At 67.6% G+C, this 53,556-nt stretch carries 49 protein-coding genes and 3 pseudogenes; 35 read left to right on the top strand and 17 right to left on the bottom strand.

Features of this window, described 5'->3' with window-relative positions; all coding sequences use genetic code 11:
- Window positions 1-119 precede the first annotated feature (119 nt).
- Window positions 120-527: pseudogene (locus AAFN46_RS19675) on the top strand (integrase core domain-containing protein); the annotation flags it as partial.
- Window positions 523-759 (top strand): annotated as a pseudogene (locus AAFN46_RS19670) (IS4 family transposase); the annotation flags it as partial. The pseudogenes AAFN46_RS19675 and AAFN46_RS19670, both read left to right, overlap by 5 nt.
- 50 nt (window positions 760-809) lie before the next feature.
- Here the strand turns inward: AAFN46_RS19670 and AAFN46_RS19665 are convergent.
- Entirely contained in the window at window positions 810-1,628 is an 819-nt protein-coding gene (locus AAFN46_RS19665; RefSeq protein ID WP_347810391.1) for a pyruvate, water dikinase regulatory protein, read from the bottom strand.
- 153 nt (window positions 1,629-1,781) lie between these two features.
- Here AAFN46_RS19665 and ppsA point away from each other — a divergent pair, with 153 nt between their 5' ends.
- The 10 genes from ppsA (at window position 1,782) to galU (ending at window position 11,497) form a co-directional block, all read left to right on the top strand.
- The gene (gene ppsA / locus AAFN46_RS19660) at window positions 1,782-4,154 is read left to right on the top strand and encodes a phosphoenolpyruvate synthase (protein WP_347810390.1); all 2,373 of its coding nucleotides are present in this window, start codon (window positions 1,782-1,784) and stop codon (window positions 4,152-4,154) included.
- 103 nt (window positions 4,155-4,257) lie between these two features.
- Window positions 4,258-5,226 (top strand): alpha/beta fold hydrolase, encoded by a 969-nt coding sequence (locus tag AAFN46_RS19655; RefSeq protein WP_347810389.1) that lies wholly within the window; start codon window positions 4,258-4,260, stop codon window positions 5,224-5,226.
- A 64-nt stretch (window positions 5,227-5,290) separates the two neighbouring features.
- Window positions 5,291-5,590, top strand: a complete 300-nt coding sequence (locus AAFN46_RS19650) for a Rieske (2Fe-2S) protein (protein WP_347810388.1) — start codon at window positions 5,291-5,293, stop codon at window positions 5,588-5,590.
- Between the two features lie 24 nt (window positions 5,591-5,614).
- Entirely contained in the window at window positions 5,615-6,103 is a 489-nt protein-coding gene (rraA, locus tag AAFN46_RS19645; protein ID WP_347810387.1) for a ribonuclease E activity regulator RraA, read from the top strand.
- A gap of 110 nt (window positions 6,104-6,213) precedes the next feature.
- On the top strand, window positions 6,214-6,450 hold the full coding sequence (locus AAFN46_RS19640; protein WP_347810386.1) for a CrfX protein: 237 nt from the start codon (window positions 6,214-6,216) through the stop codon (window positions 6,448-6,450).
- Between the two features lie 2 nt (window positions 6,451-6,452).
- Window positions 6,453-7,277, top strand: a complete 825-nt coding sequence (locus AAFN46_RS19635; RefSeq protein WP_347810385.1) for a mechanosensitive ion channel domain-containing protein — start codon at window positions 6,453-6,455, stop codon at window positions 7,275-7,277.
- An 85-nt stretch (window positions 7,278-7,362) separates the two neighbouring features.
- The gene (gene sigX, locus AAFN46_RS19630; protein WP_347810384.1) at window positions 7,363-7,953 is read left to right on the top strand and encodes an RNA polymerase sigma factor SigX; all 591 of its coding nucleotides are present in this window, start codon (window positions 7,363-7,365) and stop codon (window positions 7,951-7,953) included.
- A gap of 116 nt (window positions 7,954-8,069) precedes the next feature.
- Window positions 8,070-9,059, top strand: a complete 990-nt coding sequence (locus AAFN46_RS19625) for an OmpA family protein (RefSeq protein ID WP_347810383.1) — start codon at window positions 8,070-8,072, stop codon at window positions 9,057-9,059.
- Between the two features lie 132 nt (window positions 9,060-9,191).
- Entirely contained in the window at window positions 9,192-10,553 is a 1,362-nt protein-coding gene (locus AAFN46_RS19620) for a UDP-glucose/GDP-mannose dehydrogenase family protein (protein WP_347810382.1), read from the top strand.
- 104 nt (window positions 10,554-10,657) lie between these two features.
- On the top strand, window positions 10,658-11,497 hold the full coding sequence (galU, locus tag AAFN46_RS19615) for a UTP--glucose-1-phosphate uridylyltransferase GalU (protein ID WP_347810381.1): 840 nt from the start codon (window positions 10,658-10,660) through the stop codon (window positions 11,495-11,497).
- A 46-nt stretch (window positions 11,498-11,543) separates the two neighbouring features.
- On the opposite strand, the gene AAFN46_RS19610 is transcribed toward galU, so the two are convergent.
- Window positions 11,544-11,966 carry a VOC family protein gene (locus AAFN46_RS19610; protein WP_347810380.1) on the bottom strand — a complete coding sequence of 141 codons (423 nt, stop codon included), beginning with the start codon at window positions 11,964-11,966 and terminating at the stop codon, window positions 11,544-11,546.
- An 80-nt stretch (window positions 11,967-12,046) separates the two neighbouring features.
- Here AAFN46_RS19610 and gorA point away from each other — a divergent pair, with 80 nt between their 5' ends.
- The 4 genes from gorA (at window position 12,047) to AAFN46_RS19590 (ending at window position 15,446) form a co-directional block, all read left to right on the top strand.
- The gene (gene gorA / locus AAFN46_RS19605; protein ID WP_347810379.1) at window positions 12,047-13,405 is read left to right on the top strand and encodes a glutathione-disulfide reductase; all 1,359 of its coding nucleotides are present in this window, start codon (window positions 12,047-12,049) and stop codon (window positions 13,403-13,405) included.
- Between the two features lie 59 nt (window positions 13,406-13,464).
- A complete protein-coding gene (locus tag AAFN46_RS19600) occupies window positions 13,465-14,088 on the top strand; it encodes a trimeric intracellular cation channel family protein (protein WP_347810378.1) in 624 nt (207 codons plus the stop codon).
- A gap of 64 nt (window positions 14,089-14,152) precedes the next feature.
- A complete protein-coding gene (locus tag AAFN46_RS19595; protein WP_347810392.1) occupies window positions 14,153-14,806 on the top strand; it encodes a paraquat-inducible protein A in 654 nt (217 codons plus the stop codon).
- Window positions 14,793-15,446, top strand: a complete 654-nt coding sequence (locus AAFN46_RS19590) for a paraquat-inducible protein A (protein ID WP_347810377.1) — start codon at window positions 14,793-14,795, stop codon at window positions 15,444-15,446. Before AAFN46_RS19595 ends, AAFN46_RS19590 begins: the two co-directional genes overlap by 14 nt.
- Before the next feature lie 107 nt (window positions 15,447-15,553).
- Here AAFN46_RS19590 and AAFN46_RS19585 read toward each other — a convergent pair whose 3' ends face one another.
- Both AAFN46_RS19585 and acnA read right to left on the bottom strand, forming a co-directional pair.
- Complete coding sequence (locus AAFN46_RS19585; protein ID WP_347810376.1) at window positions 15,554-17,137, bottom strand: PAS domain-containing methyl-accepting chemotaxis protein; 1,584 nt, start codon at window positions 17,135-17,137, stop codon at window positions 15,554-15,556.
- A 146-nt stretch (window positions 17,138-17,283) separates the two neighbouring features.
- The gene (acnA, locus tag AAFN46_RS19580; protein WP_347810375.1) at window positions 17,284-19,953 is read right to left on the bottom strand and encodes an aconitate hydratase AcnA; all 2,670 of its coding nucleotides are present in this window, start codon (window positions 19,951-19,953) and stop codon (window positions 17,284-17,286) included.
- Between the two features lie 115 nt (window positions 19,954-20,068).
- Between acnA and rlmM the strand changes: the two genes are divergently transcribed.
- Entirely contained in the window at window positions 20,069-21,118 is a 1,050-nt protein-coding gene (rlmM, locus tag AAFN46_RS19575) for a 23S rRNA (cytidine(2498)-2'-O)-methyltransferase RlmM (protein ID WP_347810374.1), read from the top strand.
- Window positions 21,119-21,183: 65 nt separating this feature from the next.
- Here the strand turns inward: rlmM and AAFN46_RS19570 are convergent, their stop codons facing one another.
- Window positions 21,184-21,345 carry a hypothetical protein gene (locus AAFN46_RS19570; RefSeq protein ID WP_347810373.1) on the bottom strand — a complete coding sequence of 54 codons (162 nt, stop codon included), beginning with the start codon at window positions 21,343-21,345 and terminating at the stop codon, window positions 21,184-21,186.
- Between the two features lie 70 nt (window positions 21,346-21,415).
- Between AAFN46_RS19570 and tusA the strand changes: the two genes are divergently transcribed.
- On the top strand, window positions 21,416-21,655 hold the full coding sequence (gene tusA, locus AAFN46_RS19565; RefSeq protein ID WP_347810372.1) for a sulfurtransferase TusA: 240 nt from the start codon (window positions 21,416-21,418) through the stop codon (window positions 21,653-21,655).
- A complete protein-coding gene (locus tag AAFN46_RS19560) occupies window positions 21,655-22,107 on the top strand; it encodes a gamma-glutamylcyclotransferase family protein (RefSeq protein ID WP_347810371.1) in 453 nt (150 codons plus the stop codon). The genes tusA and AAFN46_RS19560 overlap by 1 nt, the downstream gene beginning before the upstream one ends.
- Before the next feature lie 56 nt (window positions 22,108-22,163).
- Here the strand turns inward: AAFN46_RS19560 and AAFN46_RS19555 are convergent, their stop codons facing one another.
- Window positions 22,164-23,531, bottom strand: coding sequence for an MATE family efflux transporter (locus AAFN46_RS19555; protein WP_347810370.1), 1,368 nt, complete (start codon window positions 23,529-23,531; stop codon window positions 22,164-22,166).
- Window positions 23,532-23,639: 108 nt separating this feature from the next.
- Between AAFN46_RS19555 and pdxB the strand changes: the two genes are divergently transcribed.
- Entirely contained in the window at window positions 23,640-24,770 is a 1,131-nt protein-coding gene (pdxB, locus tag AAFN46_RS19550; RefSeq protein ID WP_347810369.1) for a 4-phosphoerythronate dehydrogenase PdxB, read from the top strand.
- A gap of 34 nt (window positions 24,771-24,804) precedes the next feature.
- On the opposite strand, the gene AAFN46_RS19545 is transcribed toward pdxB, so the two are convergent.
- A complete protein-coding gene (locus AAFN46_RS19545) occupies window positions 24,805-24,981 on the bottom strand; it encodes a PA1571 family protein (RefSeq protein ID WP_347810368.1) in 177 nt (58 codons plus the stop codon).
- Between the two features lie 114 nt (window positions 24,982-25,095).
- Here AAFN46_RS19545 and AAFN46_RS19540 point away from each other — a divergent pair, with 114 nt between their 5' ends.
- Genes AAFN46_RS19540 through AAFN46_RS19515 form a run of 6 tightly spaced genes read left to right on the top strand, consistent with a single transcriptional unit; the run spans window position 25,096 to window position 30,559 of the window.
- A complete protein-coding gene (locus AAFN46_RS19540) occupies window positions 25,096-26,208 on the top strand; it encodes an ATP-NAD kinase family protein (protein ID WP_347810367.1) in 1,113 nt (370 codons plus the stop codon).
- Between the two features lie 15 nt (window positions 26,209-26,223).
- Window positions 26,224-26,622: a GFA family protein gene (locus tag AAFN46_RS19535; RefSeq protein WP_347810366.1), complete on the top strand. Its 399-nt coding sequence runs from the start codon at window positions 26,224-26,226 to the stop codon at window positions 26,620-26,622.
- Between the two features lie 3 nt (window positions 26,623-26,625).
- A complete protein-coding gene (locus tag AAFN46_RS19530; RefSeq protein ID WP_347810365.1) occupies window positions 26,626-27,195 on the top strand; it encodes a DUF1287 domain-containing protein in 570 nt (189 codons plus the stop codon).
- Between the two features lie 32 nt (window positions 27,196-27,227).
- On the top strand, window positions 27,228-27,668 hold the full coding sequence (locus AAFN46_RS19525) for a thiol-disulfide oxidoreductase DCC family protein (protein WP_347810364.1): 441 nt from the start codon (window positions 27,228-27,230) through the stop codon (window positions 27,666-27,668).
- On the top strand, window positions 27,665-29,443 hold the full coding sequence (locus AAFN46_RS19520) for an ABC transporter transmembrane domain-containing protein (RefSeq protein ID WP_347810363.1): 1,779 nt from the start codon (window positions 27,665-27,667) through the stop codon (window positions 29,441-29,443). Before AAFN46_RS19525 ends, AAFN46_RS19520 begins: the two co-directional genes overlap by 4 nt.
- A 9-nt stretch (window positions 29,444-29,452) precedes the next feature.
- The gene (locus tag AAFN46_RS19515; protein WP_347810362.1) at window positions 29,453-30,559 is read left to right on the top strand and encodes a saccharopine dehydrogenase NADP-binding domain-containing protein; all 1,107 of its coding nucleotides are present in this window, start codon (window positions 29,453-29,455) and stop codon (window positions 30,557-30,559) included.
- Here the strand turns inward: AAFN46_RS19515 and rhtA are convergent, their stop codons facing one another.
- The 3 genes from rhtA to AAFN46_RS19500 form a co-directional block, all read right to left on the bottom strand.
- Entirely contained in the window at window positions 30,560-31,417 is an 858-nt protein-coding gene (gene rhtA / locus AAFN46_RS19510) for a threonine/homoserine exporter RhtA (protein WP_347810361.1), read from the bottom strand.
- Window positions 31,418-31,487: 70 nt separating this feature from the next.
- On the bottom strand, window positions 31,488-31,769 hold the full coding sequence (locus AAFN46_RS19505) for a pyrimidine/purine nucleoside phosphorylase (protein ID WP_347810360.1): 282 nt from the start codon (window positions 31,767-31,769) through the stop codon (window positions 31,488-31,490).
- Between the two features lie 67 nt (window positions 31,770-31,836).
- Entirely contained in the window at window positions 31,837-32,379 is a 543-nt protein-coding gene (locus tag AAFN46_RS19500; RefSeq protein WP_347810359.1) for an exonuclease domain-containing protein, read from the bottom strand.
- 109 nt (window positions 32,380-32,488) lie between these two features.
- On the opposite strand from AAFN46_RS19500, the gene AAFN46_RS19495 reads away from it, so the two are divergent.
- The 3 genes from AAFN46_RS19495 to AAFN46_RS19485 all read left to right on the top strand — a co-directional run bounded on the left by AAFN46_RS19495 (window position 32,489) and on the right by AAFN46_RS19485 (window position 34,322).
- Window positions 32,489-33,361 (top strand): NAD(P)-dependent oxidoreductase, encoded by an 873-nt coding sequence (locus AAFN46_RS19495; protein ID WP_347810358.1) that lies wholly within the window; start codon window positions 32,489-32,491, stop codon window positions 33,359-33,361.
- Window positions 33,362-33,432: 71 nt separating this feature from the next.
- Window positions 33,433-33,684, top strand: coding sequence for a YkgJ family cysteine cluster protein (locus AAFN46_RS19490; protein ID WP_347810357.1), 252 nt, complete (start codon window positions 33,433-33,435; stop codon window positions 33,682-33,684).
- Window positions 33,685-33,719: 35 nt separating this feature from the next.
- On the top strand, window positions 33,720-34,322 hold the full coding sequence (locus AAFN46_RS19485) for an START domain-containing protein (RefSeq protein WP_347810356.1): 603 nt from the start codon (window positions 33,720-33,722) through the stop codon (window positions 34,320-34,322).
- A gap of 809 nt (window positions 34,323-35,131) precedes the next feature.
- Here the strand turns inward: AAFN46_RS19485 and cobA are convergent.
- The 5 genes and pseudogenes from cobA to AAFN46_RS19460 all read right to left on the bottom strand — a co-directional run bounded on the left by cobA (window position 35,132) and on the right by AAFN46_RS19460 (window position 43,277).
- The gene (cobA, locus tag AAFN46_RS19480) at window positions 35,132-35,869 is read right to left on the bottom strand and encodes a uroporphyrinogen-III C-methyltransferase (protein ID WP_347810355.1); all 738 of its coding nucleotides are present in this window, start codon (window positions 35,867-35,869) and stop codon (window positions 35,132-35,134) included.
- Window positions 35,870-35,943: 74 nt separating this feature from the next.
- A complete protein-coding gene (locus AAFN46_RS19475) occupies window positions 35,944-38,670 on the bottom strand; it encodes a molybdopterin-dependent oxidoreductase (RefSeq protein ID WP_347810354.1) in 2,727 nt (908 codons plus the stop codon).
- 37 nt (window positions 38,671-38,707) lie between these two features.
- A pseudogene (locus tag AAFN46_RS19470) lies at window positions 38,708-39,916 on the bottom strand (FAD-dependent oxidoreductase); the annotation flags it as partial.
- A gap of 280 nt (window positions 39,917-40,196) precedes the next feature.
- Complete coding sequence (locus tag AAFN46_RS19465; RefSeq protein ID WP_347810353.1) at window positions 40,197-41,861, bottom strand: bifunctional protein-serine/threonine kinase/phosphatase; 1,665 nt, start codon at window positions 41,859-41,861, stop codon at window positions 40,197-40,199.
- Window positions 41,862-42,065: 204 nt separating this feature from the next.
- The gene (locus tag AAFN46_RS19460) at window positions 42,066-43,277 is read right to left on the bottom strand and encodes a nitrate/nitrite transporter (protein WP_347810352.1); all 1,212 of its coding nucleotides are present in this window, start codon (window positions 43,275-43,277) and stop codon (window positions 42,066-42,068) included.
- A gap of 514 nt (window positions 43,278-43,791) precedes the next feature.
- Here AAFN46_RS19460 and pyrF point away from each other — a divergent pair.
- The 3 genes from pyrF (at window position 43,792) to AAFN46_RS19445 (ending at window position 46,427) form a co-directional block, all read left to right on the top strand.
- The gene (gene pyrF / locus AAFN46_RS19455) at window positions 43,792-44,487 is read left to right on the top strand and encodes an orotidine-5'-phosphate decarboxylase (RefSeq protein ID WP_347810351.1); all 696 of its coding nucleotides are present in this window, start codon (window positions 43,792-43,794) and stop codon (window positions 44,485-44,487) included.
- A gap of 148 nt (window positions 44,488-44,635) precedes the next feature.
- Window positions 44,636-45,397: an SDR family oxidoreductase gene (locus AAFN46_RS19450; RefSeq protein WP_347810350.1), complete on the top strand. Its 762-nt coding sequence runs from the start codon at window positions 44,636-44,638 to the stop codon at window positions 45,395-45,397.
- A 133-nt stretch (window positions 45,398-45,530) separates the two neighbouring features.
- Window positions 45,531-46,427, top strand: a complete 897-nt coding sequence (locus AAFN46_RS19445) for a bile acid:sodium symporter family protein (RefSeq protein ID WP_347810349.1) — start codon at window positions 45,531-45,533, stop codon at window positions 46,425-46,427.
- 400 nt (window positions 46,428-46,827) lie between these two features.
- Here the strand turns inward: AAFN46_RS19445 and AAFN46_RS19440 are convergent, their stop codons facing one another.
- Together AAFN46_RS19440 and AAFN46_RS19435 are read right to left on the bottom strand one after the other, a co-directional pair.
- On the bottom strand, window positions 46,828-47,325 hold the full coding sequence (locus tag AAFN46_RS19440; RefSeq protein ID WP_347810348.1) for a DUF934 domain-containing protein: 498 nt from the start codon (window positions 47,323-47,325) through the stop codon (window positions 46,828-46,830).
- Window positions 47,309-48,967 (bottom strand): nitrite/sulfite reductase, encoded by a 1,659-nt coding sequence (locus AAFN46_RS19435; RefSeq protein WP_347810347.1) that lies wholly within the window; start codon window positions 48,965-48,967, stop codon window positions 47,309-47,311. Before AAFN46_RS19435 ends, AAFN46_RS19440 begins: the two co-directional genes overlap by 17 nt.
- A gap of 517 nt (window positions 48,968-49,484) precedes the next feature.
- On the opposite strand from AAFN46_RS19435, the gene AAFN46_RS19430 reads away from it, so the two are divergent.
- The 3 genes from AAFN46_RS19430 (at window position 49,485) to AAFN46_RS19420 (ending at window position 53,399) form a co-directional block, all read left to right on the top strand.
- The gene (locus tag AAFN46_RS19430) at window positions 49,485-50,471 is read left to right on the top strand and encodes an ABC transporter substrate-binding protein (RefSeq protein WP_347810346.1); all 987 of its coding nucleotides are present in this window, start codon (window positions 49,485-49,487) and stop codon (window positions 50,469-50,471) included.
- 303 nt (window positions 50,472-50,774) lie between these two features.
- Window positions 50,775-52,265: a sodium/proline symporter PutP gene (putP, locus tag AAFN46_RS19425; RefSeq protein ID WP_347810345.1), complete on the top strand. Its 1,491-nt coding sequence runs from the start codon at window positions 50,775-50,777 to the stop codon at window positions 52,263-52,265.
- 201 nt (window positions 52,266-52,466) lie between these two features.
- On the top strand, window positions 52,467-53,399 hold the full coding sequence (locus tag AAFN46_RS19420; RefSeq protein WP_347810344.1) for a class I SAM-dependent methyltransferase: 933 nt from the start codon (window positions 52,467-52,469) through the stop codon (window positions 53,397-53,399).
- Window positions 53,400-53,556: the final 157 nt, after the last annotated feature.

Raw genomic sequence — 53,556 nt, 5'->3', positions numbered from 1 at the left:
CGGCGGCCAGAAACACCGAAATGAGCGAGCCATCTGGTCGATTTTGACCCACTGGCCGCTTTCAAAATTGGCGAAGGCCGAAGTCAGCCAGAAAAACCGCTCTACTTCAGACCTTCCTTAGCAGTTTGCATCCCGATGAGCGTGGCCGCAGCGCTTGCCGGGCTTTAGTTCAGGCGCTGCGTTACTACCGCAGCCTGGGCATTCACTTCACCCGCATCATGACTGACAACGGCAGTTGCTATGGTTCACGCAAGTTCCGCCGTCTTGTCAGACGATTGGGGCTGCGCCACCTGCGCACCAAACCCTATACGCCACGCACGAACGGCAAGGCCGAACGCTTCATCCAGACCAGCCTGCGCGAATGGGTCTATGCCCGCAGCTACGACAGCTCCGAGCAACGCGCAGCCCATCTGCTGCCATGGCTGCACCATTACAACTGACACCGCCCACATGCCAGTCTCGGCTACAACCCACCCATCAGCCGCGCGCCACTTCCACTGAACAACGTACTGGGTTTACATATTTAGTCGTTCTCCATCTGATATACGCTTCAAGCCTGTGCCCCAATATATCGCCGTGCAATTGATCGTGATGGCTGCGGTCAACCCGACTTCTGCAACTGGGCACTGATTGTCGGAGTTGAGGGCGGAAATCAGTGGGTTGTTTCTGGATTGCCGTCCAAGGCCAGCAAGGCCAAGGACGGTGAAGGTTTCAAAGACCCGCTACCCAATAGATCGGAAGGCTGCACCACTTAAGTGAACAGCATTACCGCAATGCGCGGGCCTCTGCGAGCTTGCCGGTGCCGGCGCTTACTTGAGGCGGCGCTCGACGCCTTTTTCCACCAGGATCTTGGCCGAGATCTCCTCCACCGAGAAATGCGTGGAGTTGATGAAGGGGATGTTCTCGCGGCGGAACAGGTTCTCCACCTCGCGCACCTCGAACTCGCACTGGGCGTAGCTGGCGTAGCGGCTGTTGGGCTTGCGCTCGTGGCGGATGGCGGTGAGCCGGTCGGGGTCGATGGTCAGGCCGAACAGCTTGTGCTTGTAGGGCCTGAGTGCCGCCGGCAGCTGCAGGCGCTCCATGTCTTCCTCGGTCAACGGGTAGTTGGCGGCACGGATGCCGAACTGCATGGCCATGTACAGGCAGGTGGGCGTCTTGCCGCAGCGCGACACGCCGATCAGGATCAGGTCGGCCTTGTCGTAGTAGTGAGTGCGGGCGCCGTCGTCGTTGTCCAGGGCGAAGTTGACCGCCTCGATGCGCTCCATGTAGTTGCTGTTGCTGGCGATGGAGTGCGACTTGCCGACGGAGTAGGAGGAGTGCTCGCTCAGCTCGGCTTCCAGCGGGGCGAGGAAGGTGGAGAAGATGTCGATCATGAAGCCGTTGGAGTGGGCCAGGACGTCGCGGATATCCTGGTTGACCACGGTATCGAAGATGATCGGCCGGGCGCCGTCCTTCTCTGCGGCCAGGTTGATTTGCTGTACCATGGCCCGCGCCTTGTCGACGCTGTCGATATAGGGGCGGGTGAGTTTGGTGAAGCTGATGGCCTCGAATTGTGCCAGCAGGCTCTGCCCCAGGGTTTCCGCGGTGATGCCAGTGCCGTCGGAAATGAAGAATGCGGTTCGTTTCATTGATGCCGAGGCCTTAAGTCGGGAACGATTCTTGGCTATCATAGGCGCCCTTTGTCGGGCCGGTGCCGGTCGGCATTGTGACTTATTTTCTTGAGGCAAAGCCAGGCTGCGGCGTGCCGCGGCGGCTCTGCCACGTACTGTGGAGAGTTCACCTTGGTAGAGTACGTCGTTTCCCTCGATAAGCTCGGCGTCCACGATGTGGAGCGTGTAGGGGGCAAGAATGCATCCCTGGGCGAGATGATCAGCAACCTGGCCGGCGCCGGCGTCTCGGTGCCCGGCGGTTTCGCCACTACCGCCCAGGCCTACCGTGACTTCCTCGAACAGAGCGGCCTGAACGACCGTATCCACGCCGCCCTCGATGCCCTCGACGTCGACGACGTCAACGCCCTGGCCAAGACCGGCGCGCAGATCCGCCAGTGGGTGATGGACGCCGAGTTCCCGGCCCAGCTGGACGCCGACATCCGCAAGGCCTTCGCCGCGATGAGCGCGGGCAACGACAACATGGCCGTGGCCGTGCGCTCCTCCGCCACCGCCGAGGACCTGCCGGACGCCTCCTTCGCCGGCCAGCAGGAGACCTTCCTCAATATTCGTGGCGTGGACAACGTGATCCGCGCCGCCAAGGAGGTGTTCGCCTCCCTGTTCAACGACCGCGCCATCGCCTACCGCGTGCACCAGGGCTTCGACCACAAACTGGTCGCCCTGTCCGCCGGCGTGCAGCGCATGGTGCGTTCGGAAACCGGCACCGCCGGGGTGATGTTCACCCTCGACACCGAGTCGGGCTTTCGCGACGTGGTCTTCATCACCGGCGCCTACGGCCTCGGCGAGACCGTGGTGCAGGGTGCGGTGAACCCCGACGAGTTCTACGTGCACAAGCAGACCCTGCAGGCCGGCCGCCCGGCCATCCTGCGCCGCAACCTGGGCAGCAAGGCGATCAAGATGGTCTATGGCGACGAGGCCAAGGCCGGTCGCTCGGTCAAGACCGTCGAAGTCGACCGCGCCGAACGCGCGCGCTTCTGCATCAGCGACGCCGAGGTCAGCGAGCTGGCCAAGCAGGCGCTGATCATCGAGCAGCACTACGGCCGGCCGATGGACATCGAGTGGGCCAAGGATGGCGACGACGGCAAGCTGTACATCGTCCAGGCCCGTCCGGAGACCGTGAAGAGCCGCGCCAGCGCCACCGTGATGGAGCGCTACCTGCTGAAAGAGAAGGGCACCGTGCTGGTCGAGGGCCGCGCCATCGGCCAGCGCATCGGCGCAGGCCGGGTGCGGGTGATCCACGACGTGTCCGAGATGGACAAGGTGCAGCCGGGCGACGTGCTGGTCTCCGACATGACCGACCCGGACTGGGAGCCGGTGATGAAGCGCGCCAGCGCCATCGTCACCAATCGCGGCGGGCGCACCTGCCACGCGGCGATCATCGCCCGCGAGCTGGGCATTCCGGCGGTGGTCGGCTGCGGCAACGCCACTTCGGTGCTCAAGGACGGCCAGGGCGTCACCGTGTCCTGCGCCGAGGGCGACACCGGCTTCATCTTCGAGGGCGAGCTGGGCTTCGACATCCGTAAGAACTCGGTCGACGCCATGCCCGAGCTGCCGTTCAAGATCATGATGAACGTCGGCAACCCGGACCGCGCCTTCGACTTCGCCCAACTGCCCAACGAGGGCGTGGGCCTGGCCCGTCTGGAATTCATCATCAACCGCATGATCGGCGTGCACCCCAAGGCGCTGCTCAACTTCGCCAGCCTGCCGGCTGAGATCAAGGACAGCGTCGAGAAGCGCATCGCCGGTTACGACGATCCGGTCGGCTTCTACGTCGAGAAGCTGGTCGAGGGCATCAGCACCCTGGCCGCGGCCTTCTGGCCGAAGAAGGTCATCGTGCGCCTGTCGGACTTCAAGTCCAACGAATACGCCAACCTGATCGGCGGCAAGCTCTACGAGCCTGAGGAAGAGAACCCGATGCTCGGCTTCCGTGGCGCCTCGCGCTACATCAGCGAGAGCTTCCGCGACTGCTTCGAGCTGGAGTGCCGCGCGCTGAAGAAGGTGCGCGGCGAGATGGGCCTGACCAACGTCGAGATCATGGTGCCCTTCGTGCGTACCCTCGGCGAGGCCGCCCAGGTGGTCGAGCTGCTCGCCAGCAACGGCCTGGCCCGCGGCCAGAACGGCCTGAAGGTCATCATGATGTGCGAGCTGCCGTCCAACGCGCTGCTGGCCGAGGAGTTCCTCGAACACTTCGACGGCTTCTCCATCGGCTCCAACGACCTGACCCAGCTGACCCTGGGCCTGGACCGCGACTCCGGCATCGTCGCCCACCTGTTCGACGAGCGTAACCCGGCGGTGAAGAAGCTGCTGGCCAACGCCATCGCCGCCTGCCGCAACGCCGGCAAGTACATCGGCATCTGCGGCCAGGGCCCCTCGGACCACCCGGACCTGGCCAAGTGGCTGATGGAGCAGGGCATCGAGAGCGTGTCGCTGAACCCGGATTCGGTGCTGGATACCTGGTTCTTCCTGGCCGAGGGCCAGCAGGGCTGATCCGCTCCCTACCGGCGAAGGGCGGGAGCGATCCCGCCCTTTTTTGTGCCTCGTCATCCCTGGCCGGCGCCGAGCCCGGCAACATTCTTGTGCAAGAAGCAGCATGCAGAGCAGTAGTGAATTGTTTCCCGTCGCCCTGGTCAGTGCCGAGTTGCGCGGCGACCTGAGCGAGGACGTGTACCGCCTCAAGCCCGGCAACAGCCCGGACTCCTCCGTCGAGCTGGCCGTCACCCGCCTGGGTCTGGCCGGCCAGGCCCACGGCGGCGTGCCGGTGATCCTGCTACACGGCAGCTTCTCCAACCGGCGCTTCTGGTACTCGCCACGCGGCATCGGCCTCGGCCCCTTCCTCGCGCGCGCCGGCTTCGACGTGTGGATCGCCGAGATGCGCGGCCACGGCCTGTCGCCGCGCAACCGGGCGTACAAGCGCAACAGGGTGGCGGACTACGCCCGCTACGACCTGCCGGCCATCGCCGCCTTCGTTCGCGAGCAGAGCGGCCAGGCGCCGCACTGGATAGGCCACTCGCTGGGCGGTACCACCCTGGTCGCCGCCCTCGGCGGCGCCTACCTGGATGGCGAGCACGCCGCCTCGGCGGCCATCTTCGGCACCCAGATCAGTCGCATCTACTGGCCGCTCAAGGTGCCGCCGGTGGAGTGGGGCAGCCGCCTGTTGCTCAAGGGCTTCCAGCATATTTCCGGCAGCCGTTTCAAGCGCGGCCCGGAGGACGAGCCGATCGGCCTGGCCCTGGAAAGCCTGCGCTGGCATGGCCTGTTCGGTCGTTTCGGCGACCGCGAGCGCGACTGGTGGGCCGGCCTGGCCGATGTCCGAGTGCCGTTGCTGGCGGTCAGTGCCGCCGGCGACATGCAGGACCCGGCTTGGGCCTGTCGCAAGCTCTATGAGCAGTTCATCGGCGCGCCGCGCCAGTTCCTGCTGCTGGGCAAGGAGGGCGGCTATTCCAGCGATTTCGGCCATGTCGAGATGCTGGTCAGCAAGGAGGCGCAGGCCGAAGTCTGGCCGCTGGTCGAGCACTGGCTGCGCGAGCTGAGTCTACCTGCGGAAAAGCTGCAGGATTGAGCTTACATGGGCGTCGACATGCGGCTAAGATGCGGCGAAATTCGCCTGCCCGGTCTTGCCAGCCATGTTTGTCGCACTGGAGCGCCTGATCAACCTGCAGGACGGCTATCGTCGAACCTTCAAGGTCGCCGGGCATGATCTGCTGTTGCTGGTGGTCGAAGAGCAGCCCGTGCTGCTGGAGAACCGCTGCCCGCATCGCGGCGCGCCGTTGCACGACGCCACGCTGAGCGGCCAGACGCTGCGCTGCGCGCGCCACGGCATCGAGTTCGACCTGCGCAGCGGACGGCCGCTGAACGGCCAGTGCGCGTCGTTGAGCCTGCTGCGGCTGGCCTATGATGGCGACCGCATCGGCATCGATATCTGAGTTTCCACTGTCAAGGAGAGTCCCATGCAATACGTCACCCCCGATCTGTGCGACGCCTACCCGGAGCTGGTGCAGGTGGTCGAGCCGATGTTCGCCAACTTCGGCGGCCGCGACTCCTTCGGCGGCGAGATCGTCACCGTCAAGTGCCACGAGGACAACTCGCTGGTCAAGGCCCAGGCCGACCAGCCCGGCCAGGGCAAGGTGCTGGTGGTCGACGGCGGCGGCTCCATGCGCCGCGCACTGCTAGGCGACATGATCGCCGAGAAGGCGGCCAAGAACGGCTGGGAAGGCATGGTGATCTACGGCTGCGTGCGCGACGTCGACGTGCTGGCGCAGACCGAGCTGGGCGTGCAGGCCCTGGGCAGCCACCCGATGAAGACCGACAAGCGCAATATCGGCGACCTCAACGTGGCAGTGACCTTCGGTGGGGTGACTTTCAAGCCCGGCCACTTCGTGTATGCCGACAACAACGGCATCATCGTCTCGCCCGAACCGCTGAAGATGCCGGAATAAGGTTCGGCCCGGCCCGCCGCGGCGGGCCGGAATCGCCGCGAGGGCGGCGGGCGCGATGTGACTCGGCTCTAGCTCGGCACGTCTAGGCAACAAATCCGTGCGAGGTAGGCATGTACGATCCATTCGAAGAGTCCCTGCGCGACCTGCTCAAGTCATCGTCGAGCGAGCACGACGACGATGCCGCGCTCGGTCGCGTGCTCAAGACCGCCAACCGCCAGGTCGGCGCCGGCGATCTGTTCTGCCTGCTCGGCCGCAGCCTCGAAGCCGTCATGATCGCGCTCAACAATGGCTCGGCGCACCTGGCTCCCGTTTCCCGTCGCACCCGCTGCGCAGACAAGGCTGACTGAATATGGAATTCGATCCCTGGACTCAAAGTCTCGTTAACGCCATGAGCTCGGTGTGGGGGCCCATCGCCGGCTTCATTCCGCGCTTCTTCGGCGCGTTGGTGGTGGTGCTGCTCGGTTTCGTGGTGGCCAAGCTGCTCGATACCCTGCTGTCCAAGCTGCTGGCCAAGGTCGGCCTGGACCGTCTGATGGCCGGTACCGGGCTGAACAAGATGCTGTCGCGCGTCGGCATCCAGGTGCCCGTATCGATCCTGATCGGCAAGATCGTCTATTGGTTCGTCCTGCTGATCTTCCTGGTCTCGGCCGCCGAGTCGCTGGGCCTGGATCGCGTCTCGGCGACCCTCGACGTGCTGGCCCTGTACCTGCCCAAGGTGCTCGGCGCGGCCGTGGTGATGCTGGCCGGCGTGCTCCTGGCGCAGCTGGTCAGCGGCATCGTGCGTGGCGCCGCCGATGGCGTGGGCCTGGACTATTCCGCCGGGCTCGGGCGCATCGCCCAGGGCCTGGTGATCATCATCAGCATCTCGGTGGCGATCGGCCAGTTGGAGGTCAAGACCGACCTGCTCAACAACGTCATCGCCATCGTGCTGATCTCCGTCGGCCTGGCCATGGCGTTGGCCCTCGGCCTGGGCAGCCGGGAAATCGCCGGGCAGATCCTCGCCGGCATCTATGTGCGCGAGCTCTACGAAGTCGGGCAACAAGTGAAGGTCGGCGAGGTCGAAGGGCAGATCGAAGAGATTGGCACCGTGAAGACCGTGCTCCTGACCGAGGACGGCGAGCTGGTGTCGGTGGCCAACCGCACCCTGCTCGAACAGCGCGTCAGCAGTCGCTGAGTCGCCAATCCCTGCTAATGTATGCGGCCAGCGCGCCCGCGGTGCGGGCCTGCGCTGTCATCTGACCTGACCGGCACGAGTCGTTTTGAACAAGGCCCAAGCGCTTCCCACGCGGTACGACCCACGCGAGCTCTCGGACGAGGAGCTGGTGCAGCGTGCGCATGTCGAGTTGTTCCACGTCACCCGGGCATACGAGGAACTGATGCGGCGTTACCAACGCACACTGTTCAATGTATGCGCGCGTTACCTGGGTAATGAGCGCGATGCCGACGATGTTTGTCAGGAAGTCATGCTGAAAGTGCTGTATGGCCTGAAGAACTTCGAAGGCAAGTCCAAGTTCAAGACTTGGCTATACAGCATCACTTATAACGAGTGCATTACTCAGTATCGTAAAGAGCGGCGCAAGCGCCGTCTGATGGACGCCCTGAGTCTCGACCCGCTGGAGGAGGCCTCCGACGAGAAGGCGCCCAAGCTGGAGGAGAAGGGCGGACTGGACCGCTGGCTGGTGCATGTCAATCCGATCGACCGGGAGATCCTGGTGCTGCGCTTCGTCGCCGAACTGGAGTTCCAGGAAATCGCCGACATCATGCATATGGGCCTGAGTGCCACCAAGATGCGCTATAAGCGCGCCCTCGATCGCCTTCGCGAAAAGTTCGCCGACACCGCGGAAACTTAATTAAATCGAAACAATCCTATGCTCGCGCCTGGGTATTTTTGTTACAATGCCCGGCTAGCTGTTACCTGCCGTCTGCAGGGCGGCTATTTAATCGTCATATTGATGGGGATTTACGGATGAAATTGAAAAACACCTTGGGCCTGGTCATAGGTTCGCTGGTAGCGGCTACTTCCCTGAACGTGCTGGCCCAGGGCCAAGGCGCTGTCGAAATGGACGCCTTCGGCAAGCGTTACTTCACCGACAGCTCGCGTGACCTCGAGAACGGCAACCTCTACGGCGCCTCCGTCGGCTACTACCTGACCGACGACGTGGCCCTGGCGCTGTCCTACGGCGAATACCACGACATGAACTCCGAAGACAGCTTCGGCGCCGACGGCCACAAGGACATCAAGGGCAACCTCGCCGCCCTGGATGCCATCTACCACTTCGGCACCCCGGGTGTCGGCCTGCGTCCGTTCGTGTCGGCCGGCTTCGCCCACCAGAACATCAGCAACATCCCGGCCCGTACCGGCCGCGATCACAGCACCTTCGCCAACCTGGGCACCGGCCTGAAGTACTACTTCACCGAGAACTTCTTCGCCAAGGCCAGCCTGGATGCCGCCTACAACATCGACGCCAACGAGACCGAGTGGCTGGCCGGCGTTGGCCTGGGCATGAACTTCGGCGGCGCCTCCAAGCCGGCCCCGGCTCCGACCCCGGCGGCCGAGCCCGCCCCGGTCGTCGAGGAAGTTCCGCCGACTCCGGAGCCGGCCGAGACCGTGCGTGTGGAGCTGGACGTGAAGTTCGACTTCGACAAGTCCAAGGTCAAGGAAGAGAGCTACGGCGACATCAAGAGCCTGGCCGATTTCATGAACCAGTATCCGCAGACCTCCACCACCGTCGAAGGCCACACCGACTCCGTCGGCACCGACGCCTACAACCAGAAGCTGTCCGAGCGCCGCGCCAATGCCGTGCGCGACGTGCTGGTCAACCAGTACGGTGTGGGCGCCGAGCGCGTCGGTTCGGTCGGCTATGGCGAGTCCCGTCCGGTCGCCGACAACGCCACCGAAGCCGGCCGCGCCGTGAACCGTCGCGTGGAAGCCGAAGTGGAAGCCCAGGTCAAGTAACAGGCCTAGGTTTACCGAGAAGCCCGGCCAGCAGGCCGGGCTTTTTCTTGCCCGTCATTTAACCGTCACCGAATCGTTATCATCCCGCCACGCCGGCGCGTTGCAATCGTGCCGAACTAGGGAGGGCGAACGATGCGGCTGTGCGTAATCGGTGCGGGCTATGTGGGATTGGTGACGGCGTGCTGTTTCGCCGAAATGGGCAATCGGGTGGTTTGCGTCGAGCGGGATCCCTTTCGCCTGGCGCGCCTGCGGCGCGGCGAGGTGCCGATCTACGAGCCCGGCCTGCAGCCCATGCTGCGCGAGCACCTGGCCAGCGGTCAGCTGAGTTTCACCGACGAGCTGGCCGAGGGTGTCGAGCGGGTCGAGATCGTCTTCATCGCCGTCGGCACGCCGACCGCAGAGGATGGCTCGGCGGACCTCAGTCACGTCCTGGCGGTCGCCGAGCAACTGGGCCGTACCCTGACCCGGCCCTGCCTGGTGGTGGACAAGTCCACCGTGCCGGTGGGCACCGCCGAGCGCGTGGCCTGGTCGATCCGCGAGCGCCTGGCCGCGCGCGGCCTGGGCTTCGCCGTACGGGTGGCGAGCAACCCGGAGTTTCTCAAGGAAGGCAGCGCGGTCGAGGACTTCATGCGCCCGGACCGGGTGGTGCTGGGCTGCGACGATGACGAGAGCGCCGAACAGCTGCGCCGCCTCTATGCGCCTTTCCTGCGCAACCATGACCGCGTGCTGCAGATGGGCGTGCGCGCCGCCGAGTTCACCAAGTACGCGGCCAATGCCTTTCTCGCCACCAAGATTTCCTTCATGAACGAGATGGCCGGGCTGTGCGCCAGGCTGGGCGTTGACATCGAGGACGTGCGCCGCGGCATCGGCAGCGACCGGCGCATCGGTACCCACTTCATCTACGCCGGCTGCGGCTATGGCGGCTCCTGCTTTCCCAAGGACGTGCGCGCGCTGATTCGCAGCGCCGAGTTGGAGGGCTTCGAGCCGGCCATCCTGCGCGCGGTGGAGGCGCGCAACGCGCTGCAGAAGACCCTGCTGATCCAGGCGCTGCGCGAGCACTTCAACGGCCTGCTGCGCGGCCGCGTGGTGGCGCTCTGGGGCCTGGCCTTCAAACCCGGCACCGACGATCTGCGTGAGGCGCCGAGCCTGGTGCTGCTCGATGCCCTGCTGGCCGCCGGTGCCCGCGTGCAGGCCTGCGACCCCGTGGCCTGTGCCGGCGTGGCCACGCGCTACGCCGAGGCCGTGGCGAGCGGCCAGCTGCGCCTGGGCGAGTCGCCCTACGCGGCGGTGGAGGGCGCCGATGCACTGGTGCTGGTCACCGAGTGGAAACAGTTCCGTCAGCCGGACTTCGCCCGGATTCGCGGGCTGATGCGCATGCCGGTGCTGTTCGACGGGCGCAACATCTACGACTCGGCGGAGATCGCCGAACTGGGCTTTCTCTACCGCGGCATCGGCCGGCCGCAGGCGGGGCGGAGCAAGGCCGAGGTGGCCTGATCCGCGGCCGGGCGGGGCGAATCACCTCGCGTTCGCCGCAGATAGTTTCGCGACAGCCTGTTAGACTGCCCGCCGTCCGATTCACCGCAGTCCAGAGGATGCTCATGATCAAGAAATGTCTGTTCCCGGCGGCCGGCTACGGCACCCGCTTCCTGCCCGCGACCAAGGCCATGCCCAAGGAGATGCTGCCGGTGGTCAACAAGCCGCTGATCCAGTACGGCGTCGAGGAGGCCCTGGAGGCCGGCCTGACCGAGATCGCCATGGTCACCGGTCGCGGCAAGCGCGCCCTGGAAGACCATTTCGACATCAGCTACGAGCTGGAGCACCAGATCCTGGGCACCGACAAGGAGAAGTACCTGGCCTGCATCCGCCGCCTGATCGACCAGTGCACCTTCTCCTACACCCGCCAGGTCGAGATGAAGGGCCTGGGCCATGCCATCCTCAGCGGGCGCCCGCTGATCGGCGACGAGCCCTTCGCCGTGGTGCTGGCCGACGACCTGTGTTTCAACCTCGAAGGCGACGGCGTGCTGCAGCAGATGGTCAAGCTGTACAACCAGTTCCGCTGCTCCATCGTCGCCATCCAGGAAGTGCCGCCGGAGGAGACTTACAAGTACGGCGTGATCTCCGGCGAGATGATCCGCGACGACATCTTCCGGGTGAATGCCATGGTCGAGAAGCCCAAGCCCGAAGACGCCCCGTCCAACCTGGCGATCATCGGCCGCTACATCCTCACCCCCGACATTTTCGAGCTGATCGAGCAGACCGAGCCGGGCAAGGGTGGCGAGATCCAGATCACCGATGCGCTGATGAAGCAGGCCCAGGACGGCTGCGTGATCGCCTACAAGTTCAAGGGCAAGCGCTTCGACTGCGGTGGCGCCGAGGGCTACATCGACGCGACCAACTTCTGCTACGAGAACCTGTACAAGACCGGCAAGGCCTACTGACGGGCCCGGCGTTCGAACGAGGCCACCTGCGGGTGGCCTCGTCGTTCTAGGGAATGGCCATGGCTTCCGAGCCCGGCCCCAGCGGTTGGCCGTAACTGAACTCGACATAGTTACCAGCCGGGTCGCGCAGGCCGCAGTAGTAGCCGACCGGGTAGGGCTCGTCGCGCGGCGGCCAGATCAGGCAACCGCCCTCGGCGGCGCGCGCGGCGATGGCGTCGACCGCCTCGCGGCTGTCCAGGGCGAAGCCGAAATGACTGTAGTCGTCGGCTGCCAGGGCGCGGTCGTTGCCGCCGGGCATGATGACGAAGATGAACTGATGCTCCTTGCCCGGTTCGGCCATCCACACGATGCGCGAGCCCTTGCCGGCGCGCTGGTGGATCACGCGCATGGCGCAGTACTCCTGGTAGAAGGCGATGCAGGCATCCAGATCGGGCACGTGCAGGGCGACATGGGTGAGGGTGGGGCGCATGGGGGTTCCTCCGCTATCGCTTTCAGCATACACGCAGGCCATCTCCGCTATCCTAGGGCGCTGGCAAGGAGAACTACAGCATGCCTTATGACTTCGACCTGTTCGTGATCGGCGCCGGCTCCGGCGGCGTGCGCGCCGCCCGTTTCGCCGCCGGCTTCGGCGCCCGCGTGGCGGTGGCCGAGAGCCGCTACCTGGGCGGCACCTGCGTCAACGTCGGCTGCGTGCCGAAGAAGCTGCTGGTCTACGGCGCCCACTTCGCCGATGACTTCGAGCAGGCCGCAGGCTTCGGCTGGAACCCGGGCGAGCCAGCCTTCGACTGGCCGACCCTGATCGCCAACAAGAACCGCGAGATCCAGCGCCTCAACGGCATCTATCGCAACCTGCTGGTGAACAGCGGGGTGACGCTGCTGGAAGGCCATGCGCGCATCCTCGGTCCGCAGCGGGTCGAGGTGAATGGCCGGCAGTACAGCGCCGAGCGCATCCTCATCGCCACCGGCGGCTGGCCGCACATTCCTGACATCCCCGGCAAGGAGCTGGCCATCGGCTCCAACGAGGCCTTCTTCCTGCCGCAGCTGCCCAGGCGCGTGCTGGTGGTCGGCGGCGGCTATATCGCCGTCGAGTTCGCCTCGATCTTCCACGGCCTCGGCGCACAGACCTCGCTGCTCTATCGCCGCGAGCTGTTCCTGCGCGGCTTCGACGGTGCGGTGCGCCGGCACCTCAAGGAAGAACTGGAGAAGAAGGGCCTCGACCTGCAGTTCAACAGCGACATCGAGCGCATCGAACGCCAGGCCGACGGCAGCCTGCTGGCGACCCTGTGCGACGGCCGCCGCCTGGAAACCGACTGCGTGTTCTACGCCACCGGCCGGCGCCCCATGCTGGACGACCTCGGCCTGGAGAACACCGGCGTCGAGCTGGACGACAGCGGTTTTATCCGGGTCGACGAGCAGTATCAGACCGCCGAGCCCTCGATCCTCGCCCTCGGCGACGTGATCGGCCGCGTGCAGCTGACTCCGGTGGCCCTGGCCGAGGGCATGGCCGTGGCGCGCCGCCTGTATCGCCCCGAGGAATACCGCCCGGTGGACTATCGCAATATTCCCACCGCCGTGTTCAGCCTGCCCAATATCGCCACAGTCGGCCTCACCGAGGAGCAGGCGCGGGCCGAGGGGTATGAGGTCAGGGTCTTCGAGAGCCGCTTCAGGGCGATGAAGCTGACCCTCACCGACTGCCAGGAGCGCACGCTGATGAAGCTGGTGGTCGATGCTGCAACCGACCGGGTGCTGGGCTGCCACATGGTCGGCCCCGAGGCCGGCGAAATCGTCCAGGGCCTGGCTGTGGCGATCAAGGCGGGCGCCACCAAGCGGGTGTTCGACGAGACCCTGGGCATCCATCCGACGGCGGCCGAGGAGTTCGTCACCCTGCGCACGCCGCTGGGCGCCTGATGCCGGCGTGGCGGGCCTGAGGTAAACTCCGCGACCCGCCACATGCCACGACTTTCCCCATGCAGCAGCTGTTCTACTTCTCCGATCTGTTCGGCGTCGCCGTCTTCGCCATCACCGGCGCCCTGATGGCCGGGCGCAAGTCCATGGACCTGTTCGGCGTGCTGGTCATCGCCATCATCACCGCCCTCGGCGGCGGCACCCTGCGCGACCTGATCCTCGACAACCATCCGGTCAGCTGGATCCGCAACGACACCTATATCCTGGTCGCCTCGCTGGCCGCCGTAGGCACCGTGCTCTGGGTTCGTCTGACCCAGCCGATCCACGAGCGCGGCCTGCTCATCGCCGACGCCTTCGGCCTGGCCGTGTTCACCGTGATCGGCACCGAAGTGGCGCTGCAGCACAACGTGCCCTACAGCACCGCGATAATCATGGGCGTGATGACCGGCGTGGCCGGCGGGGTGATGCGCGACGTGATCTGCAACGAGATTCCGCTGATCTTCCAGAAGGAGATCTACGCCACCGCCTGCATCCTCGGCTCGCTGGTGTTCATCGGCCTGCGCGAGCTGGACACCCCGCACTGGCTGGATACCGGCATCGCCATGCTGGCCGTGCTGTTGACCCGCCTTGCGGCCATTCACTGGCGTCTGTCGCTGCCGCGCTTTCACCTGCTGGATCGCGACTGAGCAAAACTGCCGGCTTTCGCCCAGAATAGGCGCCAGCGTTGTGGAGGACCGAGCCGTGGAACCCATGCTGGACGAGCGCGGCGGACTGCCGCCCCTGGATCAGTTGATCGCCTGTCACGAGTGCGATCTGCTGATGCACCATCCGCACCTGCACGAGGAGCAGAAGGCCTGCTGCCCGCGCTGTGGCTACGAGCTGGTGGTGCGCCGCGCGCACATGCAGCGCCGGGCCATGGCCCTGGTGCTTACCGCGCTGATCCTCTTCGTGCCGGCCAACTTCCTGCCCATCCTCAGCCTCAACCTGCTCGGGCAGAACGGCGTGGACACCGTGTGGAGCGCGGTGGCGGGGCTCTACCATTCGAACATGCAGGGCGTCGCCGTGGTGGTGTTCCTCTGCAGCATGCTGATCCCGCTGCTCAAGCTGCTGTGCCAGCTGTTCGTTCTGCTCAGTCTGCCCAGGCCGGCCTGGCGTCCCTATGCGATCGGCTACTACCGTCTCTATCACCACCTACGCGAGTGGGGGATGCTGGAGGTCTACCTGTTCGGCATCATCGTCTCCATCGTCAAACTGATCGACATGGCCGAACTGCACCTGGGCGTCGGCCTGGCCTGCTTCGTCGGCCTGATGCTCGCCCAGGTCTGGCTCGAAGTGACCATGTCGCCGCACCAGGTGTGGGATGCGCTGGAAGAAGGGGAGGAGGGCGAACATGCGCGCGCTTGATGCCGGCATCGTCGTCTGCGACGAATGCCACAAGCTGGAATACCTGCGTGAGGGTGAAGAGCAGCACTGCGCCCGCTGCGGCGCCCGCCTGCATGCCCGGCGGCCCAACAGCATCGCCCGCACCTGGGCCCTGCTGATCACCGCCGCCATTCTCTATGTGCCGGCCAACCTGCTGCCGATCATGACGGTCAGCTTCCTCGGCAAGGGCATGCCCTCGACCATCATGGGCGGGGTGGTCGAACTGATCCATGCCGACATGCTGCCGATCGCCGCCGTGGTGTTCGTCGCCAGCATCCTGGTGCCCACCTTCAAGCTGGTCGGCATCGCCCTGTTGCTCTATTCGGTGCAGCGCCACCAGCCGATGTCGGCGCGCCAGCGCATCCTCATGTACCGCTTCATCGAGTGGATCGGCCGCTGGTCGATGCTCGACATCTTCGTCATCGCCATCCTCGTCGCCCTGGTCAACTTCGGCAATCTGGCGACCATCACCGCCGATCTTGGCGCAGCGGCCTTCGCCAGCGTGGTGATCCTGACCATGCTCGCGGCAGTGACCTTCGATCCGCGCCTGATCTGGGACAACACCGATCAGGAACTGGAAGTCGACGAGCCGCAGCCCGGCGCAACCGCTGTGCAGCGTTGAGAGCGAGCGTTCAGGCGCTGTGTGGCGGTGTCCTCCAAATAGGATGGGTTAGAGTGCAGTGTTAATGAACCCGTTCTGGGCATCTGCCGGCCTTTTCATGAGAGCTTTCAACGATTGAAGCGCTCCACCAGGGCGTACTGGCCCTGGGCGGTGGCGGTCAGCTCGGTGCTGAGCTGAGCGGTGCTCTGCGCCTCGCCGGCGGTCTGGTCGGCCAGCTGGGCGATGGTGGTGATGTTCTGGTTGATCTCGTCGGCCACCGCGCTCTGTTCCTCGGCGGCGGCGGCGATCTGGTTGGCCATGTCGGTGATGTTGGCCACCGCGTCGCTGATGCCGGCCAGCGCCTGGTCGGCCTGCTGCACGCGCTCGACGCCCTCGTCGGCCTGCTTGCGGCCGATTTCCATGGTCATCACCGCCTCCTCGGCGGTGCGCTGCAGCTTGGCGATCAGGCCGTGGATCTGCTCGGTGGACTCGGCGGTGCGCTGGGCCAGCGAGCGCACCTCGTCGGCCACCACGGCGAAGCCGCGGCCCATCTCGCCGGCGCGCGCCGCCTCGATGGCGGCGTTGAGGGCGAGCAGGTTGGTCTGGTCGGCGATACCCTTGATCACGTCGACCACGCCGCCGATCTCGTTGCTGTCCTGGGCCAGGCGCGACACGGTCTCGCCGGTGTCGCCCACCGACTGCGACAGGCGCTGGATGGCCTCGCGGGTTTCCGAGGCGACCTTGCGGCCCTCGCCGGTCAGGCGGTTGGCTTCCTGGGTGGCGATGGCGGCGCGCGCCACGTTGCTGGCGACTTCCAGGGTGGTGGCGGCCATCTCGTTGATCGCGGTGGCCACCTGCTCGGTCTCCACGCGCTGGCGCTCCAGGCCGGCGGAGCTGTTGTGCGACAGCTTGTCGGCCTGGCGGGCCTGGCTGGTCAGGCGCTCGGCGCTGTCCTGCAGGCGGGTCAGGCAGGTCTTCAGGCGCGCCTCCTGGCTGAGCATGGCCATTTCCAGGCGCGCCTCGGCGCCGCGGCTGTCGGTGTACATCTGCGCGATCAGCGGGTCGGAGGTGGTCTGCTCGGCCAGGCGCAGCAGGCGCTTGACCCCGCGGGTCTGCCAGGCGATGCCGGCCAGGCCCAGCGGCACGGAGAGCAGGGCGGCGAGCAGGAAGCCCCAGGTCGAGCCCAACCAGTGGCCGATGAGGAAGCCAATCTGGCTGATCAGGATGAACGGCAGCCAGGCCTGCAGCATCGGCAGCCAGCGGTCGCTGCTCGGAACCGCCGAGCGTCCGGCATTGATCCGCGCGTACAGCGCCTCGGCGCGGCGCACCTGCTCGGCGCGGCGCACCTGCTCGGCGCTCGGCTTGACCCGCACCGACTCGTAGCCGACCACCTGGCCCTTGTCGAGCATCGGCGTGACATAGGCGTTGACCCAGTAGTGGTCGCCGTTCTTGCAGCGATTCTTCACCACGCCCATCCACGGCCGGCCCTTCTTCAGCGTCGTCCACAGGTGGGCGAACACGGCCGGCGGCACGTCCGGGTGGCGCACTATGTTGTGCGCCGAGCCCGTCAGTTCTTCGCGGCTGAAACCGCTGACCTCGACGAAGGCGTCGTTGCAGTAGGTGATCTGCCCCTTCAGATCGGTGGTGGAGATCAGCCGCTGCTGGGCTGGGAAGGTGCGTTCGCGTTGGGTGACCGGCTGGTTGTTCTTCATTAGACGCAAGTCCGTTTCTGCTTTGCTGCTTAATCGGCCCGGAGCGGGAAAAGTTGAGCCGCGGAGATGCCGGCCAGTCTATCCGGATTCGCCGCGCGCAACAGGCCTTTCTCGGCGCGCGAGCGCTCTGGCTCGCCCGCCGAGGCTCAGGTGCTCAGCATCTGACGCAGCACGTGGTGCAGGATGCCGCCGGCCTTGAAGTACTCCACCTCGTTCTGCGTATCGATGCGGCACAGCACCTCGACTTCCCGATGGCGGCCGTCCTCGTGCTGGATGTCCAGCGCCAGGGTCATGTGCGGGCGCAGTTCGACGCCATCCAGGCCGCCGATGGTGAGCTTCTCGCGGCCGCTCAGGCCCAGGCTCGTACGGCTCTGCCCGGGCCGGAACTGCAGCGGCAGCACGCCCATGCCGACCAGGTTGGAGCGGTGGATGCGCTCGAAGCTCTCGGCGATCACTGCCTTCACGCCCAGCAGGTTGGTGCCCTTGGCCGCCCAGTCGCGGGACGAACCGGTGCCGTACTCCTTGCCGGCGAAGATCACCAGCGGCACGCCCTCGGCCTGGTAGCGCATGGCCGCGTCGTAGATCGCCAGCTTGTCGCCGCTCGGCCAGTGCAGGGTATTGCCGCCTTCCTCACCGCCGAGCATCTCGTTGCGGATGCGGATGTTGGCGAAGGTGCCGCGCATCATCACCTCGTGGTTGCCGCGCCGCGAGCCGTAGGAGTTGAAGTCGGCCGGTGTCACGCCGCGCTCGCTCAGGTAGCGCCCGGCCGGGCTGTCGCGCTTGATGTTGCCGGCGGGGGAGATGTGGTCGGTGGTCACCGAGTCGCCGAGCAGGGCGAGGATGCGCGCGCCATGGATGTCGCCGATATGCGGCGGGTCGCCGGCGATGTCTTCGAAGAAGGGCGGATGCTGGATATAGGTGGAATCGGCCTGCCACTGATAGGTGGCGGCCTTGGGTACGGCGATGGCCTGCCACTGGGCGTCGCCGGCGAACACTTCGGCGTATTCCTTGCGGAACATGGCGCTGTCGACCTTGGCGATGGCGGCGGCGATCTCCGCCTGGGATGGCCAGATGTCCTTGAGGTACACGGGCTGGCCGTCCTTGCCGTTGCCCAGCGGCTCGCGGGTCAGGTCGATGCGTACGCTACCGGCCAGGGCGTAGGCCACCACCAGCGGCGGCGAGGCCAGCCAGTTGGCCTTGACCAGCGGATGCACGCGACCCTCGAAGTTGCGGTTGCCGGACAGCACCGAGGCCACCGTCAGATCGCCGGCCTGGATGGCCGCCTCGATGGGCTCCAGCAGGGGCCCGGAGTTGCCGATGCAGGTGGTGCAGCCATAGCCGACCAGCTCGAAGCCGAGCCGGTCCAGATAGCGGCTCAGGTCGGCGGCGGCGAAGTACTCGGTGACCACCTTGGAGCCGGGGGCCAGCGAGCTCTTCACCCAGGGCTTGCGGCTCAGGCCTTTCTCCACGGCCTTCTTCGCCAGCAGGCCGGCGGCCATCATCACGCTGGGGTTGGAGGTGTTGGTGCAGGAGGTGATGGCGGCGATCACCACGGCGCCGTCCTGCAGTTGGTAGCGCTGCCCGTCGTGCTCGACCGGGTTGCCGTTCCGCTCGGCCTCGGCCGCTCTCGGCTGCAGGGCGAGCAGGTCGGCGAAGGCCTTGCCCACCTGCGGCAACGGTACCCTGTCCTGCGGGCGACGGGGCCCGGCCAGGCTGGCCTCGACCGTGCTCAGGTCGAGGGCCAGGCTGTCGTCGAACAGCGGCTCGTCGCCGGGCGCGCGCCACAGACCCTGGACCTTGGCGTAGGCCTCGACCAGCCGCACCGTCTGCTCGTCGCGCCCGGACAGGCGCAGGTAGCCCAGGGTGATCTCGTCGATCGGGAAGAAGCCGCAGGTGGCGCCATACTCCGGGGCCATGTTGGCGATGGTGGCGCGATCGGCCAGCGGCAGGTCGGCCAGGCCGTCGCCATAGAATTCGACGAACTTGCCCACCACGCCCTTGTTGCGCAGCATCTGGGTCACGGTCAGCACCAGGTCGGTGGCGGTGATGCCCTCGCGCAGCCTGCCGCTGAGGCGGAAGCCGATCACCTCGGGAATCAGCATGGATACCGGCTGGCCGAGCATGGCCGCCTCCGCCTCGATGCCGCCGACGCCCCAGCCGAGCACGCCGAGGCCGTTGATCATGGTGGTATGCGAGTCGGTGCCCACCAGGGTGTCGGGGAAGGCCCAGGTCACGCCGTCTTCCTCCTTGGTCCAGACCGTGCGGGCCAGGTACTCCAGGTTGACCTGGTGGCAGATGCCGGTGCCCGGCGGCACCACGCGGAAGTTGGCGAAGGCGTTCTGCCCCCAGCGCAGGAAGGCATAGCGCTCGCCGTTGCGCTGCATCTCGAGGGCGACGTTCTCGGCGAAGGCGGAGGGCGTGGCATAGCGGTCGACCATCACCGAGTGGTCGATCACCAGGTCCACCGGCGACAGCGGATTGATCTTCTGCGCGTCGCCGCCGGCCGCGGCCATGGCCGCGCGCATGGCGGCCAGGTCGACTACTGCCGGCACGCCGGTGAAGTCCTGCATCAGCACCCGCGCCGGGCGGAACTGGATCTCGTGGTCGCCGCGCCGCTCGATCAGCGCCTTGATGTCATAGGCACTGACCGTGGCGTTGTCCTCGAAGCGCAACAGGTTCTCCAGCAGCACCCTGAGCGATTTGGGCAGGCGCGCGATGTCGCCCAGGCTGCCGAGGGCGGCGAGGCTGTAGTAGCTGTAGTGCTGGTCACCGACCTGCAGAGCGCGGCGACACTTCAGGCTATCCAGTGCTGGCATGGCGGAACTCCTGCGCGATTGATCCAGTGAAACTAGACCTTATGGTCAGCTCCTTCCACCGATCCGGCCCCCGGCGTGCGCGACTCGGCTATGATGCGCGGCCGAGGAGAACCGCATGAATACCCTGCTACTACACTGCCGCCCGGGCTTCGAGGGCGAAGTCTGCGCCGAGATCGCCGAGCATGCCGCGCGCCTGGACGTCGCCGGTTACGCCAGGGCCAAGGCCAACGGCGCCTATGCCGAATTCGTCTGCAGCGAGGACGAGGGCGCCGAGCGCCTGCAGCGCAAGCTGCGCTTCGAACGCCTGATCTTTCCGCGCCAGTGGGCGCGCGGGCGCTTCGTCGAGCTGCCGGAAAGCGACCGGGTCGGCGCGCTGCTCGCGGTGCTGGCCGAGTATCCGCAGTGCGGCAGCCTGTGGCTGGAAGTGTTCGACAGCAACGAAGGCAAGGAGCTGTCGACCTTCTGCAGGAAGTTCGAGGCGCCGCTGCGCAAGGCCCTGGACAAGGCCGGGCGGCTGGTCGAGGACGCCGGCAAGCCGCGCCTGCTGCTGACCTTCGTCAGCGGCCGGCAGGCCTTCGTCGGCATCGCCCCGGCGAACAACTGCGCCATGTGGCCGATGGGCATCCCGCGCCTGAAATTCCCGCGCGAGGCGCCGAGCCGTTCCACCCTCAAGCTGGAGGAGGCCTGGCACCACTTCATTCCGCGCGCCGAGTGGGACGCCCGCCTGGCCGCCGGCATGACCGCCGTCGACCTGGGCGCCGCGCCGGGCGGCTGGACCTGGCAACTGGTCAATCGCTCGCTCAAGGTGATCGCCGTGGACAACGGGCCGATGGCCGAGAGCCTGATGTATTCCGGGCTGGTCGAACACCAGCGCGCCGATGGCTTTACCTTCCGCCCGCGGCGGCCGGTGGACTGGATGGTCTGCGACATCGTCGAGAAGCCGGCGCGCACCGCCGCGCTGATCGAGACCTGGCTCGGCGAGGGCCTGTGCCGCGAGGCGGTGGTCAACCTCAAGCTGCCGATGAAGCAGCGCTATGCCGAGGTGCGCCGCCTGCTCGAACGCATCGACGACGGCCTCAAGGCGCGCGGCCTGAAGGTCGGCATCGGCTGCAAGCAGCTTTATCACGACCGCGAGGAAGTCACCTGCCATCTGCGCCGGCTGTAGGTAGGAGCGAGCTCTGCTCGCGAATGAAGGGTTCGCGAGCAGAGCTCGCTCCTACAGGCGTTCGTTCACTTCTGCTGACGGCAGGCCCAGTAGCTCTGCTTGTGGCCGTGGGCCTGGTAGTCCAGGGCCAGGCGCTCGGCCTCTGCGCGGCTCAGGCCGGCGCGCACGACGAACTGGTTGCCGTTGTCGTCCAGGCGCTTCACGCACCAGTCCCGTTGCGTCGCCACCGTTCGCCCTCCCGCGCTGGGCGTGTTCCGTCGTTTACGCCACAATAGTCGCCGTTTTCCGGAGTAGCCCATGTCCCTCGATACCGATGCCATCCTCGACGCCACCGGCCTGTTCTGCCCCGAGCCGGTGATGATGCTGCACAACAAGGTGCGCGACCTGCCGGCCGGCGGCCTGCTCAAGGTGCTGGCCACCGATCCCTCGACCAAGCGCGACATCCCCAAGTTCTGCATGTTCCTCGGCCACGAGCTGGTGGAGCAGGGCGAGGACGGCGGCGTGCTGCTCTACTGGATTCGCAAGAAAGCCGACTGATGACCTACTACTTCGCCTACGGCTCCAACATGAATCCGGCGCGCATGCAGGCGCGCGGGCTACGGGTGGTGGAAGCGCTGGCGGGGCATCTTCCCGGTTACCGGCTGTGTTTCGACAAGCGCGCCCACGACCACCCCGGGCGCGCCTACGCCAATATCCGCCATAGCCATGCCGGGCGGGTGGAAGGCGTGCTCTATCGCCTGGCCGACGAGGCCGAGATGCTCAAGCTCGATCACTTCGAAGGCACGCCGGTGTTCTACAGCCGCGAGCGCATGCCGATCGAGACCGCGCGGGGCGCGCTGAGCGCCTGGCTCTATATCGCCAATCCGGCCTGGCGCAGCGAGGGCCTGGCGCCCAGCCGCGCCTATCTCGACCATCTGCTGGCCGGGCGCGAGCACCTGTCTGCGGACTACTGGGCGGCGCTGGCCGCCACCTGCGCGCTCGACGACTGAAGATTCCCGTAGCCCGGATGCAATCCGGGATTGCGGACGCGCTTACCCGGATTGCACTACGCGCGAATGCGCTTGCGCGCGCTGCGCGCCAGGCGTACGCCGAGCAGCGCGGCGGCGCAGGTCAGGCCTACCACCAGGCCCTGCCACAGGCCGCTGGGCCCCGAGGGTTCGCCGAACCAGTCGGCCAGCCCCAGGCCATAGCCCACCGGCAGGCCGATGCCCCAGTAGGCGAACAGGGTGAACAGCATGGTCGCGCGGGTGTCCTGGTAGCCGCGCAGGGCGCCGGCGGCGGTGACCTGCGCGGCATCGGAGAACTGGAACAGCGCCGAGTAGACCATCAGCGTGGCCGCCACCGCGATCACCGCCGGGTCCGGGCTGTAGATGCGTGCGATTTGCTCGCGCAGCAATAGCACCAGGCTGGCCGACACGCAGGCGTAGGCCAGTGCCGCGGCCATTGCCACGCCGGCGGCGAAGCGCGCGTCGCGCGGCGCGCCACGGCCCAGCGCCTGGCCGACCCGCACGGTGGCGGCCATGCCCAGCGAGTAGGGGATCATGAAGATCAGCGAGCTGAAGTTCAGCGCGATCTGGTGTCCGGCGACCACCGTGGCGCCGAGGCCGCCGATCAGCAGGGCGATCACCGCGAAGATGCTCGACTCGGCGAACACCGCCACGCCGATCGGCACGCCGACGGCCAGCAGGCGGCGAATCTGCGCCCAGCACGGCCCCTCGAAACGGGCGAACAGCCGGCTGGGCCGGTAGCAGGGCGCCCAGCTCACCCAGGCCAGCATGCCCAGGAACATGCAGCACATGACGATGCCGGTGGCCCAGCCGCAGCCGACGCCGCCCAGCGCCGGCAGGCCCAGCTTGCCGTAGATCAGCACATAGTTGAGCGGGATGTTCAGCAGCAGGCCGCACAGGCTCAGCACCATGCTCGGCCGGGTATGGCCGAGGCCGTCACTGAAGCAGCGCAGCACGTAGTACAGGGCTACGGCGGGGAAGCCGCAGGCCACTCCGCGCAAATAGCCCATGGCCGGGTCGATCAGCGCCGGGTCGACCCGCATCAGGCGCAGCACCGGCGTGGCGTTCCACAGCTGCACCGCGCACAGGCTGCCGATGCCCAGGCCCAGCCACAGGCCCTGGCGCACCAGCGGGCCGATTTCTTCCGTGGCGCCGGCGCCGAAGCGCTGCGCCACCTTGGCCGTGGTGGCCAGCAGCACGCCGGTCATCAGCAGGAACACCGGGACCCACAGCGAATTGCCCAGGGCCACCGCGGCCAGGTCGCGCGGGCCGACCCGGCCGGCCATCACGGCATCGACGAAGCCCATGGCGGTGTTGGCCAGCTGGGCGATGATGATCGGCGTGGCCAGCCGCAGCAGGGCGCGCAGCTCGCCCTGCGCGCGGGCGAGGCGGGAGTGGGTGGGCATGGGGGGAACCAGGGGTGATCGGGCCGCCATTCTAGCTTTGACGAGTTGGTCAGGAAAGCGCGTGGCTCGCGCTCTCCGCTAGAATGTCGGCACCCACAGGAGTGCCTCATGCTGATAGTCGCCGACGAAAACATCCCGCTGCTCGACGAGTTCTTCTCCGCCTTCGGCGAGATCCGCCGCCATCCCGGTCGCGCCATCGACCGCGCCGCCCTCGGCGAGGCCGAGGTGCTGCTGGTGCGCTCGGTGACCCGGGTCGACCGCGCCCTGCTCGAAGGCAGCCGGGTGCGCTTCGTCGGTACCTGCACCATAGGCACCGACCATCTCGACCTGGATTACTTCACCGAGGCCGGCATCGCCTGGTCCAGCGCCCCCGGCTGTAACGCCCGCGGCGTGGTGGACTATGTGCTGGGCAGTCTGCTGGCGCTGGCCGAGACCCGCGGGCGCAGGCTGCCGGAGCTGACCTACGGAGTGGTCGGCGCCGGCCAGGTCGGCGGCCGCCTGGTCGAGGTGCTGCGCGGCCTGGGTTGGGACGTGCGGGTCTGCGATCCGCCGCGCCAGGCCGCCGAGGGCGGCGACTTCGTCGATCTGGCGAGCATCCTGCGCGACTGCGATGTGATCAGCCTGCACACCCCGCTGGACGCCGGTACCCGCCATCTGCTCGGCGCCGCGCAGCTGCGCCGGCTGCGGCCGGGCGCCTGGCTGATCAACGCCAGCCGCGGTGCGGTGGTCGACAACGCGGCGCTCAAGGCCCACCTGCGGACGGGCGCCGAGCTCGAGGTGGTGCTGGACGTGTGGGAAGGCGAGCCGCTGGTCGACCCCGAGCTGGCCGCCCTGTGCCGTATCGCCACCCCGCATATCGCCGGCTACAGCCTGGACGGCAAGCTGCGCGGCACGGCGCAGATCTACCAGGCCTATTGCAGGGCCATGGGGCTGGAGGAGCGGGTGAGTCTGGACGAGCTGCTGCCGCCGGCCTGGCTCGGCGAGCTGCAGCTCAGCGAGGAGGCCGATATCGGCTGGGCGCTGGCCACGCTATGCCGCGCGGTGTACGACCCGCGCCGCGACGATGCCGACTTCCGCCGTTCGCTGGTCGGCGATGCCACGCAGCGCAAGGCGGCCTTCGACGCTCTGCGCAAGCACTATCCCCAGCGGCGCGAGATCGACGGCCTGCAGGTACGGTTGCAGGGCGATGCGCCGCATCTGGCGGCGCTGGTGGCGGCGCTGGGTTGCCATCCGCGCTGAGTCGGCGGCCGCGCGGCGTGGCAGAATGCGCGCCTCAGGACGCCCGGCGCGGCGCCTGCCAGGCCCGCTCCAGTTCGCGGCAGGCTTGCTGGATCATCTGCTCGGTGATGGGGATTTCGCGGCCGTCGGCATCGATGAGGGCGCCGCCCAGCGGCTGTTGCGGGTTGCGCGGAATGACGCGGGTTTGCGGGGACTGCTGTTGCGCTTTCATGGCCGTATCTCCTGGCTGTGCGGGCAGTCTAGGCCGGGCAGATGAAGACGCCGTTACAAGCCGCGCGAGAGGTTATTTCGGCGCACCGGGCGGTGCGCCGCGCTTGGAGTGCTTATGAGTTGTTTCCATCTGGGTCTGATCATCAATCCGCTGGCCGGCCTCGGCGGGCCGGCGGCGCTCAAGGGTAGCGACGGCGTGGCCGCCGAGGCGCTGGCGCGGGGCGCCGAGCCGCGCGCGGCGGAGCGCACGCGCATCGCCCTGGAGTGCCTGCGACCGGTGGCCGCGCGCCTGCAGTTCGTCACCTTCCCCGGGCCCATGGGCGCCGACCTGTTGCGCGAGCTGGGCTATGCCCATCGGGTGCTCGGCCAGCTCGGCGAGGGGCCGACCACGGCCGCGGATACCCAGGCGGCGGTGCGCGCCCTGCAGGATGCCGGCTGCGCGCTGATCCTGTTCGCCGGCGGCGACGGCACGGCGCGCGACGTGTGCGCGGCGGTGCGCGAGGAGCAGCCGGTGCTGGGCATTCCGGCGGGGGTGAAGATCCACTCCGGGGTCTACGCCATCAGCCCGCGAGCGGCCGGGCAGATGGCCCTGCGCCTGATCGAGGGCGGCCTGGTGCGCCTGTCCAGCGGCGAGGTGCGCGACATCGACGAGGCGGCCCTGCGCGAGGGCAAGGTCGGCGCGCGCCGCTACGGCGAGCTGTGCGTGCCGGTCGAGGGCGAGTTCATGCAGCACGTCAAGCAGGGCGGCATGGAGTCCGAGGAGCTGGTGCTGGTGGACCTGGCCGACTGGCTGGCCGAGAGCTGGGAGCAGGGCGTGCGCTACGTGCTCGGCCCCGGCTCGACCCTGCATGGCCTGGCGCAGAACCTCGGCCTGGACACCACCTTGCTCGGCGTGGACGTGATCGAGAACGGCCAGGTGATCGCCCGCGACGTGACCGAGGGGCAGCTGTTCGAGCTGGTCGACGGCCACCCGGCGCGCCTGCTGGTCACCGCCATCGGCGGCCAGGGCCATATCATCGGCCGCGGCAACCAGCAGATCAGCCCGCGCGTGCTGCGCGCCATCGGCCTGGACCACCTGCGGGTGGTGGCCACCAAGCGCAAGCTCGGCACCCTGGAAGGCCGCCCGCTGCTGGTCGACAGCGGCGACCCGGCGCTGGACGAGGCTTTTCCGGATGCCGTAAGGGTCTGGGCCGGCTATAAGGAAGAACTGCTCTACCCACTGCGCTGAAACAAGGAGGCATTCATGCATCAGGGAAGCTGTTTGTGCGGCGATGTCCGCTACCAGGTCGAGGGCGAGCTGACGCCCATCCAGCTGTGTCACTGCAGCCAGTGCCGGCGGGCCCAGGGCACGCCGTTCGCCAGCAATATCCCGGTGCCGGAGTCGGCCTTCCGCCTGCTCAACGGCGCCGAGCGGCTGCAGGCCTACGAGTCCTCGCCGGGCAAGCAGCGGGTGTTCTGCTCGCGCTGCGGCTCGCCGATCTACAGCCGCACCAGCAAGCTGCCGGGGGTGCTGCGCATCCGTGCCGGCAGCCTGGAGGGCGAAGTCGCCAGCCGCCCCGGCTGGCATATCTATGCCGGCTCCAAGGCCAACTGGTGGGAGCTGGACGACGACCTGCCGCAGTACGCCGAGCGCAAGGAGTAGCCGGTGCGCGCGCTACTGCTGGCGCTGCTTCTGCTCGTCGCTCCGGCCTGGGCGAGTGGCATCGACCCGCAGCGCCTGGTCATCGACGCGCGTAGCCAGGTCGGCGTGACCCTCGGCTACGATCCGGCCTACCGCCGTCTCGACTATCCCGGCGGCGACGTGTCGCTGGCCACTGGGGTATGCAGCGACGTGCTGATCCGCGCCCTGCGCGCGCAGGGCCTGGACCTGCAGCGGCGGGTGCACGAGGACATGCGCGCGCATTTCTCGGCCTACCCGAACAACTGGGGCCTGGCCCGCCCGGACCGCAATATCGACCATCGCCGGGTGCCCAACCTGATGACCTGGTTCCAGCGCCAGGGCCTGGCGCTGACGGTCAGCGACAAGCCGGCCGACTACCGTGCCGGCGATATCGTCACCTGGGATCTGGGCAATGGCCTGGGCCATGTCGGCCTTGTCTCGGATCGCCGCAGCGCGGCCGGGGTGCCGCTGATCCTGCACAACATCGGCCGCGGCGCGCTGGAGGAGGACATCCTGTTCGCCTACCGCATCACCGGACACTATCGCTTCCAATGAGTTAGCATCGGCGCAGGACGATGGAGATAGCGATGGCCCTTCCACCCCATATCCAGGCCGGCGAGCGCGTGGTGCTGTTCGACGGTGTTTGTCGGCTGTGCAACGGCTGGGCGAAGTTCCTGATCCGTCACGACCGCGCGCAGCGCTTTCGCCTGTGCTCGGTGCAGTCCGCCGAGGGCCAGGCGATCCTCGCCTGGTTCGGCCTGCCCACCGAGCGGTTCGAGACCATGGCCTATGTCGAGGGCGAGGCGCTGTTCGTGCGCTCCGATGCGGTGCTGCGCATCGTCGCCCAACTGCCCGGTGCCTGGCGCCTGCTGGCTGGCCTGCGCGTGCTGCCGCGGGCGCTGCGCGACTGGTGCTACGACCGCATCGCGTTGAACCGCTACCGCCTGTTCGGCCGTTACGACAGCTGCCTGCTGCCCGACCCGGACCACGCCCGGCGCTTCCTCGACACCGCCGAGCCGCGTTCATGAGCCTGCTCTCCAGCGGCCGGCGCGCGGCACTGCGCCTGGCCTGGCGCTTCGTCGCGCCGTACCGCTGGCGCCTGGCCGGCGCCCTGGCCGCGCTGCTGTTCACCGCCGCCATCACCCTGTCCATGGGCCAGGGCATCCGCCTGCTGGTCGACCAGGGTCTGGCCACCCAGTCGCAGGCGGCGCTGAACCAGTCCATCGGCCTGTTCTTCGTGCTGGTGCTGGCCCTGGCGGTCGGCACCTTCACGCGCTTCTACCTGGTCAGCTGGATCGGCGAGCGCTTCGTCGCCGATATCCGCCAGCGCGTGTTCGATCACCTGATCGGCCTGCATCCGGGCTTCTACGAGAGCAACCGCGCCTCGGAGATCCAGTCGCGGCTGACCGCCGACACCACGCTGCTGCAGACGGTGATCGGCTCCTCGCTGTCCATGGCGCTGCGCAACGGCATCATGCTGATCGGCGGCGTCGGGCTGCTGTTCTTCACCAATGCCAAGCTCAGCGCCATCGTGGTCTGCTCGCTGCCGCTGGTGGTGGCGCCGATCCTGATCTTCGGCCGCCGCGTGCGCGCGCTCTCAAGGCAGAGCCAGGACCGGGTCGCCGATGTCGGCAGCTACATCGGCGAGACCCTCGGCCAGATCAAGACGGTGCAGGCCTACAACCACCAGGCGCAGGACAAGGCACGCTTCGCCGGCACGGTGGAGGCGGCCTTCGCCACCGCCGGCAAGCGCATCCGTCAGCGCGCCTGGCTGATCACCGTGGTCATAGTGCTGGTGCTCGGCGCCGTCGGCGCCATGCTCTGGGTCGGCGGCATGGACGTGATCGCCGGGCGCATCAGCGGCGGCGACCTGGCCGCCTTCGTGTTCTACAGCCTGATCGTCGGCATGGCCTTCGGCGCCATCAGCGAGGTGATCGGCGAGCTGCAGAGCGCGGCCGGCGCCGCCGAGCGCATCGCCGAGCTGCTGCGCACGCAGAATATGATCGGCGCGCCGGGCGAGGGCGAGCGCTTGCGCCTGCCCGCGCGGGTCAGCGGCAGCCTGGAGCTGCGCGGCGTGCGCTTCAGCTACCCGAGCCGGCCCGAACATCCGGCCATCGATGGCATCGATCTGGCCGTGCGCGCCGGCGAGACCCTGGCCCTGGTCGGCCCCTCCGGCGCCGGCAAGTCGACCCTGTTCGACCTGCTGCTGCGCTTCTTCGACCCGCTAGAGGGCGAGATCCTGGTCGAGGGCGTGCCGATCCAGCGGCTCGACCCGGCCGACCTGCGCCGCTGCTTCGCCCTGGTGTCGCAGAGCCCGGCGCTGTTCTACGGCAGCGTGGCGGACAACCTGCGCTATGGCCGGCCGCACGCCAGCGACGTGGAGGTCGAGGCGGCGGCGCGCGCCGCCCACGCCCACGAATTCATCGAGCGCCTGCCGCAGGGCTATGCGACGCACCTGGGCGAGGCCGGTCTGGGCCTCTCCGGCGGCCAGCGCCAGCGCCTGGCGATTGCCCGCGCGCTGCTCACCGACGCGCCAATCCTGCTGCTGGACGAGGCCACCAGCGCGCTGGATGCCGAGAGCGAGCACCTGATCCAGCAAGCCCTGCCGGCGCTGATGCGCGGGCGCACCACCCTGGTCATCGCCCATCGCCTGGCCACGGTGAAGAACGCCGACCGCATCGCGGTGATCGACCGTGGCCGCCTGCAGGCCATCGGCAGCCATGGCGAGCTGGTGCTGGGCAACCCGCTGTACGCCCGCCTGGCCGAGCTGCAGTTCAACACCGAGCGGCGTGAGCACGCCTGAGGAGCGCGAGTGGAAAAGGACTTCGGCGTGGTCGTGCTGGGCGGCTACGGCAATTTCGGCCAGGTCATAGTGCGACGACTGGCGGCGACGTCGGCCATGCCGCTGTGGATCGCCGGGCGTGACCGGGCCAAGGCCGAGGCCCTGGCCGCCGAGACCGGCGCCCGGGCGCTGCCGCTGGACATGAACGCCGCCGACCTGGTCGAGCGGCTGCGCGCCACCGGCGCGCGTCTGCTGATCTCCACCGCGGGCCCCTTCCAGGGCCAGGACTACCGGGTGGCGCGCGCCGCCATCGGCGCCGGCATGCACTATGTGGACCTGGCCGATGCGCGGGCCTTCGTCTGCGCCATCGGCGAGCTCGACCCGGCGGCCAGGGCCGCCGGGCTGCTGGTGTGCAGCGGTGCCAGTTCGGTGCCGGCGCTGGCGGCGGCGGTGATCGACGAGCTGCTGCCGCGCTTCTCGCGTCTGGACGCCATCTGGCATGGCATCAGCTCCTCGGAGAAGACGCCGGGCATCTCGACCCTGGCGGCGGTACTCGACTATTGCGGCAAACCCTTGAGCCAGTGGCGCGATGGCACCTGGCGCCAGGTGTTCGGCTGGCAGGATCTGGCTCGCCACGACTTCCCCGCGCCGCTCGGCCGGCGCTGGGTGGCCAACTGCGATATCCCCGATCTGCAGCTGTTTCCGACCCGCTATCCGAGTGTGCGCAGCGTGCGCTTCTCCGCCGGTGTCGGCCTGCGCCTGACCCAGTTCGGCACCTGGGCGCTGTCCTGGCTGGTGCGCGCCGGGCTGCTGCGCAGCGCGGTGCCGCTGGCGCGCCTGCTGCACCGCGGGGCGGTGGCGGTCGAGCGTTTCGGCGATGGGCGCAGCGGCATGTTCGTACGTCTCGACGGGCTGGCGACCGATGGCCAGCCGCTGCGGCTGTGCTGGGAGCTGCTGGCGCAGAGCAACGACGGGCCGAACATCCCCTGCATGGCCGCCGTGGCCCTGGCGCGCAAGCTGGCCGATGGCAGCCTGCAGGCGCGCGGCGCCATGCCCTGTCTGGGCCTGGTCAGCCGCGAGGAGTACCTGGCCGAACTGGACGGGTTGGCGATCGGCAGCGCCCTGCGTTCGCTCTGATCAGGCGTGGCCACGCGGGCGGATGGTGGCCGCCGCGCCGGTCGAGGCGAAGATGATCGCGCCTATCGCCAGCCACTGGCTCAGGCCGAGCATCTCGCTCAGGAAGATCAGCCCGGACATCGCCGCGATGGCCGGCTCCAGGCTCATCAGCACGCTGAAGGTGCGCGCCGGCATGCGGGTCAGGGCGACCATCTCCAGGCTGTAGGGCAGTGCCGAGGACAGCACCGCCACGGCCAGGGCCACCGGCAGCAGCTCGATGGAGAACAGCTCGCCGCCGACCTGCCACAGGCCGATGGGAAACACCAGGAGCGCCGCCACCAGGGTGCCGAAGGCCACGGTCTGCGCGCCGTGGGCGGCGCCGGCGCGCTGGCCGAAGAGGATATACAGCGCCCAGCAGACCCCGGCGCCGAGCGCCAGGCCCATGCCCAGCGGGTCGAGGTGGTCCTCGGCGCGGGTGTCCGGCAACAGCAGCCAGAGGCCGAGGGCGGCGAGGGCGATCCACAGGAAGTCCAGCAGGCGGCGCGAGCCCAGCAGGGCCAGGGCCAGCGGGCCGGTGAACTCCAGGGCTACGGCGATGCCCAGCGGGATGGTCTTCAGCGACATGTAGAACAGCAAGTTCATCGCCCCCAGGGCCAGGCCGTAGCCGAGCAGCGAGCGCCAGGCGGCGAAGTTCGGCCGGGTGCGCCAGGGGCGCATGACCAGGCACAGGATCAGCGCCGCCAGGCTCAGGCGCAGGGCCGTGGTGCCCTCCGGGCCGATCAGCGGGAACAGGCTCTTGGCCAGGGACGCGCCGCTCTGGATGGAGGTCATGGCGACCACCAGTAGGGCGATGGGCAGCAGCAGGGTGGAGCGGGGCATGGCGATGTCCGGGGGCGTTAGCCAATAAAAAAACCGGCCACAGGGGCCGGTTTCTGCAACTCAGCCCAGCTTAGCGGTATTCGCAGAGGTAGGCGGTGTCGACGGCGACTTTCAGCTGGAACTTGCTGTTGCCCGGCACGGTGAACTGGCTGCCGGCGGCGAAGGTTTCCCAGTTGTCGCTGCCCGGCAGCTTGACGGTCAGCGCGCCGGCGACCACGTGCATGATTTCCAGCTGGGCGGTGCCGAACTCGTATTCGCCGGGCGCCATCACGCCGATGGTGGCCGGGCCTTCGGCCATGGCGAAACCTATGGATTTGACGGTGCCGTCGAAGTATTCGTTGACCTTGAACATGGCGGGTTCCTCGGAGGGGTCAAAAAAGGCTCGCCAGTATGCCCAAGCGGCCGGGCTCAGTCAGCACTCAGGAGGCAAATATCAGCGGCAGCAGCCGGGCGGTGTTGCGCGCATCCTCCAGGGCCCGGTGCTGCTGGCCCTGGAACTGCAGGCCGGTCAGTTGCAGGGCGCCGTGCAGGCCCAGCGGGCGCTTGAGCCGGCGACTGTCGGCGAAGCCCTGCTTGAGGTTGTGGTGGGCGATGTCCTGCAGGCTACTGCGCAGGCCGTGGCGCTGCCACTCCAGGTGCAGCTGGCGGCGGTCGTAGTCGCCCCAGCTGCCCCAGCCGACCAGATGCGGCAGGTGCGGCGCCAGCCAACGCTCGAACTGCGGCCAGACCTGGGCCAGCGGCTGGGCGCCGTCGATCTGGGCCTGGGCGATATGGGTCAGCTCGCGGCAGAAGGTGGTCAGGCAGGGCCTGCGTAGCGGCCGCACGAAGCGCTGGAAGTGCTCCAGCTCGTGACCATCGCCGGCGACCAGGCTGGCGCCGATCTCGATGATCTCCATGTCTTCCACTGGCCAGCCGCCTTCTTCCGTGGTGGCTTCCAGGTCGATGATCAGCCATTGCCGCATGCGTTCCTCCTTGGCTCGCAGCCAGTATGGTGCGCCATCGCGCCCAGGGCAAAGGGCGCTGGCCCCGGCTTGCGGGTATGCTGGGGCCTCAGTCAGCGAGGAGCTATACATGGCAAAGGTGGCATTCATCGGTCTGGGCGTGATGGGCTTTCCCATGGCCGGGCATCTGGCCCGCGCGGGTCACGAGGTTCGCGTGTACAACCGCTCGGCGGCCAAGGCGCAGCTGTGGCGCGAGCGCCATGCCGGCGAGGTGGCGGCGACGCCCTGCGAGGCGGCGCGGGGCGCCGAGCTGGTGATGAGCTGCGTGGGCAACGATGACGATCTGCGCAGCGTGCTGCTCGGCGCGCAGGGCGCCTTCGCCGGCATGTCCTGCGGGGCGGTGCTGGTCGACCATACCACCGCCTCGGCCCGGGTCGCCCGCGAGCTGGCCGCCGTCGCCGCGCAGCAGGGCCTGGGCTTTCTCGACGCACCGGTGTCCGGCGGCCAGGCCGGCGCCGAAGGCGGCGCGCTGACGGTGATGGTCGGCGGCGAGGCGGCGGTTTACGCGCGCGCCGAGCCGGTGATCGGCGCCTATGCCAGGATGAGTCGGCTGATGGGGCCGGTGGGCAGCGGCCAGCTGACCAAGATGGTTAACCAGATCTGCGTCGGCGGCCTGCTCCAGGGCCTGGCCGAGGCGCTGCACTTCGCCCAGTGCGCCGGTCTCGACGCCCAGGCGGCGATGGAGGTGATCGGCAAGGGCGCGGCACAGTCCTGGCAGCTGGACAATCGTCACCAGAGCATGCTGCAGGGCAGGTTCGACTTCGGCTTCGCCGTCGACTGGATGCGCAAGGACCTGGCCATCCTCCTGGACGAGGCGCGCGGCAATGGCGCGCAGCTGCCGGTCACGGCGCTGGTTGACCAGTTTTACGCCGACGTGCAGGCCATGGGCGGCGGGCGCTGGGATACCTCCAGCCTGATCGCCCGGCTCAAGCAGCGCGTCTGAGGCGGCTCGGCAAGTGACGGGCGAGGCGCTAGAATCGCCCGCTTTCCGATCCGCCCAGCACGAGGTGGCCCGTGCAATGTCGTCCCGGCTGCGGTGCTTGCTGCATCGCCCCCTCCATCAGCTCGCCGATTCCCGGCATGCCGCAGGGCAAGGCGGCCGGTGAGCGCTGCCTGCACCTGACGGCCGAGCTGCTCTGTGGCATCTTCGATCAGCCCGAGCGCCCGGCGGTGTGTGCCGCCTTCGCCGCCGATCGCGCCGTCTGCGGCGACAGTCGCGAGGAGGCGATCCGCCTGCTCGGCTGGCTGGAGCAGGCCACGGCCTGACGTATTTCTTCCATCCACTCCACCGAGGAACAAGCATGGTTTCGTTGCGCGCGGTTGCGCTTTTCGCTGGTGCTCTGCTGCTTGGCATGCAGGCCCAGGCCGAAGACTGGCAACTGGTCAAGGACGAGGACGGCATCAAGGTCTATCTGAGCGAGGTGCCGGGGTCGAAGTACAAGGCCTACCGCGGGGAGACCAGCATCGCCAGCGATATGCGCACCCTGCGCGCCCTGCAGGAGGATGTGCAGGGCTCCTGCGCCTGGATCTACGCCTGCGCCGGGCAGCGTCTGCTCAAGCACGAAGGCGTCGAGAGCTGGGTCTATACCCGCTTCGCGATGCCCTGGCCGGTGCAGGCGCGCGATGCGGTCGTGCATCTGGTGACCGAGGAGGGCGCCGACGGCAGCCTGACGCGCAGGATGGTCGGCCAGCCGGATTACCTGCCAGGGGTGAAGGAGCATGTGCGCGTCACCAGCCTGAAGGGCCTCTGGCGCTTCGTGCCGCAGGGCGAGCGGGTCGAGGTGGTGTACCAGGTGCACAGCGAGCCGGGTGGCAGCGTGCCGTCCTGGCTGGCCAACAGTTTCGTGGTGGATGCGCCGTTCAATACCCTGAAGGCCCTGCGAGCGCTGGCGGAGGGTCGTTGAACCCCAAAAGGCTCATCGCACATGCGTGGGGATGCGCGGGTTGACGCCGGACTGGCAAGATTGTGTGAGTCTGGAGGGATTTGCTTTCAAGCCGATTATCGAGCCTGCCGATACTTCCCGTTTCGCCCCGCCGGGCGACTCACTTTTCTTTGTTTGCGGATCGCCGCCCGGCGCAAAGAAAAGTAAGCAAAAGAAAGCGCCCCCGACATCCGGCCCCGCCTGCGGCGGGGTTCCCTCCTTCTGGTGTCGCTCCGGGGGCTGTCACGAAGGGACGTCCCTGTCCCTTCGTTCCTCGCTCGGCGTCCTGCCTCGCGTCCCCCTGCGCAACACCTCCACTCGGCCTTCTGACGGGGACTCCGGCTCCGAGCTGCTCGATGCTCTTTCTCTTCTTTTCGTTCCTCTCCCTCGAACTGTCAGGCAGCACCAAACGCCCCTTGCAGAAGGGTGAGTGGAATCGTTGCGCAGAGGGGTGAGCCGCATGGATGCGGCGAAAGGCTTAAAGGGCCATGGATGGCCCTTGTAAGCCGACCCTCGGAGCGGCGATGGAATGAACGGACCCGTAGCGCAGCGTAGGGCCGGATGAAGGGGCAAGCGGTTTTGCTTACTTTTGCCGCGATTGGCAAAAGTAAGTCGCCCGGCGGGGCGAAACAGGAGGTATCGACACGCTCGGAAACCAGCTTGAAATCAAGCCAGCTCCGGCCCACACATAATCTTGCCAGTCCGGCATCAAGGCCTCGTGCCATTTTTAAAGGCAAAAAAAGCCCGGCCATGCGGCCGGGCGAGGCACTACTCCGCAGGAGCGAAGGGGATCAGGCAGTCTCTGCCAAAGCTTGAATCTGTTGCTGGGAAGCGACCTCGCCGATCACCAGGATCGCCGGGCTCTTCAGCGCAAAGTCGGTGGCCGCCTGCTGCATGGCGGCCAGGGTGCTGCGGCACTCGCGCTGCTGCGGCAGCGAGGCGTTCTCGATCATCGCCACCGGCATGTCGGCGCGCATGCCGCCGGCCAGCAGGCTGTCGCGAACCTCCGCGAGTTTCGCCACGCCCATGTACACCACCAGGGTGGTGCCGCCCTGGGCCAGGGCCTGCCAGTTCAGGCTGCTGTCGTCCTGGGTGTGGGCGGTGACCAGGGTCACGCCGCGCGCCACGCCGCGCTGGGTCAGGGGGATGCCGCAGTGGGTGGCGCCGGCCAGGCCGGCGGTGATGCCGTTGACCATTTCCACCTCGATGCCGTGCGCGCTCAACCAGTCGGCCTCCTCGCTGCCACGGCCGAAGATGCAGGGGTCGCCGCCCTTCAGGCGCACCACGCACTTGCCCTGGCGGGCGTAGCGCAGCATCAGGCGATGGATGAAGGCCTGCGGGGTGGAGCGGCAGCCGCCGCGCTTGCCCACCGGCACCACACGGGCGCCAGGGCAATGCTCCAGCACGGCCGGGTTGACCAGGTCGTCGATCATCACCACGTCTGCCTGATGCAGGGCCTTTACCGCCTTGAGGGTCAGCAGTTCCGGGTCGCCGGGGCCGGCGCCTACCAGCCAGACTTTTGCGCTCATATTCATCTCCTCATTACCGGCCCCGTGGGCCGGTCGGTGGGTTACTCCTGTGGCCAACCCAGCCTACGATTGCTTCAGGCTTCTACCGCCACTGGCTGCGTGGTCAGCAGCCGCTTGATTTCCGGCACGCACGAGCCGCAGCTGGTGCCGCATTTCAGCTCGCGCTTGAGCCCGTCCAGGTCGAGGCCGCGCTCGATGCCTGCGCACACCGCGTCCTGGCTGACGTTCATGCAGTTGCACAGCACCTTGCTGGCCTTCATGCCGCCGCCCGGCGGGGTGGCCAGAGGTGCCAGCAGCCAGCGGCGCAGGTCGGCGTCGCTGTTGCCCTGTTCCCACAGGCCCTTGAGCCAGTCGCGGGCGGCGGTTTCGCCGGCCAGGCGCATGGCGACGATGCGCCCGCCCTCGAAGCGCACGCGTTTGCCCACGCCGCGCCGGGAGTCGTCGTAGGCCATCACCGGGCCTTGATCCAGGCCGAGCAGGGCATCGATCTCGGCCAGCAGGTCAGTATCCGGCGCCGCCTCGGCGGCGGCTCTGATCAGCAGGGCCGGGCGCTGCTCGCGGCCGGTTGGGGTCAGGCTGGCGTAGGCGAAGCGCTCGAACAGCGGGCGCAGGGCCGTGAAGCGCCGCTGCACGTCGTCCTCGATCAGGGCGAAGAACTGCCAGGGCAGCTCGGCGCGCTCGACCTGCACGCCGCTGATCTTCAGTTCCGGCTGTTTGGACAGTGGGTCGAAGGCCGGCTGGGTCAGCACGTTGGTGCCCAGGCCCTTGAGGAAGCGGTCGCCCCAGTGCATCGGCAGATAGGCCTGGCCGATCTGCAGGCTCGGATCGGCCTGTACCGGCAGCACCAAGGCGCCGCGCCGGCTGCGCAGGCGGATCAGCTCGCCGGACTGCAGGCCGCGGCTGTTCAGTTCGTCCGGGTGCAGACCGAGTACGGCCTCCGGCACGTGGCCGAACAGGCGCGCGGCGGTGCCGGTGCGGCTCATGCCGTGCCACTGGTCGCGCAGGCGGCCGGTGTTGAGCAGCAGCGGGAAATCCGCCTCGCGACGCTCGCGCGGTGGCACGAAGGGATCGGCGACGAAGCGCGCGCGCCCGCTGGTGGTGGGAAAGCGACCGTCCCCGTACAGCCGCGCGGTGCCCTGGCGGGCGCCGGCCGGGAAGGGCCATTGTTGCGGACCTTGGTCGTCCAGGATGGCGTAGCTGAGACCGGAAAGGTCCAGGTCGCGTCCCTGGGTCAGGTGCTTGTATTCCTCGAACAGTGCTTGCGCGCTGTTGAAGTCGAACAGGCTGGGCAGGCCGGGGCGTAGCTGTGGTTCCAGGCGACGGGCGAAGTCGCAGACGATCGCCCAGTCCGGCCGCGCCTCTGCGGGCGCTGGCACGGCGCGGCGCACATGGCTGATGCGCCGCTCGGAGTTGGTCACGCTGCCTTCCTTTTCGCCCCAGCTGGCGGCCGGGAGCAGAAGGTCGGCGTACTGGCAGGTCTCGGTGGTGAAGAAGGCTTCCTGCACCACTACGAAGGGGCACAGGGACAGCGCCTCGTGGATTTTCTGCTGGTCCGGCAGGGACTGCGCCGGGTTGGTGCAGGCGATCCACAGGGCCTTGATCCGGCCCTCGCGCACCGCCTCGAAGAGTTCCACGGCGGTCAGGCCGGTGTTCTCCGGCAGGCTGTCCACGCCCCAGTAGCGCGCCACTTCGGCGCGGTGCTCGGGGTTGGCCGCCTCGCGGTGGCCGGGCAGCAGGTTGGACAGGCTGCCGGTCTCGCGCCCGCCCATGGCATTGGGCTGGCCGGTGAGCGAGAAGGGCCCGGCGCCGACCTTGCCGATCTGGCCGGTGGCCAGGTGCAGGTTGATCAGCGCGCTGTTCTTGGCCGAGCCGGCGCTGGACTGGTTGAGGCCCATGCACCACAGGGAGAGGAAGGCCGGCGACTTGCCGATCAGCTCGGCGGCGCGGCGCAGGTCGCTCTCGTCGATGCCGCACAGGCGCGCGGCCTCGCTCGGCGGATAGTCGGCGGCCAGCTCGCGCAGGGCATCGAAGCCCTCGGTGTGGGCGGCGATATAGGCCGGGTCGTAGTCGCCACCCGCCAGCAGCAGGTGCAGCAGGCCATGGAACAGCGCCACGTCGGTGCCCGGGGCGATGGCCAGATGCAGGTCGGCCAGCTCGCAGGTGTCGGTGCGGCGCGGGTCGACCACGATGATCTTCATCTGCGGCCGCGCGGCCTTGGCCGCTTCCAACCGCCGGAAAAGAATGGGATGTGCGAAGGCCATATTGCTGCCGACGATCAGCAGGCAGTCGGCCTGCTCGATGTCCTCGTAGTTGCACGGCGGGGCGTCGGCGCCCAGGCTGCGCTTGTAGCCGACCACCGCCGAGCTCATGCACAGGCGCGAGTTGCTGTCGATGTTGTTGGTGCCGACCAGGGCCCGCGCCAGCTTATTGAAGGCGTAGTAGTCCTCGGTCAGCAGCTGGCCGGAGATGTAGAAGGCGACGCTGTCCGGGCCGTGCTCGCGAATGGTCTCGACGAACACGCTGGCGGCGTGGTCCAGGGCGCTGTCCCAGTCCGCGCGGCTGCGGGCCAGGCCCTTGCCCAGGCGCAGCTCGGGGTAGAGCGCGCGGGCGTCAAGGTCGCCGGTCAGGTGCAGGGACGAGCCCTTGCTGCACAGGCGGCCGAAGTTGGCCGGGTGGCTGGGGTCGCCGCTGACGCCGAGGATCTTCTCGTCGTCGTGCTCGATCAGCACGCCGCAGCCCACGCCGCAGTAGCAGCAGGTGGCGGCGGTGACCCGGGTGGCTTGCAGGGCGGTGTCAGACACGGGCGGCCCCCTCGGGTGCGGCCAGGCCGGCCGCTTCGATGCTGGCCTGGCCGAACATCAGATGGTCGCGCACGCCGCTGATATCGGCGCCGCCGCAGATCTGCTGGAAGTACCAGCTGCCGTCCAGGGTGTCGCCGTACAGGCAGCCGCCGACCAGCACGTCGTCCTTGATCACCAGCTTCTTGTACACGCTGCCGATCGGGTCGGAGAGGATGATGCTCTCGGTTCCCTCGCCGCCCATGAAATCGCCGGCGGAGAACAGGTCGATGCCGGTGACCTTGAGCTTGGTGGAGGTCACCGAGCCCTGGTAGCGGGCGGTGCCGAGCATGGCCAGGTGGTTGGCGCAGACCTTGGCCTGCTCGAACAGCGGGGCGACCAGGCCGTAGGCGATGCCGCGGTGGTTGGCGCACTCGCCGACCGCGTAGACGCGCGGATCAAAGGTCTGCAGGCAGTCGTCCACCTGGATGCCGCGGTTGCAGGGGATGCCGGCCTTCTCTGCCAGCTCGGTGTTGGGGCGCACGCCGGCCGCCATCACCACCAGGTCGGCGGGGATGGTGTCGCCGCTCTTGAACTGCACGGCGCAGACCCGGCCGGTGCCGTAGTCGAGCAGCTCGTCGGTCTGCTCGCTGAGACGGAAGCGGATGCCGCGCGCTTCCAGCGCCTGCTGCAGCAGTTTGCCGGCGGTCTGGTCGAGCTGGCGCTCCAGCAGCCAGTCGGCCAGGTGCACCACGGTGACCTGCATGCCGCGCTGGCGCAGGCCGTTGGCGGCCTCCAGGCCGAGCAGGCCGCCGCCGATGACCACGGCGTGGCTGTGGGTGCGGGCGGTGTCCATCATCTTCTGGGTGTCGGCGATGTCGCGGTAGGCGATCACGCCCTCCAGGCGGTTGCCCGGGACCGGTGGGATGAAGGGGTTGGAGCCGGTGGCCAGGATCAGCCGGTCGTACTGGGCGCTGCTGCCGTCGTCGGCGGTGACCAGGCGCTTCTTGCGATCGATGCTCACCACCTTGCGCCCCAGGCGCAGGTCGATGCCGTGCTTGCGGTACCAGTCGAGGTCGTTGAGCACGATCTCCTCGAAGCTCTGTTCGCCGGCCAGCACCGGAGACAGCAGGATGCGGTTGTAGTTTGGGTGCGGCTCGGCGCCGAACACGGTGATCTCGTACAGGTCCGGGGCGAGCCGGAGCAGCTCCTCAAGGGTTCTGACCCCGGCCATGCCGTTGCCTACCATCACCAGCTTGAGCTTGTTCATGCCGGTCCTCTCCTGCCTGGAATCACGGAAAACAAAAATCTCGGAAAACTAAAAAGGCGTCCCGCTAGCTGCCTAGCGAGGACGCCTTTGTCCTGAGCCCGATCTGTCGGGGAGCAGGGCCCTCTACGTTGAGGGCCCTGCCTGATGTCGATTTCCTTTCTGCAGACCCCGTGCCAACTTTATGAAAGCCAGGTTTTTCGTGGTTTCTGCGGGGTGCCGAGGAGGACTTTGGATTTTTTCGCACCCGTTTAAAGCGGTGCTGCGTCGTTGTGGTGCGCTCCTACAGGAGGACGACCAGCAGCGTTAGGTTGATTAGCAGCGAGACCAGCGCCACGCCGCGCCAGACCTTCAGCGGCTCGCGCTCCAGCAGCGGGCGCGGACGCAGGCTGAGGGCCTGGCGCTCGCCGTGCTCCAGGCTCAGCAGCCATTCTTCGGCCGTCTCGTAGCGCTCCTCCGGGTTGGCCGCCACGGCGCGCAGCAGGCAGTCGTCGAGCCAGGCCGGCAGGTCCGGGCGATAGCGGCTGGGCGCGGCCGGCTGGCCGAAGCGCGGGTGCTGGAAGGCCTCGATCTCGCCGTAGGGGTAGTGGCCGGTGAGCAGCAGGTAGAGGGTGACGCCGGCGGCGTAGAGATCCTGGCGGCGCTCCGGTGGGCTGCCCGCGAAGGCCTCGGGGGCGATGAAGCTGGGGGTGCCGGGCAGGCTGTGCTGTTCGTCGCGTGACAGGCCGGGGCAGAAGGCCAGGCCGAAGTCGAGCAGGCGCAGCTCGCCGTCGTCGCACCACAGCAGGTTCTCCGGCTTGATGTCGCGGTGCAGGATGTTGCGTCGGTGCAGCAGGCCCAGGGCCTTGAGCAGACGCGGCGCGAGGTCCTGCCATTCGGCCAGGCCCAGCGGCCCGGACAGGCGCAGGTGCTCGGCCAGGGTCTGGCCGGCGTACTCGCGCTGCACATAATAGAGATGCTGGCGCTGCGGCAGCGGATGGGCCTCGGGGAAGTGCCGGCCGGCCACGCGGCGCAGGAACCATTCCTCCTGCAGCAGGGCCGGGCCGGCCAGGCTGTCGTCGTGGCGGCTGGGCGGCAGCGTCTTGAGCAGCCAGCGTCGGGCCTGGGCGTCGCGCACCCGGTAGATCAGCGACTGGCGCGACTCGCCGAGCAGGCGCTCGACCTGCCAGCCCTCGAAATCCTGGCCTTCGCGCAGCCTGGGCGGCAGCGGCCACTGCTGCAACTGGGCCAGGGTGTCGGCCAGGTCGTGGTCGGGCAGGGCCTCGACCTGCACCAGCACGGCGCTTGCGTTGTCCTGGCTGCCGGCCAGGTGGGCGGCGGCGACCAGCGCGTTGCAGGCCGCGGTAGGATCGGTTTCGTCCAGCAACAGGCGGCGGATGCCGGCATCGCCCAGGGTCGACCAGACGCCGTCGCTGACCAGCAGGTAGCGCTCGCCCTCGCGCAGTTCGCCTTCCAGATAGTCGACCACCAGGTGCTGGTCCAGGCCCAGGGCGCGCTTGAGCACGTGCTGCATGCCTGGCTGCTCCCACACATGGTCCTCGCTGAGGCGCTCCAGCTGGCCCTGGTGCAGGCGATAGGCGCGGCAGTCGCCGACATGCGCCAGGGTGAAGCGGCGCCCGCGCAGGACCAGGGCGGAGAGGGTGGTGAGCAGCGGCTGGCCGCCGCTGCCGGCCTGCAGCCAGCGGTTGTGCGCCACCAGCAGGCGATCCAGCGACTGGGCCACGGCCCAGGTCTCGGGGGTGGAGTAGTAGTCCAGGGCCAGCGCCTGCAGGGTGGCGCGGGCGGCCAGGCCGCCGTCGGCGCACTGGCTAACGCCGTCGGCCAGGGCCAGCAGGAAGCCCTTGCTGGCGGCCAGGGCGGGGGCCGGGGTGACCACGCGCAGGGCGTCCTGGTTCTCCGCGCGCGGGCCGGTGGCGGTGGCTTCGCCGATGCTGAGTTGCAGGGCCATGGGGATTCTCTTGTCGTGCGAAGGGCGCCAGTTGGCGCCCTCGGTGTTGCAAGTCGGTTGAGACAAAGGCCGGGCCACCCAGCCTCCAAGGAGTGTCGCCACTCCACCTTTCCTGACCAGTGCGAGGAGTCTGCAGCCGCCCCGCCTTTGTCGCAACCGACCTGGGGCGGGTGACGGGGGTGAAGCCCGCCACCCGCCGCGAGGTCAAACCCGCGCCGCGGTCACGGCGGCCGAGCCCCAGGTGGTGCGCCAGCGCAGCTTGACGCCGTGCAGGCCGAACCAGGCCAGCACGCCGAGGCTGGCGAACAGCCACAGGCCCAGCTGGTAATCGCCGGTGGCCTGCTTGATGGCGCCCAGGCCCGCGGTCAGGCAGAAGCCACCGATGCCGCCGGCCATGCCGATCAGCCCGGTCATCACGCCGATCTCCTTGCGGAAGCGCTGCGGCACCAGCTGGAACACCGCGCCGTTGCCGGCGCCGAGGCTGAGCATGGCGACCACGAACAGGCCCAGGGCAGCGTAGGCGCTGGACAGGTTGAAGCCGACTGCGGCGATGCAGATGGAGGCGCAGGTATACATCACCAGCAGCGAGCGAATGCCACCGATGCGGTCGGCCAGGGCGCCGCCCAGCGGGCGCATCAGGCTGCCGGCGAAGACGCAGGCGGCGGTGTAGTAGCCGGCCTTGACCGGGTCGAAGCCGTACTGGTCATGGAAGTAGCCGGGCAGGGTACTGGCCAGGCCGAGGAAGCCGCCGAAGGTGATGCTGTAGAAGAACATGAACCACCAGCTGTCGCGGTCGCCGAGAGCCTTGAGGTAGTCGGCCAGGGCCTTGGGCGCCGGACGCTCGGGAGCGTTCTTGGCCACGCTGGCGAAGATGATCAGGGTCAGCACCAGCGGGATCAGGGCCAGGCCGAACACGTTGCTCCAGCCGAAGGCGGCGGCCAGGCCCGGGGCGAACAGGGCGGTCAGCACGGTGCCGGAGTTGCCGGCGCCGGCGATGCCCATGGCCTTGCCCTGGTGCTGCGGCGGGTACCACTGCGAGGCCAGCGGCAGGGCGACGGCGAAGGAGGCGCCGGCGAAGCCGAGGAACAGGCCGAGCAGCAGCGCCTGCTCATAGCTGTGGATGCCGAGCTGCCAGGCCACCGCCAGGGCGGCGATGACGATCACCTGGCCGACCAGGCCGGCGGTCTTCGGCGAGCTGCGGTCGGCCAGCAGGCCCATCACAAAGCGCAGCAGCGCGCCGGCCAGGATCGGCGTGGCGACCATCATGGCGCGTTGCTGGGTGGTCAGACCCAGGTCGGTGGCGATCTGCACGCCCAGCGGGCCGAGCACATACCAGACCATGAAACTCAGGTCGAAATAGAGGAACGCGGCGAACAGCGTCGGTGCGTGGCCGGCTTTCCAGAAACTTGTATTCATCCAACACCTCATCATCGAGTTAAAGTCCCGCCAGCGGCGCGGCGACGTGATCGTGGGCACGTCGCCTGGCCGCCGGAGGGAGAGCCCGGCGCTTGTGGCGCCCGGCCCCGTGGCCGAAGCCACAGCCAGGTTGAGAGAGTTACCGGCGAACGTCCGGATCGCGGTCCGTTCACCCGCCCCGTACGCTGGGGCCGAAACGCAAAAGGCGCCGCGCCACCCGGAGGTGACGCGACGCCTTTGTCGAATCTGTGGCAACCGCCGTTGGATGCCTCTGCGGAGGTATGAGCAAGACTCGGGCCAAATGGCCGCAGTGGCGCAAACCGGCCGGTGTAAGAGGGGATGCTGGGCGCGGGCTGATTCAAGACGGTGCGCATTGCGATTGATGCGCACCGCATTGAGGCGGGTGATGGGGCGGACAGGCTCATCGCTGCGCCAGTGCTGGGCAGGTCGATCTGACCGCGCCAGCGGCTTCCGCTACAATGCGCTGCGTTTTCAGCCTGCCGCGAGTCCCGCCATGTCCTGCCAGACCCCGATCATCGTTGCCCTCGACTTCCCCTCCCGCGACGCCGCGCTGGCTCTGGCCGAGCGGCTGGACCCGAAGCTGTGCCGGGTCAAGGTGGGCAAGGAGCTGTTCACCCGCAGCGGCCCGGCGGTGGTCGAAACCCTGCAGGCCAAGGGTTTCGAGGTGTTCCTCGACCTGAAATTCCACGACATTCCCAACACCACGGCGATGGCGGTCAAGGCCGCCGCCGAGCTGGGCGTGTGGATGGTCAATGTGCACTGCTCCGGCGGCCTGCGCATGATGGCGGCCTGCCGCGAGGAGCTGGACAAGCTCGCTGGGCGCAAGCCGCTGCTGATCGGCGTGACCGTGCTGACCAGCATGGAGCAGGACGACCTGGCCGGCATCGGCCTGGATATCCCGCCGCAGGAGCAAGTGCTGCGCCTGGCCGGGCTGGCCGCCCAGGCCGGCATGGATGGCCTGGTCTGCTCGGCCCAGGAGGCGCCGGCGCTGAAGGCCGCGCAGCCGGCCCTGCAGCTGGTCACCCCGGGCATCCGCCCGGCCGGCAGCGCCGCCGACGACCAGCGGCGCATTCTCACCCCGGCCAAGGCCCTGGCCGCGGGCTCCGACTACCTGGTGATCGGCCGACCGATCAGCCAGGCCGCCGATCCGGCCCAGGCGCTGGCCGCGATAGTCGGCGAGCTCGGCTGACGGCTATGCATCCATTTGGCTGATGAAGGCACCGTTACCTTCATCAGTCGAATGGATGAATCTGCACATCGCCGGCTGATAGTGCTGCTCGCCGCCGGAACGGCTGGCTAGACTCCGCTCATTCCCAACTCCCTGCGAGGATGCAGACATGAGCATGACTTTCTCCGGCAAGGTTGCCCTGGTCACCGGCGGTGCCGCCGGCATCGGTCGTTCCACCGCCCTGGCGTTCGCCGCCGAGGGCCTCCAGGTGGTGGTCTCCGACCTCGATGCGGCGGGTGGCGAAGGCACGGTGCAGGCCATTCGCGAGGCCGGCGGCGAGGCCATCTTCGTACGTTGCGACGTGACCCGCGACGCCGAGGTGCAGGCGCTGATGGAGCAGGTAGTGGCCACCTACGGTCGCCTCGACTACGCCTTCAACAACGCCGGCATCGAGATCGAGAAGGGCAGGCTGGCCGAGGGCAGCGAGGCCGAGTTCGACGCCATCATGGGCGTCAACGTCAAGGGCGTGTGGCTGTGCATGAAGTACCAGCTGCCGCTGCTACTGGCCCAGGGTGGCGGCGCCATCGTCAACACCGCCTCGGTGGCCGGCCTCGGCGCGGCGCCGAAGATGAGCATCTACGCCGCTTCCAAGCACGCGGTGATCGGCCTGACCAAGTCCGCCGCCATCGAATATGCGAAGAAGAAGATTCGCGTCAACGCCGTGTGCCCGGCGGTGATCGACACCGACATGTGGCGCCGCGCCGCCGAGGCCGACCCGAAGAAGGCCGAGTTCGTCGCCGGCATGCACCCGGTCGGGCGCATCGGCAAGCCGGAGGAGATCGCCGCCGCCGTGCTCTACCTGTGCAGCGACGCCGCCGGCTTCACCACCGGCCATGCGCTGGCGGTGGATGGCGGTTCCACCGCGATCTGATCGAAAGGGCGCCCAAGGCGCCCTTTTTGCATTCTGTTACGAGCTGATCGGGCCTTGGCGCGAAAAGCCAGTTACAAGGCCTGAGCCAGTCGTCAAGAATCGCAGCTGCGTCGCAGCCCGGAGAAAAACAACAATGACCTCAAGCGCCTTGACCACCACCTTCCTCCCCATCGCCCTGGGCATCATCATGCTCGGCCTGGGCCTGTCGCTGAGCCTGGCGGACTTCGCCCGGGTGGTGAAGTTTCCCAAACCGGTGCTGATCGGCCTGGGCTGCCAGCTGCTCCTGCTGCCGCTGGTGTGCTTCCTGATCGCCAAGGGCTTCGGTCTGGCGCCGGCCCTGGCTGTGGGCCTGATGCTGCTGGCCGCCTCGCCCGGTGGCACCTCGGCCAACCTCTATAGCCATCTGGCGCATGGCGACGTGGCGCTGAACATCACCCTGACGGCGGTGAACTCCGTGGTGGCCATCCTCACCATGCCCTTCATCGTCAACCTGTCGCTGGCCCATTTCATGGAGGGCGACCAGGCCATCCCGCTGCAGTTCGCCAAGGTAGTACAGGTGTTCGCCATCGTTCTCGGCCCGGTTGCCATCGGCATGCTGATACGCCGGCTGGCGCCGGGCTTCGCCAATGCCATGGAGAAGCCGGTGAAGATTCTCTCCGCGCTGTTCCTGCTGCTGGTGGTGGTGCTGGCCTTCGTCAAGGACTGGCAGACGGTGGTGGACTACGCCCCGGTGGTGGGCCTGGCGGCGCTGTTGTTCAATCTGATCAGCCTGGCCGTGGGTTACGGGGTGCCGCGTCTGCTGAAGCTGCCGCGCCGCCAGGCGGTGGCCATCGGCATGGAGATCGGCATTCACAACGGCACCTTGGCCATCGCCCTGGCGCTCAGCCCGGTGCTGCTGAACAACGCCACCATGGCCATTCCGGCCGCCATCTACAGCTTCATCATGTTCTTCACCGCCGCCGCCTTCGGCTGGTGGGTCAACTTCGCCCATGGCAAGGAACTGGCGGCCGAGGAGGTGCAGGCGGCCTGAGCCTGTAAGGCCCAACGAAAACGCCGCGCGATTGCGCGGCGTTTTCGTTTCCGATGTTTTGCCCCCCTCTCCCTAGCAGCTTGTTGAAATTCGTCGACGCGCTGTCTGGCTCTGCGGCATGAGCGTGTTCACGGGAAAGGTGCGCCCGGGGCCTGCAAAATCGGGCTATTTCATCGGTCAGACGCCTGAGTAAGGCTATCCGACCGAGACCACTGCTATCACAACGCGGTGCTCGCAGTCATCGCGGTGAATTTCAACAAGCTGCTAGGGCTCTGGTTCGCGAGTGGGGTTTCTACGCAGGCACTCAACTCATTCGATCCAGCAAAAACGCCGTGCCCCCAAGAAAAGGGGGCACGCCGTTATTTTTAACTGAACAGAATTACCGCAGTGGAGGTTTTTTTCAGGCGCGGCGGCGGAACAGCGGCAGCGGCTGGTCGGTGGAGGCCTGGTAGACCTCGCCGAACTCCTCGAAGGCCTTCAGAGCATCGACCGGGTCCTTGTCCGCGCGCAGGGCGAAGGCGTCGAAGCCGACGCGCTGGTAGGAGAACAGCTGGTCGCGCAGCACGTCGCCGATGGCGCGCAGCTCGCCCTTGTAGCCGTAACGGTTGCGCAGCAGGTAGGCGCTGGAGCAGTGGCGGCCGTCGGTGAAGGCGGGGAAGTTCAGCGCGATCACCTGGAAGCTGTCCAGTGAGTCGACGATCTCCTCGATCTCCTCGCCGGCCTCCAGCCACACGCCGAGGCCGCCGTCGCGGGCCTTGAGCGCGTGAGCGTGCTCGCGCCACAGCGCCAGCGGCACGATCAGGTCGTCGCTGTTGCTGATGCTGTCGAGGCTGGCGTCGGCCGGCAGCAGGTGCCAGGTCTCGTCCAGCACCTGGCCGTTCTTAATGATTCGCTGCATAGACGCGCTCCTTGAACGGGTCGATTCCGATACGGCGGAAGGTGTCGAGGAAGCTCTCTTCCTCGGTGCGCTGTTCGACGTAGACCTTGATCAGCTTGTCGATCACGTCGGCCATTTCCTCCTGGGCGAAGGACGGGCCGAGGATCTGCGCCAGGCTGGCTTCGCGGCCGGCGCTGCCGCCGAGGGATACCTGGTAGAACTCCTGGCCCTTCTTGTCCACGCCGAGGATGCCGATGTGGCCGACGTGGTGATGGCCGCAGGCGTTCATGCAGCCGGAGATGTTCAGCTCGAGGTCGCCGATGTCGAACAGGTAGTCGAGGTCGTCGAAGCGGCGCTGGATGGCCTCGGCCACCGGGATCGACTTGGCGTTGGCCAGGGAGCAGAAGTCGCCACCCGGGCAGCAGATGATGTCGGTCAGCAGGCCCACGTTCGGCGTGGCGAAGCCCAGCTCGCGCAGTTCGCCCCACAGGCTGAACAGCTGCTGCTGCTCGACGTCGGCGAGAATGATGTTCTGGTTGTGGCTGTTGCGCACCTCGCCGAAGCTGTAGCGATCGGCCAGGTCGGCGATGGCATCGAGCTGCTTGTCGGTGACGTCGCCCGGGGCCACGCCGGTGGGCTTGAGCGACAGGGTCACGGCGACGTAGCCCGGTTGCTTGTGCGCCACGGTATTGCGCTGGCGCCAGCGGGCGAAGCCTGGGTGCTGGGCGTCGAGGGCGGCCAGCTCGGCGTCCTGGTCGGCCAGGGTCTTGTACGCCGGGTCGACGAAGTGGGCGGAGACCCGCGCTACCTCGGCGGAGGTCAATGTGGTCGGGCCATCCTTGAGGTGGGCGAACTCGGCGTTGACCTTCTCGGCGAAGACTTCCGGAGTCAGCGCCTTGACCAGGATCTTGATGCGCGCCTTGTACTTGTTGTCGCGACGGCCATAGCGGTTGTACACGCGCAGGATGGCGTCGAGGTAGGACAACAGGTGCTGCCAGGGCAGGAACTCGTTGATGAAGCTGCCGACGATAGGCGTTCTGCCCAGGCCGCCGCCGACGGAGACGCGGAAGCCCAGCTCGCCGGCCTCGTTCTTCACCGCTTCCAGGCCGATGTCGTGCACCTCGATGGCGGCGCGGTCGCTCACGGCGCCGTTGACGGCGATCTTGAACTTGCGCGGCAGGTGGGTGAACTCGGGGTGGAAGGTCGACCACTGGCGGATGATCTCGCACCAGGGGCGCGGGTCGACCAGTTCGTCGCGGGCCACGCCGGCGAACTGGTCGGTGGTGGTGTTGCGGATGCAGTTGCCGCTGGTCTGGATCGCGTGCATCTGCACGCTGGCCAGCTCGGCGAGGATTTCCGGCACGTCTTCCAGCTCCGGCCAGTTGAACTGTACGTTCTGCCGGGTGCTGATGTGGGCGTAGCCCTTGTCGTAGTCGCGAGCGATCTTGGCCATCATGCGCACTTGCCTGGACGACATCAGGCCGTAGGGCACGGCGACGCGCAGCATCGGCGCATAGCGCTGGATATAGAGGCCATTCTGCAGGCGCAGCGGGCGGAACTCGTCGCCGGAGAGTTCGCCGGCCAGGTAGCGGCGGGTCTGGTCGCGGAACTGCTTGACGCGGTCCTCGACTATCCGCTGATCGTACTCGTCGTATACGTACATATTCGTCCTGTGATTCAGGCTGCTGCTTTATTCAGGCTGGTGCGTTCGGGCACGGCAACGCGCCCCTTCTGAGGGGCCGGGCGAAGATAGCAGTTCGCGAATATGCATAAAAATGATGTTTATATATAAGCACTTCACAAAAAGTGATAAGGCCGATGTGCATGGTCATCCGCTTGAGCGCGGCTCGGACCTGGTCTTAACTCATGACGAGTTACTTACATCAATAAGAGGGGGAAGTCATGACCGAGCAGGAAAAGGACAGTGTCGTCGATGCCTGGGCCATCCTCATGCTGATTCTGATAGCGGTCAGCACGGCCGTATTTTGGGTCAGTCAGCAATAGCCGGGAGAACGGAGACCGGCATCGGCGGCCGGCCCTCGCATTGTCTCGAGCGGTGGTGGCCGGGGGGGGGGGCGATGCGTGGTGACCTTGCCGTTTCTGGACTCGGAGCGCTGTTCGTCCGTGTTCTTCTCTTTCTGGGCCTGACGTTCTGCGGCTCCATGGCCCAGGCTACTTCCGTGATTTTCCTCAACCCCGGTTTTTCCAACGAGCCTTTCTGGGTCGCCTATTCCCGCTACATGGAAGATGCCGCTGGCGACCTTGGCATGCAGCTCGAGGTGCTCTATGGCGAGCGCCAGCCACAGAACGTACTGATCCATGCGCGCAGCCTTCTGCAACGCCCGCGCAAGCCCGACTACCTGCTGTTCGTTAACGAGCAATATGCCGCTCCCGAACTGCTCCGACTGTTCGCCGACAGCGGCATTCGCCTGTTCGCCCTGCATAGCACCCTGACGCCGGAACAGCAGAGCCTTCTCGGCGGTCCGCGGGAGAAGTACGCCAACTGGATCGGCAGCCTGGTGCCCAACGATGAGGAGGCCGGTTACCTGATGGCCAAGGCGCTGCTCGTGCAGGCTGCGCCGGGCGAGGAGCTGGTGGCGTTCTCCGGGGTCAAGAACACGCCGTCCGCCTTCCTGCGCGAGGCCGGCCTGCATCGGGCGCTGGCCGAGTATCCGCAGGTGCGCCTGCGCCAGGTGCTGTATGGCGAATGGAAGCAGCAGCGCGCCTATGAGCAGGCCGCGGCGCTGCTGCCGCGCTATCCGCATGTGGGGCTGGTGTGGGCGGCCAATGACGAGATGGCCTTCGGCGCCATGCGCGCCGCCGAGGAGCAGGGGCGGCGACTGCGCTACAGCGCGCTGAACAACTCCGGGCGGGCGCTGCAGGCGCGCGTCGAGGGGCGTTTCGCCGCGCTGGCCACCGGTCACTTCATCCTGGGCGGCTGCGCCATGGTCATGCTCCACGATCATGCCGCCGGCCGCGACTTCGCCGAGCGCGGTGGCGTGGCGCAGATGGCGCGTCTGCTGCGCCTGGTCGATGCCGGCGAGGCGGCCAGGCTCAAGGCTCGCCTGCAGCGCTCCGACATAGGGCTGGATTTCCGCGCCTTCAGCGCCGTTCGCCGACCTTCCGCCAAACAGTACGCTTGCTCCATCGATAGCCTGTTGCACTAGCGCGTTTCGGAGTTTTTCGCAAAAGATCCGGAGCTTTTCGCAAGAACCCCTCATGGCCCTGTCACTAGAGTCCTGCATCCCATTGCAGGGGTGCGTCACTGGTGTCGGGTCGGACTCGACGCAAGGCGCGATTGCTGGCCGTTTCCGGGAGGGGAGCGGCATGATGACGCCGGCAGTGGGCGTCAGTCTTCGCAGCCCGGTCCGTGCGGTCGGGCATGTCGGTGCCCGCCATGCGCGGGCGCTTCTGCCAACCCGTCGCGGTCTATCCCGCGGCCATAACAACAAGCGAGAGGGCATCCTCCCATGACAGCCAGTACTCCCATGCTGATCACTTTCGTGGTGTATATCGCCGCGATGGTTCTGATCGGCCTCATCGCCTACCTGCGTACCAAGAACCTGTCCGACTACATCCTCGGTGGCCGCAGCATCGGCAGCTTCGTCACCGCGCTGTCTGCCGGCGCCTCCGACATGAGTGGCTGGCTGCTGATGGGCCTGCCGGGCGCCATCTTCGTCGCCGGCATCTCCGAGAGCTGGATCGCCATCGGCCTGGTCATAGGCGCCTACCTGAACTGGCTGTTCGTCGCCGGCCGCCTGCGCGTGCAGACCGAGCACAACGGCAATGCCCTGACCCTGCCGGACTACTTCACCAACCGTTTCGAGGACAACAGCCGCATCCTGCGCATCTTCTCGGCCCTGGTGATCCTGGTGTTCTTCACCATCTACTGCGCCTCGGGCGTGGTGGCTGGTGCCCGCCTGTTCGAGAGCACCTTCGGCCTCTCCTACGAAACCGCCCTGTGGGCCGGCGCCGCCGCCACCATCGCCTACACCTTCGTCGGTGGCTTCCTGGCGGTGAGTTGGACCGACACCGTGCAGGCCACCCTGATGATCTTCGCCCTGATCCTCACCCCGATGGTGGTGATGATCGCCACTGGCGGCTTCGATCCGGCCATGACCGCCATCCAGGCCGTCGATGCCTCCCACTTCGACATGCTCAAGGGCGCCACCTTCATCGGCGTGATCTCGCTGATGGCCTGGGGCCTGGGCTACTTCGGCCAGCCGCACATCCTGGCGCGCTTCATGGCCGCCGAGTCGGTCAAGGCCATCCCGGCCGCCCGCCGCATCTCCATGACCTGGATGATCCTGACCCTGGCCGGTGCCGTGGCCGTGGGCTTCTTCGGCATCGCCTACTTCGCCGCCCACCCGGAAGTGGCCGGCCCGGTCGGCGAGAACCCCGAGCGGGTGTTCATCGAGCTGTCCAAGCTGCTGTTCAACCCGTGGATCGCCGGCATCCTGCTGTCCGCCATCCTGGCTGCGGTGATGTCCACCCTGAGCTGTCAGCTGCTGGTGTGCTCCAGCGCCCTGACCGAGGACTTCTACAAGGCCTTCCTGCGCAAGAACGCCAGCCAGATTGAACTGGTCTGGGTCGGTCGCGCCATGGTGCTGCTGGTGGCGGTGGTCGCCATCGTACTTGCCTCCAACCCGGATAACCGCGTGCTGGGCCTGGTGTCCTACGCCTGGGCCGGCTTTGGCGCCGCCTTCGGTCCGGTGGTGATCCTCTCCGTGCTGTGGAAGGGCATGACCCGCAATGGCGCCCTGGCCGGCATGATCGTCGGAGCGGTGACCGTGGTGGTGTGGAAGAACTGGATCGGCCTGGGCCTGTACGAAATCATCCCGGGCTTCATCCTCGCCACCCTCGCCATCCTGGTCTTCAGCCGCATCGGCAATGCGCCGTCCGTCACCATGCACCAGCGTTTCGACGAGGCCGAGCAGGAGTACCGCGACGCGCATATCTGAGTACCCCACGCGCCGCGGGCCGGTCGTCCCGCTGCGCGTTACCGCCGCGGCGCATCACTCCCTCATCGGTGTGGCGCGGCACCACGCACGACCTGTTAGTGCTTTACGGCCCGCGTCCCTCCCGACGCCGGGCCGTTTTTTTGCCCGCGATTTCTCTCCGGCTGGCATAGAATGCGCCGCCCAGCCCAATTGCCGCATGCCATGACTCCGACCGCCATCGCCACCCTGCAGCAGCACCTGCTCGCGGCCTTCGTCGATTTGCCGGACGAGGCGCGCCGCCTGTTCCATGGGCGCGGCCGGTGCTGGCCGGGGCTGGAGCAGGTCACGGTCGACTGGCTGCAGGGCGTGCTGCTGGTATCGCTGTTCCGCGAGCCGGCGGCGGACGAACTGACGCAGCTCAGGGCCATGCTGCTGGAGCTGACGGGCGCGCCGGCCTGGCCCTGCGGCTGCCATCTGCTCTTGCAGCAGCGCTATCGGCCCGATAGCGCCACCGAGGCCCTGTTCGGCGAAGTGCCCGAGACCTGGGAGGTGCAGGAGGGCGGGCTGCGCTACCTACTGGATCTGGGGCGCAAGCAGAACAACGGCCTGTTTCTCGACATGCGCCTGGGCCGGCAGTGGGTGCGCGAGCACGCCGCCGGGCTGCGGGTGCTCAACCTGTTCGCCTACACCTGCGCCTTCTCGGTGGCCGCCATCGCCGGTGGCGCCGCACGGGTGGTCAACCTCGACATGTCGCGTCCGGCGCTCAGTCGTGGTCGCGACAACCATCGCCTGAACGGGCATGACCTGGGGCGGGTGAGCTTTCTCGGCCACGACCTGTTCAATTCCTGGGGCAAGCTGCGCCGCGAGGGGCCCTTCGAGCTGGTCATCGTCGATCCGCCGAGCTTCCAGAAGGGCAGCTTCGTGCTGACGCGCGACTACGCCAGAATCATGCGCCGCCTGCCCGAACTGCTGGCGCCGGGCGGGCAGGTGCTGCTCTGCTGCAACGACCCGGGCATCGCGCCCGGCTTCCTGGTCGAGGAAATGGCCCGCGAGGCGCCGCAGCTGGCTCTGGTCGAGCGTCTGGCCAATCCCCCCGAGTTCGTCGACAGCGATCCGGATGCCGGGCTCAAGGTGCTGTTGTTCCGCCAGGGGTAGAACGCGAACGTCCCGCAGGTGCGTAATGCTGTTCACTTAAGGAAATTCTGAAGAAGACTTCCCGAATCTGGTGAAATACGCCGATCCCGTTGCCCGAGTTTCCCGATGAAGCAGATGACCTTCGCCGATGCCGAGTACGCCGGCAAGCGCAAGCAGA

This window comes from Pseudomonas sp. CAU 1711 (genome assembly GCF_039888625.1).
GTDB lineage: Bacteria > Pseudomonadota > Gammaproteobacteria > Pseudomonadales > Pseudomonadaceae > Aquipseudomonas.
The sequence above is the reverse complement of the archived record's forward strand: the minus strand, read 5'-3'. Positions and strand labels throughout refer to the sequence as shown.

What these genes read in the sequence shown, in the direction of transcription:
- AAFN46_RS19665 (WP_347810391.1), bottom strand. Translation starts at nt 1,628, where the DNA reads ATGAAACGAACCGCATTCTTCATTTCCGACGGCACTGGCATCACCGCG.
- AAFN46_RS19655 (WP_347810389.1), top strand. Translation starts at nt 4,258, where the DNA reads ATGCAGAGCAGTAGTGAATTGTTTCCCGTCGCCCTGGTCAGTGCCGAG.
- AAFN46_RS19650 (WP_347810388.1), top strand. Translation starts at nt 5,291, where the DNA reads ATGTTTGTCGCACTGGAGCGCCTGATCAACCTGCAGGACGGCTATCGT.
- rraA (WP_347810387.1), top strand. Translation starts at nt 5,615, where the DNA reads ATGCAATACGTCACCCCCGATCTGTGCGACGCCTACCCGGAGCTGGTG.
- AAFN46_RS19640 (WP_347810386.1), top strand. Translation starts at nt 6,214, where the DNA reads ATGTACGATCCATTCGAAGAGTCCCTGCGCGACCTGCTCAAGTCATCG.
- AAFN46_RS19635 (WP_347810385.1), top strand. Translation starts at nt 6,453, where the DNA reads ATGGAATTCGATCCCTGGACTCAAAGTCTCGTTAACGCCATGAGCTCG.
- AAFN46_RS19625 (WP_347810383.1), top strand. Translation starts at nt 8,070, where the DNA reads ATGAAATTGAAAAACACCTTGGGCCTGGTCATAGGTTCGCTGGTAGCG.
- AAFN46_RS19620 (WP_347810382.1), top strand. Translation starts at nt 9,192, where the DNA reads ATGCGGCTGTGCGTAATCGGTGCGGGCTATGTGGGATTGGTGACGGCG.
- galU (WP_347810381.1), top strand. Translation starts at nt 10,658, where the DNA reads ATGATCAAGAAATGTCTGTTCCCGGCGGCCGGCTACGGCACCCGCTTC.
- AAFN46_RS19610 (WP_347810380.1), bottom strand. Translation starts at nt 11,966, where the DNA reads ATGCGCCCCACCCTCACCCATGTCGCCCTGCACGTGCCCGATCTGGAT.
- gorA (WP_347810379.1), top strand. Translation starts at nt 12,047, where the DNA reads ATGCCTTATGACTTCGACCTGTTCGTGATCGGCGCCGGCTCCGGCGGC.
- AAFN46_RS19600 (WP_347810378.1), top strand. Translation starts at nt 13,465, where the DNA reads ATGCAGCAGCTGTTCTACTTCTCCGATCTGTTCGGCGTCGCCGTCTTC.
- AAFN46_RS19595 (WP_347810392.1), top strand. Translation starts at nt 14,153, where the DNA reads ATGCTGGACGAGCGCGGCGGACTGCCGCCCCTGGATCAGTTGATCGCC.
- AAFN46_RS19590 (WP_347810377.1), top strand. Translation starts at nt 14,793, where the DNA reads ATGCGCGCGCTTGATGCCGGCATCGTCGTCTGCGACGAATGCCACAAG.
- AAFN46_RS19585 (WP_347810376.1), bottom strand. Translation starts at nt 17,137, where the DNA reads ATGAAGAACAACCAGCCGGTCACCCAACGCGAACGCACCTTCCCAGCC.
- acnA (WP_347810375.1), bottom strand. Translation starts at nt 19,953, where the DNA reads ATGCCAGCACTGGATAGCCTGAAGTGTCGCCGCGCTCTGCAGGTCGGT.
- rlmM (WP_347810374.1), top strand. Translation starts at nt 20,069, where the DNA reads ATGAATACCCTGCTACTACACTGCCGCCCGGGCTTCGAGGGCGAAGTC.
- tusA (WP_347810372.1), top strand. Translation starts at nt 21,416, where the DNA reads ATGTCCCTCGATACCGATGCCATCCTCGACGCCACCGGCCTGTTCTGC.
- AAFN46_RS19560 (WP_347810371.1), top strand. Translation starts at nt 21,655, where the DNA reads ATGACCTACTACTTCGCCTACGGCTCCAACATGAATCCGGCGCGCATG.
- AAFN46_RS19555 (WP_347810370.1), bottom strand. Translation starts at nt 23,531, where the DNA reads ATGCCCACCCACTCCCGCCTCGCCCGCGCGCAGGGCGAGCTGCGCGCC.
- pdxB (WP_347810369.1), top strand. Translation starts at nt 23,640, where the DNA reads ATGCTGATAGTCGCCGACGAAAACATCCCGCTGCTCGACGAGTTCTTC.
- AAFN46_RS19545 (WP_347810368.1), bottom strand. Translation starts at nt 24,981, where the DNA reads ATGAAAGCGCAACAGCAGTCCCCGCAAACCCGCGTCATTCCGCGCAAC.
- AAFN46_RS19540 (WP_347810367.1), top strand. Translation starts at nt 25,096, where the DNA reads ATGAGTTGTTTCCATCTGGGTCTGATCATCAATCCGCTGGCCGGCCTC.
- AAFN46_RS19535 (WP_347810366.1), top strand. Translation starts at nt 26,224, where the DNA reads ATGCATCAGGGAAGCTGTTTGTGCGGCGATGTCCGCTACCAGGTCGAG.
- AAFN46_RS19525 (WP_347810364.1), top strand. Translation starts at nt 27,228, where the DNA reads ATGGCCCTTCCACCCCATATCCAGGCCGGCGAGCGCGTGGTGCTGTTC.
- AAFN46_RS19520 (WP_347810363.1), top strand. Translation starts at nt 27,665, where the DNA reads ATGAGCCTGCTCTCCAGCGGCCGGCGCGCGGCACTGCGCCTGGCCTGG.
- rhtA (WP_347810361.1), bottom strand. Translation starts at nt 31,417, where the DNA reads ATGCCCCGCTCCACCCTGCTGCTGCCCATCGCCCTACTGGTGGTCGCC.
- AAFN46_RS19505 (WP_347810360.1), bottom strand. Translation starts at nt 31,769, where the DNA reads ATGTTCAAGGTCAACGAATACTTCGACGGCACCGTCAAATCCATAGGT.
- AAFN46_RS19500 (WP_347810359.1), bottom strand. Translation starts at nt 32,379, where the DNA reads ATGCGGCAATGGCTGATCATCGACCTGGAAGCCACCACGGAAGAAGGC.
- AAFN46_RS19495 (WP_347810358.1), top strand. Translation starts at nt 32,489, where the DNA reads ATGGCAAAGGTGGCATTCATCGGTCTGGGCGTGATGGGCTTTCCCATG.
- AAFN46_RS19485 (WP_347810356.1), top strand. Translation starts at nt 33,720, where the DNA reads ATGGTTTCGTTGCGCGCGGTTGCGCTTTTCGCTGGTGCTCTGCTGCTT.
- cobA (WP_347810355.1), bottom strand. Translation starts at nt 35,869, where the DNA reads ATGAGCGCAAAAGTCTGGCTGGTAGGCGCCGGCCCCGGCGACCCGGAA.
- AAFN46_RS19465 (WP_347810353.1), bottom strand. Translation starts at nt 41,861, where the DNA reads ATGGCCCTGCAACTCAGCATCGGCGAAGCCACCGCCACCGGCCCGCGC.
- AAFN46_RS19460 (WP_347810352.1), bottom strand. Translation starts at nt 43,277, where the DNA reads ATGAATACAAGTTTCTGGAAAGCCGGCCACGCACCGACGCTGTTCGCC.
- pyrF (WP_347810351.1), top strand. Translation starts at nt 43,792, where the DNA reads ATGTCCTGCCAGACCCCGATCATCGTTGCCCTCGACTTCCCCTCCCGC.
- AAFN46_RS19450 (WP_347810350.1), top strand. Translation starts at nt 44,636, where the DNA reads ATGAGCATGACTTTCTCCGGCAAGGTTGCCCTGGTCACCGGCGGTGCC.
- AAFN46_RS19445 (WP_347810349.1), top strand. Translation starts at nt 45,531, where the DNA reads ATGACCTCAAGCGCCTTGACCACCACCTTCCTCCCCATCGCCCTGGGC.
- AAFN46_RS19440 (WP_347810348.1), bottom strand. Translation starts at nt 47,325, where the DNA reads ATGCAGCGAATCATTAAGAACGGCCAGGTGCTGGACGAGACCTGGCAC.
- AAFN46_RS19435 (WP_347810347.1), bottom strand. Translation starts at nt 48,967, where the DNA reads ATGTACGTATACGACGAGTACGATCAGCGGATAGTCGAGGACCGCGTC.
- putP (WP_347810345.1), top strand. Translation starts at nt 50,775, where the DNA reads ATGACAGCCAGTACTCCCATGCTGATCACTTTCGTGGTGTATATCGCC.
- AAFN46_RS19420 (WP_347810344.1), top strand. Translation starts at nt 52,467, where the DNA reads ATGACTCCGACCGCCATCGCCACCCTGCAGCAGCACCTGCTCGCGGCC.